General features: G+C 62.2%; 52 protein-coding genes, 2 pseudogenes and 1 riboswitch (2 of these 55 only partly in view). Of the genes and pseudogenes, 28 read left to right on the forward strand and 26 right to left on the reverse strand.

The window, feature by feature from the left end; genetic code table 11:
* Nucleotides 1–537, reverse strand: partial view of an agmatine deiminase family protein gene (locus R3F00_RS02795; protein ID WP_371280181.1) — the 5' portion only. Its footprint begins 627 nt before the window's first position; only the first 537 of its 1,164 coding nucleotides appear in the window; it begins with the start codon at nt 535–537; its stop codon lies off the left edge, out of view.
* Between the two features lie 131 nt (nt 538–668).
* Here R3F00_RS02795 and kbl point away from each other — a divergent pair, with 131 nt between their 5' ends.
* Entirely contained in the window at nt 669–1,856 is a 1,188-nt protein-coding gene (gene kbl, locus R3F00_RS02800) for a glycine C-acetyltransferase (RefSeq protein ID WP_371280182.1), read from the forward strand.
* 161 nt (nt 1,857–2,017) lie between these two features.
* Here the strand turns inward: kbl and R3F00_RS02805 are convergent, their stop codons facing one another.
* The 7 genes from R3F00_RS02805 to alkB form a co-directional block, all read right to left on the reverse strand.
* Nucleotides 2,018–2,620, reverse strand: coding sequence for a hypothetical protein (locus tag R3F00_RS02805; protein WP_371280183.1), 603 nt, complete (start codon nt 2,618–2,620; stop codon nt 2,018–2,020).
* 1,090 nt (nt 2,621–3,710) lie between these two features.
* Entirely contained in the window at nt 3,711–4,484 is a 774-nt protein-coding gene (locus tag R3F00_RS02810) for a pseudouridine synthase (protein WP_371280184.1), read from the reverse strand.
* A 66-nt stretch (nt 4,485–4,550) separates the two neighbouring features.
* Complete coding sequence (secF, locus tag R3F00_RS02815; protein WP_371280185.1) at nt 4,551–5,516, reverse strand: protein translocase subunit SecF; 966 nt, start codon at nt 5,514–5,516, stop codon at nt 4,551–4,553.
* Between the two features lie 16 nt (nt 5,517–5,532).
* Nucleotides 5,533–7,395 (reverse strand): protein translocase subunit SecD, encoded by a 1,863-nt coding sequence (gene secD, locus R3F00_RS02820; RefSeq protein ID WP_371280186.1) that lies wholly within the window; start codon nt 7,393–7,395, stop codon nt 5,533–5,535.
* Between the two features lie 156 nt (nt 7,396–7,551).
* On the reverse strand, nt 7,552–7,884 hold the full coding sequence (gene yajC, locus R3F00_RS02825; protein WP_371280187.1) for a preprotein translocase subunit YajC: 333 nt from the start codon (nt 7,882–7,884) through the stop codon (nt 7,552–7,554).
* 126 nt (nt 7,885–8,010) lie between these two features.
* Nucleotides 8,011–8,415, reverse strand: coding sequence for a DUF3224 domain-containing protein (locus R3F00_RS02830; RefSeq protein WP_371280188.1), 405 nt, complete (start codon nt 8,413–8,415; stop codon nt 8,011–8,013).
* Between the two features lie 78 nt (nt 8,416–8,493).
* Nucleotides 8,494–9,147: a DNA oxidative demethylase AlkB gene (alkB, locus tag R3F00_RS02835; RefSeq protein ID WP_371280189.1), complete on the reverse strand. Its 654-nt coding sequence runs from the start codon at nt 9,145–9,147 to the stop codon at nt 8,494–8,496.
* Nucleotides 9,148–9,280: 133 nt separating this feature from the next.
* Between alkB and R3F00_RS02840 the strand changes: the two are divergent.
* Nucleotides 9,281–9,992 (forward strand): annotated as a pseudogene (locus R3F00_RS02840) (aspartate/glutamate racemase family protein).
* A gap of 129 nt (nt 9,993–10,121) precedes the next feature.
* Here R3F00_RS02840 and R3F00_RS02845 read toward each other — a convergent pair.
* The 6 genes from R3F00_RS02845 to R3F00_RS02870 form a co-directional block, all read right to left on the reverse strand.
* Nucleotides 10,122–10,382, reverse strand: a complete 261-nt coding sequence (locus tag R3F00_RS02845) for a YbdD/YjiX family protein (RefSeq protein ID WP_371280190.1) — start codon at nt 10,380–10,382, stop codon at nt 10,122–10,124.
* Nucleotides 10,383–10,405: 23 nt separating this feature from the next.
* Entirely contained in the window at nt 10,406–12,469 is a 2,064-nt protein-coding gene (locus tag R3F00_RS02850) for a carbon starvation CstA family protein (protein ID WP_371280191.1), read from the reverse strand.
* A 180-nt stretch (nt 12,470–12,649) separates the two neighbouring features.
* Nucleotides 12,650–13,231, reverse strand: coding sequence for a hypothetical protein (locus R3F00_RS02855; protein ID WP_371280192.1), 582 nt, complete (start codon nt 13,229–13,231; stop codon nt 12,650–12,652).
* A gap of 26 nt (nt 13,232–13,257) precedes the next feature.
* Nucleotides 13,258–14,289 (reverse strand): magnesium/cobalt transporter CorA, encoded by a 1,032-nt coding sequence (gene corA / locus R3F00_RS02860; RefSeq protein WP_371280193.1) that lies wholly within the window; start codon nt 14,287–14,289, stop codon nt 13,258–13,260.
* A gap of 54 nt (nt 14,290–14,343) precedes the next feature.
* Nucleotides 14,344–15,939 (reverse strand): peptide MFS transporter, encoded by a 1,596-nt coding sequence (locus tag R3F00_RS02865; RefSeq protein WP_371280194.1) that lies wholly within the window; start codon nt 15,937–15,939, stop codon nt 14,344–14,346.
* A gap of 217 nt (nt 15,940–16,156) precedes the next feature.
* On the reverse strand, nt 16,157–17,926 hold the full coding sequence (locus tag R3F00_RS02870) for a lysophospholipid acyltransferase family protein (RefSeq protein ID WP_371280195.1): 1,770 nt from the start codon (nt 17,924–17,926) through the stop codon (nt 16,157–16,159).
* Between the two features lie 137 nt (nt 17,927–18,063).
* On the opposite strand from R3F00_RS02870, the gene R3F00_RS02875 reads away from it, so the two are divergent.
* The 3 genes from R3F00_RS02875 to R3F00_RS02885 are packed head-to-tail and all read left to right on the forward strand — an operon-like array spanning nt 18,064 to nt 20,823.
* Nucleotides 18,064–19,275 (forward strand): DUF3419 family protein, encoded by a 1,212-nt coding sequence (locus R3F00_RS02875; protein WP_371280196.1) that lies wholly within the window; start codon nt 18,064–18,066, stop codon nt 19,273–19,275.
* A complete protein-coding gene (locus tag R3F00_RS02880; protein ID WP_371280197.1) occupies nt 19,262–19,993 on the forward strand; it encodes a class I SAM-dependent methyltransferase in 732 nt (243 codons plus the stop codon). The genes R3F00_RS02875 and R3F00_RS02880 overlap by 14 nt, the downstream gene beginning before the upstream one ends.
* A complete protein-coding gene (locus R3F00_RS02885) occupies nt 19,990–20,823 on the forward strand; it encodes a UDP-2,3-diacylglucosamine diphosphatase (RefSeq protein WP_371280198.1) in 834 nt (277 codons plus the stop codon). The genes R3F00_RS02880 and R3F00_RS02885 overlap by 4 nt, the downstream gene beginning before the upstream one ends.
* A 16-nt stretch (nt 20,824–20,839) precedes the next feature.
* On the opposite strand, the gene recQ is transcribed toward R3F00_RS02885, so the two are convergent.
* Nucleotides 20,840–22,654: a DNA helicase RecQ gene (gene recQ, locus R3F00_RS02890; RefSeq protein ID WP_371280199.1), complete on the reverse strand. Its 1,815-nt coding sequence runs from the start codon at nt 22,652–22,654 to the stop codon at nt 20,840–20,842.
* A gap of 409 nt (nt 22,655–23,063) precedes the next feature.
* Between recQ and R3F00_RS02895 the strand changes: the two genes are divergently transcribed.
* The 10 genes from R3F00_RS02895 (at nt 23,064) to R3F00_RS02940 (ending at nt 31,751) form a co-directional block, all read left to right on the forward strand.
* Nucleotides 23,064–23,345: a GIY-YIG nuclease family protein gene (locus tag R3F00_RS02895; protein ID WP_371280200.1), complete on the forward strand. Its 282-nt coding sequence runs from the start codon at nt 23,064–23,066 to the stop codon at nt 23,343–23,345.
* 123 nt (nt 23,346–23,468) lie between these two features.
* The gene (locus R3F00_RS02900; RefSeq protein ID WP_371280201.1) at nt 23,469–24,515 is read left to right on the forward strand and encodes a hypothetical protein; all 1,047 of its coding nucleotides are present in this window, start codon (nt 23,469–23,471) and stop codon (nt 24,513–24,515) included.
* 88 nt (nt 24,516–24,603) lie between these two features.
* Nucleotides 24,604–25,503 (forward strand): DUF1684 domain-containing protein, encoded by a 900-nt coding sequence (locus R3F00_RS02905; protein ID WP_371280202.1) that lies wholly within the window; start codon nt 24,604–24,606, stop codon nt 25,501–25,503.
* Nucleotides 25,504–25,748: 245 nt separating this feature from the next.
* Nucleotides 25,749–26,651, forward strand: a complete 903-nt coding sequence (locus R3F00_RS02910) for an SPFH domain-containing protein (RefSeq protein ID WP_371280203.1) — start codon at nt 25,749–25,751, stop codon at nt 26,649–26,651.
* Between the two features lie 41 nt (nt 26,652–26,692).
* On the forward strand, nt 26,693–27,496 hold the full coding sequence (modA, locus tag R3F00_RS02915; RefSeq protein WP_371280204.1) for a molybdate ABC transporter substrate-binding protein: 804 nt from the start codon (nt 26,693–26,695) through the stop codon (nt 27,494–27,496).
* Nucleotides 27,493–28,185: a molybdate ABC transporter permease subunit gene (gene modB / locus R3F00_RS02920; protein ID WP_371280205.1), complete on the forward strand. Its 693-nt coding sequence runs from the start codon at nt 27,493–27,495 to the stop codon at nt 28,183–28,185. The genes modA and modB overlap by 4 nt, the downstream gene beginning before the upstream one ends.
* The gene (locus tag R3F00_RS02925; protein ID WP_371280206.1) at nt 28,178–28,852 is read left to right on the forward strand and encodes an ATP-binding cassette domain-containing protein; all 675 of its coding nucleotides are present in this window, start codon (nt 28,178–28,180) and stop codon (nt 28,850–28,852) included. Before modB ends, R3F00_RS02925 begins: the two co-directional genes overlap by 8 nt.
* A 98-nt stretch (nt 28,853–28,950) precedes the next feature.
* Nucleotides 28,951–29,394 carry a hypothetical protein gene (locus R3F00_RS02930; RefSeq protein WP_371280207.1) on the forward strand — a complete coding sequence of 148 codons (444 nt, stop codon included), beginning with the start codon at nt 28,951–28,953 and terminating at the stop codon, nt 29,392–29,394.
* Nucleotides 29,395–29,445: 51 nt separating this feature from the next.
* A complete protein-coding gene (locus tag R3F00_RS02935; RefSeq protein ID WP_371280208.1) occupies nt 29,446–31,236 on the forward strand; it encodes an acyl-CoA dehydrogenase C-terminal domain-containing protein in 1,791 nt (596 codons plus the stop codon).
* A gap of 32 nt (nt 31,237–31,268) precedes the next feature.
* Complete coding sequence (locus R3F00_RS02940; protein WP_371280209.1) at nt 31,269–31,751, forward strand: N-acetyltransferase family protein; 483 nt, start codon at nt 31,269–31,271, stop codon at nt 31,749–31,751.
* Nucleotides 31,752–31,794: 43 nt separating this feature from the next.
* Here R3F00_RS02940 and R3F00_RS02945 read toward each other — a convergent pair whose 3' ends face one another.
* Nucleotides 31,795–32,712 (reverse strand): hypothetical protein, encoded by a 918-nt coding sequence (locus R3F00_RS02945; RefSeq protein WP_371280210.1) that lies wholly within the window; start codon nt 32,710–32,712, stop codon nt 31,795–31,797.
* 158 nt (nt 32,713–32,870) lie between these two features.
* On the opposite strand from R3F00_RS02945, the gene R3F00_RS02950 reads away from it, so the two are divergent.
* The 3 genes and pseudogenes from R3F00_RS02950 to R3F00_RS02960 all read left to right on the forward strand — a co-directional run bounded on the left by R3F00_RS02950 (nt 32,871) and on the right by R3F00_RS02960 (nt 34,218).
* Nucleotides 32,871–32,972 (forward strand): GNAT family N-acetyltransferase, encoded by a 102-nt coding sequence (locus tag R3F00_RS02950; protein ID WP_371280211.1) that lies wholly within the window; start codon nt 32,871–32,873, stop codon nt 32,970–32,972.
* 12 nt (nt 32,973–32,984) lie between these two features.
* Nucleotides 32,985–33,104, forward strand: a pseudogene (locus tag R3F00_RS02955) (GNAT family N-acetyltransferase); the annotation flags it as partial.
* A gap of 520 nt (nt 33,105–33,624) precedes the next feature.
* Nucleotides 33,625–34,218, forward strand: a complete 594-nt coding sequence (locus R3F00_RS02960; protein ID WP_371280212.1) for an HNH endonuclease — start codon at nt 33,625–33,627, stop codon at nt 34,216–34,218.
* A gap of 273 nt (nt 34,219–34,491) precedes the next feature.
* Here the strand turns inward: R3F00_RS02960 and R3F00_RS02965 are convergent, their stop codons facing one another.
* Entirely contained in the window at nt 34,492–36,045 is a 1,554-nt protein-coding gene (locus R3F00_RS02965) for a GNAT family N-acetyltransferase (RefSeq protein WP_371280213.1), read from the reverse strand.
* A 285-nt stretch (nt 36,046–36,330) separates the two neighbouring features.
* Between R3F00_RS02965 and dxs the strand changes: the two genes are divergently transcribed.
* Both dxs and R3F00_RS02975 read left to right on the forward strand, forming a co-directional pair.
* A complete protein-coding gene (gene dxs / locus R3F00_RS02970; RefSeq protein ID WP_371280307.1) occupies nt 36,331–38,223 on the forward strand; it encodes a 1-deoxy-D-xylulose-5-phosphate synthase in 1,893 nt (630 codons plus the stop codon).
* Nucleotides 38,224–38,373: 150 nt separating this feature from the next.
* Nucleotides 38,374–39,351 (forward strand): hypothetical protein, encoded by a 978-nt coding sequence (locus R3F00_RS02975; RefSeq protein WP_371280214.1) that lies wholly within the window; start codon nt 38,374–38,376, stop codon nt 39,349–39,351.
* A gap of 40 nt (nt 39,352–39,391) precedes the next feature.
* Here R3F00_RS02975 and prmC read toward each other — a convergent pair whose 3' ends face one another.
* From prmC to R3F00_RS03000, 5 genes are all read right to left on the reverse strand, one after another.
* Nucleotides 39,392–40,219 carry a peptide chain release factor N(5)-glutamine methyltransferase gene (prmC, locus tag R3F00_RS02980; RefSeq protein WP_371280215.1) on the reverse strand — a complete coding sequence of 276 codons (828 nt, stop codon included), beginning with the start codon at nt 40,217–40,219 and terminating at the stop codon, nt 39,392–39,394.
* A 7-nt stretch (nt 40,220–40,226) separates the two neighbouring features.
* Entirely contained in the window at nt 40,227–44,360 is a 4,134-nt protein-coding gene (locus tag R3F00_RS02985) for a hypothetical protein (protein WP_371280216.1), read from the reverse strand.
* A 256-nt stretch (nt 44,361–44,616) separates the two neighbouring features.
* A complete protein-coding gene (locus tag R3F00_RS02990; RefSeq protein WP_371280218.1) occupies nt 44,617–45,168 on the reverse strand; it encodes a Pycsar system effector family protein in 552 nt (183 codons plus the stop codon).
* A gap of 238 nt (nt 45,169–45,406) precedes the next feature.
* Nucleotides 45,407–45,946, reverse strand: coding sequence for a carboxymuconolactone decarboxylase family protein (locus tag R3F00_RS02995; RefSeq protein WP_371280219.1), 540 nt, complete (start codon nt 45,944–45,946; stop codon nt 45,407–45,409).
* A 267-nt stretch (nt 45,947–46,213) separates the two neighbouring features.
* Entirely contained in the window at nt 46,214–46,756 is a 543-nt protein-coding gene (locus R3F00_RS03000; protein ID WP_371280220.1) for a peroxiredoxin, read from the reverse strand.
* Between the two features lie 147 nt (nt 46,757–46,903).
* On the opposite strand from R3F00_RS03000, the gene oxyR reads away from it, so the two are divergent.
* The 4 genes from oxyR to R3F00_RS03020 all read left to right on the forward strand — a co-directional run bounded on the left by oxyR (nt 46,904) and on the right by R3F00_RS03020 (nt 50,504).
* Entirely contained in the window at nt 46,904–47,842 is a 939-nt protein-coding gene (oxyR, locus tag R3F00_RS03005; RefSeq protein ID WP_371280221.1) for a DNA-binding transcriptional regulator OxyR, read from the forward strand.
* Nucleotides 47,843–48,028: 186 nt separating this feature from the next.
* The gene (locus R3F00_RS03010; protein ID WP_371280222.1) at nt 48,029–48,451 is read left to right on the forward strand and encodes a rubrerythrin family protein; all 423 of its coding nucleotides are present in this window, start codon (nt 48,029–48,031) and stop codon (nt 48,449–48,451) included.
* Nucleotides 48,452–48,573: 122 nt separating this feature from the next.
* A complete protein-coding gene (locus tag R3F00_RS03015) occupies nt 48,574–49,920 on the forward strand; it encodes a heterodisulfide reductase-related iron-sulfur binding cluster (RefSeq protein ID WP_371280223.1) in 1,347 nt (448 codons plus the stop codon).
* 2 nt (nt 49,921–49,922) lie between these two features.
* Nucleotides 49,923–50,504 (forward strand): DUF3501 family protein, encoded by a 582-nt coding sequence (locus R3F00_RS03020; protein WP_371280224.1) that lies wholly within the window; start codon nt 49,923–49,925, stop codon nt 50,502–50,504.
* A gap of 111 nt (nt 50,505–50,615) precedes the next feature.
* Here the strand turns inward: R3F00_RS03020 and metB are convergent, their stop codons facing one another.
* The 4 genes from metB to R3F00_RS03040 form a co-directional block, all read right to left on the reverse strand.
* A complete protein-coding gene (gene metB, locus R3F00_RS03025) occupies nt 50,616–51,803 on the reverse strand; it encodes a cystathionine gamma-synthase (RefSeq protein WP_371280225.1) in 1,188 nt (395 codons plus the stop codon).
* Nucleotides 51,800–52,789, reverse strand: a complete 990-nt coding sequence (locus R3F00_RS03030; RefSeq protein ID WP_371280226.1) for an alpha/beta fold hydrolase — start codon at nt 52,787–52,789, stop codon at nt 51,800–51,802. The genes metB and R3F00_RS03030 overlap by 4 nt, the downstream gene beginning before the upstream one ends.
* 54 nt (nt 52,790–52,843) lie before the next feature.
* A riboswitch (SAM riboswitch) is annotated at nt 52,844–52,947 on the reverse strand.
* Nucleotides 52,948–53,006: 59 nt separating this feature from the next.
* Nucleotides 53,007–53,525: an adenine phosphoribosyltransferase gene (locus R3F00_RS03035; protein WP_371280227.1), complete on the reverse strand. Its 519-nt coding sequence runs from the start codon at nt 53,523–53,525 to the stop codon at nt 53,007–53,009.
* A gap of 93 nt (nt 53,526–53,618) precedes the next feature.
* A complete protein-coding gene (locus tag R3F00_RS03040) occupies nt 53,619–53,891 on the reverse strand; it encodes a DUF2007 domain-containing protein (RefSeq protein ID WP_371280229.1) in 273 nt (90 codons plus the stop codon).
* Nucleotides 53,892–54,194: 303 nt separating this feature from the next.
* On the opposite strand from R3F00_RS03040, the gene R3F00_RS03045 reads away from it, so the two are divergent.
* From R3F00_RS03045 to rlmM, 4 genes are all read left to right on the forward strand, one after another.
* Complete coding sequence (locus R3F00_RS03045; protein WP_371280230.1) at nt 54,195–54,506, forward strand: DUF3253 domain-containing protein; 312 nt, start codon at nt 54,195–54,197, stop codon at nt 54,504–54,506.
* 406 nt (nt 54,507–54,912) lie between these two features.
* Nucleotides 54,913–56,640, forward strand: coding sequence for a glutamine--tRNA ligase/YqeY domain fusion protein (locus R3F00_RS03050; RefSeq protein ID WP_371280232.1), 1,728 nt, complete (start codon nt 54,913–54,915; stop codon nt 56,638–56,640).
* Nucleotides 56,637–57,200, forward strand: coding sequence for a nucleoside deaminase (locus R3F00_RS03055; RefSeq protein ID WP_371280233.1), 564 nt, complete (start codon nt 56,637–56,639; stop codon nt 57,198–57,200). The genes R3F00_RS03050 and R3F00_RS03055 overlap by 4 nt, the downstream gene beginning before the upstream one ends.
* Nucleotides 57,201–57,237: 37 nt before the next feature.
* On the forward strand, nt 57,238–57,671 hold the 5' end (the start) of the coding sequence (rlmM, locus tag R3F00_RS03060) for a 23S rRNA (cytidine(2498)-2'-O)-methyltransferase RlmM (RefSeq protein WP_371280234.1). 634 nt of this gene lie beyond the right edge of the window; the window shows 434 of its 1,068 coding nt (coding positions 1–434); it begins with the start codon at nt 57,238–57,240; the stop codon falls past the right edge of the window.

A 57,671-nucleotide genomic window follows, 5' to 3' on the forward strand; every position in this document is an offset into this window, starting at 1 on the left:
AATCGGGATCAGGTTGTCATTCGGGCGTGGCCGGTTGTAGGTGTGATCGACAATCGCGCGGCGACCGGAATCGATGATGAAGCGCGGACCGTAATCGCGCATCCAGACCGAATCGGTGGGTGCAATGACGAAACGCACATGGGCGATGTCGGCGCCGGCGCTCTGCAAGGTGCTACTCGCCGAGTTCTGCTGACTGGTGCTGCTGACCACGACATAGACCGTCGAAGGTGGCGTGGCGGTGGTCAGCGGTACCGTCATCTCCGTCAACAGCGAATTGAAAGTACCCCAGCGCACGACGATGCCTTCGTTGGCCTCGAATTCCGCCTCGGCGCGGACGGTTCCGGTGGGCGGAGCGAAGGGAAGATCGGGCACTGCCGCGGGCGGCAGATTGATCTCGCCAGGAGCGAGGCCGCGTGGCAGCGAAAACGCATAGTCATCGGTAATGCCCGCAAGGACAGCAGGATCAGCTCGCCTGGGTTCGGCGTGTAGCGTCGCTGGCAGCAACAATGCAAGCACGCCGAGTGTCAGAAACTTCATGCGCTGTATATCCCGAAGCAGACCAGATGGCGTTCAATTCTAGAGGACTTTTCGCCCGATTTCCGCCGACGGGTGTGCGCCAGGCCACGGTTTGAAGGACAATCGGGGTTTTCCGGAACAGCGAACCGACCATGGACTCCAGCACCCGCGAACGCCTCTCCAGCGAACTCGAATCGATCCGTGAACAAGGCCTGTTCAAGACCGAGCGCATCATTGCGACGCCGCAATCGGCGGCCATTCGCACGACGGACGGACGCGAAGTCCTCAATTTCTGCGCCAACAACTATCTCGGACTGGCCGACAACAGCGAAGTCATCGCAGCAGCCAAGCTCGCCCTGGATACGCATGGCTTCGGTCTGGCCAGCGTGCGCTTCATCTGCGGCACGCAGGATCTGCACAAGCAACTGGAAGCGCGCATTTCGGAATTCTTCGGTACCGAGGACACCATCCTTTACACCAGCTGTTTCGATGCCAATGGTGGCCTGTTTGAAACCATCCTGTCCGACCAGGATGCCGTGATCTCCGACGCGCTCAATCACGCTTCCATCATCGACGGCATCCGCCTGTGCAAGGCCGAGCGTCGGCGTTATGCCAACAGCGACATGGCCGAACTTGAAAAGCACCTGGCCGAGACGCAGGACAAGCGCTCGCGCCTGATCGCTACCGACGGCGTGTTCTCGATGGATGGCTACATCGCCAAGCTCGATGAGATTGTTGCACTGAAGAAGAAGTACAACGCCCTGCTCATGGTCGACGACTCGCACGCAACCGGCTTCGTCGGCCCCAACGGCCGAGGCTCGGCCGAATTGCACGGTGTCATGGATGAAGTCGACATCTACACCTCGACGCTCGGCAAGGCCCTGGGCGGGGGATCGGGCGGCTTCACCACCGGCCGCCGCGAGATCATCGACCTGCTGCGCCAGCGTTCGCGGCCCTATCTGTTTTCCAATACGCTGCCACCGCCGCTGGTTGCGGCCAGCATCAAGGTCTTCGAGATCCTCTCGCGATCGAACGATCTCCGCGACAAGGTCGAGGCCAACGCGCAACACTTCCGCAAGCGCATGAGCGAAGCCGGCTTCGACCTGCGCCCCGGCAACCATCCCATTGTCCCGGTCATGCTCTACGACGCCAAACTCGCCCAGCAGTTCGCCAGCGCCCTGCTCGAGGAAGGCATCTACGTCATCGGCTTCTTCTATCCGGTCGTTCCGCAGGGACAAGCCCGCATCCGCACGCAGATGAGCGCGGCGCATTCGATTGCGCAGATTGATCGGGCGGTGGAGGCGTTTGTGAAGGTGGGGAAGAAGTTGGGGGTCATCTAAAGCAACACCGAGTATGTCCCTGCTCATCATCGCAGCGGCCTTCAACAGCCGATTGGCTGGTCAGGCTGGGATCCAGTTCTGCCCTTGAATTGCAAAGAAAAAACGCCAGGGCTGGATGACTAGCCATTCGGCTGTTGAGAAGCGCCCAGCCTGCGCTGCAACTACGGCCTATTCAGTGATGCCCCAAGTCGCCGCCGCCCGCGAAGCGCTAACCAAGCCGTAAAAGCGAGTGCTGTGGTGAGCAGGATGAATGCGGACATTGTCAGCGCAGGCAACTCGACAGGCGCGATATCTCCGCGGCGCAAGATTACGGTTGATACGTTGTTGTCGGGGTTGATGTCATCGAAGAATTCTGCAGCGCCGAAACTGAATGGCCAGACTGGAGGCGCCTGATTTGAAAGCGCCAATGTAAAGCGACAGCTGCGGATTTCACCAACTTCCAGCGCGCCCTGATCCAGAGACGTTGGAAACCATACAAGATTGTAGTGGAATGTTTTTCCGTCCGAGATGATTGCGCCGAATCCCTGACAGTCCGCTGTTCCTGGAAAGCCAACATCGAACTGATCGTAGAAATCTGAACTGAAAAGCGAAAACTTGGACCCAGAGGTAGGCACGGCTACCGGCCCGTGATTGGTCACAGCCAGAGTGAACACGATCGGCTGACCTGGAATCAGCCCAGAGCTGGGATGGGCGGCAAGCTCAACCGAAATGTCGGTTTGCGCGTCGGCCAGTGTGCAGGCTGACAAACCTGTCACCCAGATCATTGTGATTAGGACAATTCGCGAAACGCTCATTGATGGCGCCTGATCGAGCATACGATCTGTTGTTGTATTGCCAACGTGGGCATTGAAGCAAGGTTTTCACTCACCTCCGGGCGGGCGAGTTACTTTGTCTTGCGCGCAAACTGCGCTGGTGTTGTGGCAACAACCCAAGGCTTTCACTCGCCTTCAGCGAGCGAGTTACTTTCTCTTGCGTGGCCAAGAGAAGAGTAACCAAAGAGAAGGCCACCCCACGCACGCGCCCTACGCACAGTCCCTGTGCTTCAGGTGCGCGAGCCAGCGCCGGGGTTTGCTGACAGTCCATCCATGGACTGGCAGCAAACTGGCCCACGTCCTGTGGGCCATCCTACGGACAATTCCTCCGCAGCCTCGCCACGTGCGACGGGACCCTATCAGCGCGCGTCCTGCGCGCCAGAGCAAAGGCAGAATCAAGAGCGCCCTCATCCCCCTTCGGGACCTTCTTGCGCTGTACGGGAGAAGGAAAAGCTCAAGGCGATCCGGATCCATGTGCTCGCGCGAGCCTGCTTTTGCTTCGGCTTTGCTGCGCAGGAAGCACAGTGACCGGGGCCCCTATGCAGTGGCGGAGTGGCGCAGGAAAGGCCCGCAGGGTGGCTCGCAAGGATGCGAGTCAGTTGGCTGCCAGCACATGGATGTGCTGTCAGCCAACCCCCGGAGCCACTTCGCGAAGTCGGAGGGCAGGAGCCCGGAGACCGCTGCGTCGGGGTGGCCTTTCTCTTGGTTACTTCTCTTTGGCCACGCAAAGAGAAGTGACTCGCTCGCCCGGAGGCGAGTGAAAATAGGCAGGGATGCCGCGCCGCGTAGCGGCGTAGCTTTTCGGAAGTCCTCGCGCCGCTCCTGCGGCGCAGTGGCCACGCAAAGAAAAGTGACTCGATCGCCGGAGGCGAGTGAAAGCTTTGGGCTAGTGCCTCAACGTCGACGCGACGCAATCATGTGAAAGCTTCGCTTTTGCTTCACAACGCATAGTTGGCGCAAGACCCAACCGAAAGCATCGCACCTGAAGGCGCTCCTACAGAGGGTTCCTGGACTCCGACAATATCCAGCAATCCACTGCCGTCTATAAAGTCGGCGAACCCAGAGAGCCAACCTCATCCAGACTCAACTCCCGCCACTCCCCTTTCCCCAATTCCCCCAGCGACAAGGACCCAATCGCAATCCGCACCAATCGCAATACTGAAATATCGAACGCTGCAAGAAGCCGACGAATCTGCCGGTTCCGGCCTTCATCCAGAATCACTTCGAGCCAGGCGTTCTTCTCGCCACGGCGCAACTCGACGACAGAAACTGCGGAGAGGCGCTCGCCATCTGCATCGATCCCCGATTCCAGTTTCGTCAGCAAGTCGGGATCAGGCAGACGATCGATCTGCACGTGATAGGTCTTCTCGAGATGGGCGTCGGGGGCGGTAATGCGTGCGGCCCACTCGCTGTCGTTGCTGAACAGCAGCAGTCCTTCGCTGGCCTTGTCGAGTCGCCCGACAGGCGCCAGCCAAGGTAGTTCGCGATCCTTGAACAGGCTGTACACCGTGTCGCGACCCCGTTCGTCGTCAGCGGTGGTTACCAGCCCGCGTGGCTTGTTGAGCATCAGGTATTTTCTTGATGCCGGGACGGCCAGCTCATCGTCGATGAAAATGCTGGCGTCGCTGTCCGTTCGCGCTTCGGGATCGTGGACGATGCGATCCCCGACACGGACTCGCCCCGCGCGCACCAGCACTTCGGCTTGAGATCGGGAGCAGATGCCGCGCTTGGAAATCACGCGTGCAAGACCATGCTGACCGGTCGATGCGGGCGCTTGAGGCGGGCGCTTTCGTGGTCGAAATGGTTTGACTGGCAAGTCTGCATGCTCCGCAAACGAAACGGGGCGCCGAAGCGCCCCGTGGATTCTAGTGCCAATCCAGCCTCATGGACGGCGTTCGAGCGCCGGATCGTCCTTGCTGACCGGCATCAGGTCCTGCTTGGAGACACCGAGCACGAGCAGCAACGGGTTCGAGATGAAGATCGACGACAGCGTGCCGATGAAGATACCGATCAGCATGATCAGGCCGAAGTTCTCGAGGGCCGGGCCGCCGACGAAATACAGCGTGCCGACTGCGAGTGCCGTGGTCGAACTCGTCATGATCGTGCGCGACAGGGTCGTGTTGATCGACTTGTTCAGAACCTGGGCCGGCTCACCCTTGCGCGAGGCCCGGAACATTTCACGCACACGATCGAAGACGACGATGGTGTCGTTGATCGAGTAGCCGATGACCGACAGCACCGCAGCCAGCGCAGGCAAGTCGAATTCGCCGCCGATCAAGACAAAGATCGCGACCGTGAACAGCGTGTCGTGGATTTCCGTGATGATCGCGGCGACGGCAAATCGCCACTCGAATCGAATCCACAGATAGATGGTAATGCCGATGACGACGAAGATGATGGCGACGAGGCCGCTTTCGCGCAGCTCCTCGCCGACTTGTGCACCGACGAATTCGCTGCCGCGCACACTGGCATCGGAACGCTGCGTCTGCAGTGCTGCCAGCACCTTGGCGGCGAGAAGATCATTGGCCTGTGCACTGGCTTCCTGCGTGGTCGCTTCCGCTTCCTTGTCGGCGACGATGCGGATGGCGAAATCGTTGGTGCCACCGAAGGTCTGCACCACGGCGTTTTCGAATCCACCGGCGGTCAGGGCCGAACGGACTTCGGCCACGGTTGCAGGTTTCTCGTAGCTGACTTCAATGCTTGTACCGCCCGTGAAGTCCAGCCCGTAGTCGAGACCGCGGGTGAGAATGATTGCTGCAGCAAGGATCGAAATGATGGTCGCAACGACGAGGCTGGTCTTGCCCCAGCGCATGAAGTCGATCTTGCTGTTCGGATTGAAGAGTTCCATGAATGAATCCTTGAGGTCAGATCGGCAACGACTTGAGCTTGGAGCGACCGAAAATCAGCGCAACAAGAGAATGGGTTCCGGACACCGATGTGAACATCGAGGTCAGGATGCCGATCGACAGGGTGATCGCGAAACCACGAATCGGGCCGGATCCGAAGGTCATCAGGCTGAGCGTGGCGATCAGCGTGGTGACGTTGGCATCGAGGATGGTCGACCAGGCTTTTTCATAGCCGGCTCGAATGGCCGCGAACGGTGTCATGCCGTTGCGCGCCTCCTCGCGGATACGTTCGCAGATCAGCACGTTGGCATCGACGGCCATGCCGAGGGTCAGCACGATGCCGGCAATGCCGGGCAAGGTCAGGGTGGCCTGGAAGATGCTGAGCACGGCCACGATGAGGACCAGGTTCATCAGCAGCGCAACATCGGCAATCAGCCCGAACACCTTGTAGTAGATGCCCACGAAGACGACCACGAGGAGCATGCCGAGAATGACCGCATGCATGCCCTTGCGGATATTGTCCGCACCAAGTGTGGAACCGATCACGCGCTCCTGGACGATATCCACCGGCGCGGCCAGCGAACCGGAGCGCAACAGCAGGGCCAGCTCCGAGGCTGCCTTGGCGCTTTCCAGTCCGGTGGTCTCGAATCGGCTTGAGAAGACACCGCGGATCGTCGCCAGACTGATGATGTATTCCTCGATCTTCGCGCTGCGCACTTCCTTGCCGTCGACAATACGCACTTCCGGGATACGCTCGACCAGCACGACGGCCATGCCCTTGCCGACGTTGCGGGAAGTGAAATCGAGCATGCTGCGTGCACCGGTCGAGTTCAGCACCACCGATACGGCTGGCGTGCCGGTCTGCTGATCCGTTGAACTGGAGGCGTCGACCAGTTCGTCGCCGGTGACGATGACCTTTTTCTTGAGCACGGCCGGACGGCCATCCTTGAAGTAGTAGATGCGCGAATCCGGTGGTACCGATCCGGTACGCACGGCGTCGGCCACGTTGACGCTCTCGTCGACGGCCCGATAGTCGAGGGTGGCGGTCGCGCCGAGCATCTTTTTCGCTTCGGCGGTGTCCTGCAGGCCCGGCAGCTCGACGACGATGCGGCTGTCGCCCTGCTGCACGATCATCGGCTCGGCCACGCCGAGCGAATTGATACGGTTGCGCAGGGTGCCGACGTTCTGCTTGATCGTATTGTCGGCGATTTCCTTGATGCGCTCGGGCTTGACCGTGGCCACCAGGGTCGGCGAACCACTGACAGTCTGGCCGTCGGCGACATTGAGATCGAGCAGATTGGCGCCAATGGCAGCGGCGACCGCATCGCGCTCCTCTTCATCGGCAACCTGGACGATGATGCCCTGGGCGCCGCGATCGACCTTGACGTTGCGAATTTCCTTCTCGCGCATCAGGCTGCGGATGTCGTCCACATAACGCTGTTCCTGTGCCAGGAGCACGCTTTTCTGGTCGACCTGCATGAGGAAGTGCACGCCACCCTGGAGATCCAGTCCCAGCGGCATCGAGTTGGCGCCGATCATGCGCATCCACTCGGGCACCGTGGAGGCCAGATTCAGCGCGACCGTGTAGTTGTCGCCGAGATCGGTGCGCAAGGCACTCGCGGCGGACAGCTGGGAATCGGTGTTCGGGAACAGCGCGAGCAGGCGATCGTCGTTGATGTCGACGCGCTCGAATTCGATCTTGCGTTCCTGCAGGGCCTGCAGGGCACGCTCCTTCAGGGCTTCGTCAACAACGGCATTGTTCCTGCTGGCCAGGACCTGCACGGCCGGCTGCTTCTGATACAGCGAGGGTATTGCGTACAACACACCGATAACGGCCACCAGGGCGACCAGGATGTGTTTCCAGCGTGGATAATCGTTCATTCTTGCCAATCCGGTTTTGCGCTGATGCCGAAGAGCCCAGCGTATCGTTCGTCCGTTCCGCGCTGCAGCCCGGGCTCACCGATCGCCATTGCTGCGATCGGCAGAGATCCGTCCTCTCGCCCGGCTACCAGAGCGTTGGGCTCGCCCGATGCGATCTCAAGCCTGCTTGATCGTGCCTTTTGGCAGGACTGCCGTCACTGCGTTCTTCTGCACCTTGACGCTGATGTTGTCAGCGATTTCCAGGGTGATGAAGGAATCGGCGATATCCTCGATGCGGCCCACCAGGCCACCCGTGGTCAGCACTTCGTCACCCTTGACCAGTGCGGCGACCATGGCGCGGGCTTCCTTTGCGCGCTTCATCTGCGGGCGGATCAGCATGAAGTAGAAGATGCCGAAGATGATGATCAGCGGCAGGAAAGACATCAGCGGATTCGGTGCGCCGGCAGCGGGCGCGGCCTGTGCATACGCGGAACTGATAAGGAAATCCATTGCGACTCCAAGGGTTTGCGGTTCGTCCGGCGAATACCGGGACGCGAAAAAGGTCGCGGATTATGCCATGACAGGGCCAGCGGCGCACGAGCGGGGAGACCGCCCTGCCAATGGACCCCGGCAGCGTCAGTCGTCTCCGGGCAGGACGTAGTCGAGGCCGTAATGGTGGACGCCCTCGCGTATATCGATGCTCAGCGAGCCGCTGATGCCCTCGAGTTCGCCGGTTCCCGAGTCCGGAACCACGATCACGGCCAGACTGGGCTCGCCGCGGTTCATGGTGCCCGAATGCTGCAGGACAAAGCCGCCGCTGCGGCCGTGAAGGCTCCCGGTCACCCGCTCCATCGCGACATAGCCGGCCGATCCCTTTACCGCTGTCATGGCACTGAGCATTTCGCCAATGCTGGTGGCCTCCAGGTCGCCGCGGAATTGCTTGTTGATCGAGATCCGGCCTCGGGTCTCGCCCTCTCCGACCTCATTGAGGTCCAGAGGATTGAGGGTTACTTCGAAGGTTCCGCTTGCATGACGGGTCATGGGATCGGTCTGCCGATTGAATGAGAAGGCCGACCTTGCAGCCAGACAGACCCTCGGTGCAAGGTCGGCGCATCCCTTTCAGCTGCCGGCCCTGCGCAAGGTCAGGTTGTAGCGGCACGGACCGGTCAGTGCATGGTCGCCGGGCTTGAGCGGGCGTACCCCGTGAAAGGCCAGGCGCGATGGTCCGCCCCAGACGACGACATCGCCATGTCCCAGCGGGATCGAAATCGGCTTTTCCGAGCGCGTGCGGCCGCCAAACAGGAAGGTTGCCGGCAGACCAAGCGATACGGAGACAATCGGCGCGCCCAGGTCAGGTTCGTCGCGATCCTGATGCAAAGCCATGCGCGCACCCGCCTGGTAGCGGTTGATCAGGCAGGCATCCGGCCGGAAACCGGGAAACCCGGCGAGTGTCGCCGCCTCTTCCGCAAGCGCCATGAAGATCGCCGGCATGCCCGGCCAGGGCCGCTGGCTCAGCGGATCCAGCGCTTCGTAGCGATAGCCGCGCCGGTCACTGACCCAGCCCAGGGGCCCGCAGTTGCTCATGGCCACCGACATCCTTGCGCCACCGGGAATCAGCATGTTGCGCGGCGGAGCCGCTTCGAGCACGCCGTTGATGGCATCCAGCAGCTCATGCGCGCGGCCGCGCGCCAGATTCCTCAAGACGCTGGCCCCGGCCGCAAGAGATTCCTTGCGTACCTCGCTGTTGCGCGTGTCGTCTTCAAACAGATCCATGGCGACCCAACCACGGCAAGAGTTCCCGGCATCGGACAGCACTGATGCCATGGAAAATCGTCGCGATTTGGTAGATTTCTTGCATGGAGAAAAGGATGGGGGTCATCCCGGACCTACGCAAGCAGGGGCACGAATGAAGACCATTGGCCTGATTGGTGGCATGAGCTGGGAATCCAGCCTGATCTACTATCGCCTGATCAACGAACAGGTCAAGGCCCGGCTTGGTGGCCTGCATTCCGCGCGGCTGATTTTCTTACAGCGTGGATTTCGACGAAATCGAGCAGTTGCAGCAATCCGGCGACTGGGATGCGGCCGGTCGGATCCTGGCCGACGCCGGCTGTGCACTGGAGGCCGGTGGTGCAAAGTTTCTCGTCCTCTGCACCAACACCATGCACAAGGTGTCGGCAGCGATCGAGGAGGCAACCACCATTCCGCTGCTGCACGTGACCGATGCCACCGCGCAGGCGGTGCATGCCGCCGGCCTCAGCCGCGTCGGCCTGCTCGGCACGCGATTCACCATGGAGCAGGATTTCTATCGGAATCGACTTTCGTTTCCGCACGGCATTGAAGTGCTCACGCCAGACGCCCATGGTCGGGACGCCGTCCATCGCGTCATCTACGAAGAACTCTGCCTCGGCACGATCAGCGACGCCTCACGCGAAATGTATCAACGCACCATCCAGGACCTGGTCGCCCGAGGTGCGCAGGGCATCGTGCTCGGGTGCACCGAAATCGGGCTCCTGATCCGGCAGGCCGATGTCGATGTGCCGCTCTTCGACACGACCGCCATCCACGCCAGCGCCGCTGTCGAGCAGGCCTTGAGGCAGTCGATTTTGCGAAGGTGAAGTTTCCCGGGTAACCGAACGAGACTGGATCCAGTCGGCATTCATGCTCAATTCGCAGCGCCATTTCCCCTCTCCCGCCGGGAGAAGGAAAGAGCACTCCCCGACTTCCCACTCCCTGCTCGATCAGCATCAGCAGCAGCGACCTCCGCCACCGCGGTAGCGCGCATTCTGTCGATCCTTGAAGAACGCTTCGTAGCTCATCGGAGTCCGATCGGGATGATGGCTGCGAACGTGCGCCAGGTAGGCGTCGTAATCCGGCACGCCGATGCTGCGGCGGGCCATCTGCACCGACTTGCGCCAACAAGTGAGAAAGGTTTCAGCCCAGTCAATTTCCTGCACCGAAGCCATGAACCCCAATGCAGCGCCTTTGCTCTTGTCGTTGGCTTTCATGCCGCCTCCCTTCCTGACCCCACTCACAACCGCACCGATTCCAGCGCAACGTACGGCATCTCCACCGACGTTGGCCGATCCACGCGCCGCGCCTTCAGCGAGGCCCGAAGGCCGAACACGACGACGACGACCACGATGCTCATGAACAACAACGCGAGACCCGCATTGACGGAGTCGTTGATGATGATGCGCTGCATGTCGTCCAGGGACTTCGCCGGCGCAAGTATCTGCCCCTGCGCGAGCGCATCGCCGTACTTCGCTGCATGGGAAAGGAAGCCGATGCGGATGTTGTCGTCGAAGACTTTCTGCCAGCCCGCCGTCAGCGTGCAGATCACCAGCCACACGGTCGGAACCAGAGGGACCCAGACATAGCGGTCACGCTTGCTGCGGATCAGAATCACACTGCAGACCGTCAGCGCGATGGCCGCCAGCATCTGGTTCGCAATACCGAACAAGGGCCACAAGGTATTGATGCCGCCCAGTGGATCGACCACACCCTGATAGAGGAAGTAGCCCCAGCAACTGACGCAAAGCGCCGTCGCGATCACGTTGCCTGCCCAGGATTCGGTCCTCTTCAAGGCCGGCACGACCATCCCTGCCAGCTCCTGGATCATGAAGCGGCCGACCCGTGTTCCGGCATCGACCGTGGTCAGGATGAACAGGGCTTCGAACAGGATCGCGTAGTGATACCAGAACGCCATCATGCCCTCGCCGGGAATCACCGAATGGATGATCTGGGCCATGCCGACAGCCAGTGTCGGCGCCCCGCCCGAGCGCGAGAGGATGCTGGTTTCGCCGATCTGGGTGGCGGTCTGGCTGAGGACATCCGGCGTGATCACGAAGCCGAGCTGGTTGATGGCCTGGGCGGCCGATTCGACGCTTGTCCCAAGCAAGGCGGTCGGAGCATTCATGGCGAAATAGACGCCCGGATCGAGCACGCAGGCCGCGATCAAGGCCATGATCGCGACAAAGGCCTCCATCAGCATCGAACCGTAACCGACCGCGCGTGCCTCGCTTTCATTGGCCAGCAGCTTCGGGGTGGTGCCCGAGGAAATCAGCGAATGCCAGCCCGACACGGCGCCGCAGGCGATCGTGATGAACAGGAAAGGAAACAGGCCACCGGCAAAGACCGGACCGCTGCCATCGATGAAGCGGGTCAGTGCCGGCATGCGCAAGTCCGGCGCCGCGACGAGAATGCCGAGCGCGAGCAGCACGATCGTTCCGACCTTCAGAAAGGTCGACAGATAGTCGCGCGGTGCGAGCAGGATCCAGACCGGCAGCACCGACGCAAGAAATCCATAGGCGATCAGCATCCAGGCCAGTTCGCGCCCCTCGAAATGAAAGCGCCCGGCCCAGACCGGATCCTGCGCGACCACACCGCCAAGCCAGATCGAAGCGAGCAGGAGCAGCAGGCCGATGATGGACACCTCAAGCACCCTGCCCGGCCGCAGCCAGCGCAGGTAGATGCCCATGAACACCGCGATCGGCATGGTCATGGCCACCGTGAAGGTGCCCCAGGGGCTCTCCGCAAGTGCCTTGACCACGACCAGGGCGAGCACGGCGAGAATGATGAACATGATCATCAGGATGCCGATCATGGCGACCACGCCGGCGGCTGGACCCAACTCCGCGCGCGCCATGTCGCCGAGAGACTTGCCATCCCGACGCGTGGAGAAGAACAGCACCATGAAATCCTGCACGGCGCCGGCAAAGATAACGCCGACCAGGATCCAGAGCGTGCCGGGCAAATAGCCCATCTGTGCGGCCAGCACCGGACCGACCAGCGGACCGGCACCTGCGATGGCGGCGAAGTGATGACCGAAGACGACGCTCTTGTCGGTCGGAACGTAGTCAAGCCCGTCATTGCGCAGCACGGCCGGGGTGGCCCGGGTTGCATCCACTTGCAGCACACGTTCGGCGATGAATCGCGAGTAGAAGCGGTACCCGATCATCAGGATCGACACCGCGGCCGTGACCAGCCAGATCGCGTTGATGGTCTCGCCCCGATGCAGGGCGACCGTGCCCAGACAGAATGCACCCAGCACGGCTACGCCAAACCAGCCGACCTTTCCCATGAATCCCCGCATGCAGCCTCCGCGGCAAACAGATTGCCTGCGCCAGAGCCTGTCCGTGCCGGAAGGTATGGTCAAGCTGCGACGCAAGAAGTGGCGGCAAGCGCGGCGCCTGTCTCAGGGCCGGTCGGGATGGAACCGACATTCGGCGACGCGTTGCCCTTGCCTGGCCATGCAGGCGTTCAATTCGGGAAATCAGTTCCGCGGCGAGGCCAGCGCTCTGTCGTAGTCTTGCATCAGTCCGTCGGCGATCTGCGCCAGCGCATTGAGGCGAGGAATCATCGAAAGAGCGATCTCGCGGCCATCCATGCCGTTTTCCGGCGCTATCGAACCCAGCTGATCCACCGCGAGGTTCTGTACGCGCTGGAAATTTTCCTGCAATTCGTAGACCTTGGCCATGCGCGTGATCCAGGCCAGGTCAATGGACTGACTGGCCCGCGTAGTGGCCGCAGCCTGCCAGGCGGCCGATGAAAGCAGCGCGATGTCGAGTTCGACCCTGAGCTCTTTCGGTTGCGGGGCTTCCGAGCTGACCGCTGCGCGAAGACTCTCAAGCGTGGCCCGGATATTCGGCTGCACGCCAGCCAGTTCGCTTCGGTTCTCTTGCAGCTCGACGAGGATCGCCGCACGGGCCGCATCCGCCCGCAGGGTTTGCTGCCGCTCTTCACTCCAGTTGTTGATGGCCAGTGCCAGCAGCAATGCCACGACAACGGACGCTGCTTCGATGAGGATTTCGGGGAGTCGCTCGCGCAGTCGAATCGCAAGCGATGGTCGATTCACGACGCCGGATTCGGTCTGCATCTCGTTCACAGCCACTTCGCCCTTCGCAACAACCAGAACAGGCCGCCGCATATGCCGATCGTGACGGCGATCATGACCGAATAACCCCACTTCTCGTCGACTTCGGGCATGTGATGGAAATTCATGCCATACCAGCTGGTCAGCAAGGTGGGCGCAGCGAGCAGGGCCGCCCATCCGGCCAGTCGCTTGACCACTTCGCCCTGGGCCACGGTGACCAGCGACAGGTTCACGGTCAACGCCGCGGTCAGCATTTCGCGCATCGTGTCGGTCGATTCGTTGATGCGCGCGGCATGATCGTAGACATCGCGAAAATACGGGCGCACTTCGTCGCGCAGCAGGCCGGTGTACATGCGCGTGAGCTGATTGAGTATGTCCTGCAATGGTCCGATGGCCAGTCGCAGCGTGACCAGTTCCTTTTTCAGGTTGTAGAGCCGGCGGATGGTTTCGCGCTTGAACGTGTCTTCGAAGATGTCCTCTTCAAGCTCCTGCAGGTCTTCGCGAAAGCTGCGCACGATCGGCATGAAGTTGTCGACGATGAAATCGAGCACCGCGTAGAGCGCATAACTGGGGCCATAGATGAGCATGTCGGGCGACTGCTCGCAGGTCCGCCGTGCAGGCGCATAGGAAAGAGAGGCCCCATGGCGCACGGTGACCAGATAGCGCTTGCCGACGAAGATATGCGTCTCGCCGAACTGGATCGTCGCACTCACGACCTGGGCCGTCTGCGCGACGATGAACAGCGAATCGCCATAGGCCTCGATCTTCGGGCGCTGATGGGCGTTGTGCGCATCCTCGATGGCCAGGTCGTGCAGGCCGAATTCTTCCTGCAATTTTTCCAGCAGGGCTTCGTCGGGCTCGACCAGTCCTACCCAGACAAACGTGTCGGGGCGTTCAAGCACATCGCTGATTTCGTCGAGCGTGATATCACCGATGCGCTTGCCTTCGATGTCGTAGGCCACGCAGTTGGCCACCATCGCGGCCGCCTCGACGGGCGAGGCGCAGGCGGAAGCAAGAATTGCATTGGCGGGTTTATCCATGGGCGCATCATGCTCGCCACGAATGCGTCCGGCAATCCGATGACCCGGGCAGGCTCAGCGCACGCCGTGCATGAGGCGCTTGATCAATGGCGTCAAGACAAGCACGACGATGCCACTGCCGATACCGATCTGGGCCGAAAACACGAACAGATCATCGTACTTGGCCAGCGCCTCGGCGACATCGAGCACCGTCCCTTCGGGAATCTCGATGGAGGACAGCTTGCCGAGTTCGGCGGCCAGGATTTCGGAATAGGAGGTCCCGAGGAACCAGCCACCCATCATCAGGCCGACCACGCGCGGCACCGAAAGCTGGGTAACCGCCGAGAGTCCGATCGGCGACAACAGCATTTCGCCAATCTCGAGTACGAAGTATGCCAGCACGAACCACCAGATATTGGTCAGACCGTTGGCCTCGGGATGACGCGCGCTCCAGACCAGTACAAGGAAGGCGAGCCCGGCGAATATCAGTCCGTAGGCGGACTTGGCAGGCTTGCTCGGATTGAGCCCGTGTTTCTCCAGCCGTGGCCACAGCCAGGCAAAGAATGGCGCAAGAACCAGGATGAAGAATGCGCCCAGGAAGGTCAGCTGGCTGGCCGACCACTCCAGGCCGAGCGCCTGATGGTTCATGGCGCGGTCCGAAAACAGCACCCAGGAACCGTAGGTCTGCTCGTACAGGGTAAAGAACAGCAGGCAGAAGGCGATGAAGGTGAGCACGGCAAACATCTGGTCGCGTTCGACCTTGGTGCAATGCTTGAACATGAACCAGAGGATGCCGCTGAACAGGCAGACCGAGACCAGGTGCATCGACAGTACGACCGGCGTCGGCTCGAAAAATCCCGGAACGATCGCGAGGATCAGCGAATGCGCCTGAATCAGGGCCCAGACCACGAACAGGCCGGCCAGTGCGCAGAGATAGATGACATGCTCGCGCGATAGCGGGCCGAACAAACGCTCACGAAGCTTTTCCGGATCACGCGGTTCGGCATGGCCCATCAGGTATTTCTGGCCATACAGGAAATTGGCCAGGCCGGCGATCATGCCGATGCCGGCAGCGCCGAAACCCCAGCCCCAGCCGTAGGTTTCACCGAGCCAGCCGCAGAACAGGGCTGAGACCGTCGCACCAATATTGATGCCGGCATAGAAGATGCTGAAGCCGGAATCGCGACGCGGATCGTTTTCCGGATAGAGCTTGCCGACGATGGTCGAGATGTTCGGCTTGAGGAAGCCGACACCCATGATGATCAGCGCCAGCGAGAAATAGAACACCTGCAATGCAGCGGTGTCGCGCGTGATCACGCCGTTCACCATCGTGGCCTGATCGCCTTCGATGGCCATGCCGAGGTGACCGAGGACCAGCAGGACGCCACCGAAGACAACCGCCTTGCGCATGCCGAGCCAGCGATCCGCAATCAGCCCGCCAATGACCGGCATCGCATAGACCAGGCCGCCATAGGCGCCGATCAGGTTGTAGCCGAAGTCATCGGTGAACAGGTGGTACTTGACCAGATACAGCAGCAGCAGGGCCTTCATGCCATAGAAGGAGAACCGCTCCCACATCTCGGTAAAGAAACAGATGTAGAGGCCCTTGGGATGGCCCAGGAATTCAGCGTTTCGCAAGGGCGCAGGGTCAGCAGGCAATTCGGGCGACATGCACATTTCCGGCAACGGGCAGGCACCGAGTATAGCCATGCATGCCGCAGACCGGCCCGGAACAGGACGGCCCGATCAGCTGTCCCGCTTGCTGCAGCAGCCCGGGCTTGGCCGGATGTTGTCGATAGGAATCAACACCTTGCCCTTGCCGATGGAGAGGCGAGTGGTCCGCGCCGGAATCGATCCACGCTCCGACGGCCAGCTGAAGCGGGGTGCCTCAGCAGGTGACACCCTCGCTTGCGCTCGCCTGGCTGACAGAAGGCGGCGGTGATGGTCGCGAGGTCCTCTCAAAGCGACCGAGGTAGCGATCACGCTTCTTCTGCCTGAGCCGGGCCAGGTCCACCAGGATCAGGCCATCGATCGAATCGGCAAATGCCGGATCGATGCCAAAGCCGAGAAAGCGGGTGCCACCCGGCTCGCACAGCTCGGAGTATTGCTTGTAAAGGGTCGGTATCCGCACGCCCAAGGAATCGAGTCGGTCGCGCAACAGCGGCATCGCGGATTCGGCATCGAGCACGCCGAAGTCGGGCGGCACATCGACAAAGCGAAACGGTCGCTGCGTATGCACCAGCTGCTGGTCGTGACCGAAGTAGCGCGAGTAGTAGGCCACCAGCCACTCGCGCGCCTCGCGCGGCAGGTTGGCGCTGATCGACACCGGCCCGAACAGGTAGCGAATCTCCCGGTGCTGCTGCAACCACGCGCCGATGCCGTACCAGAGATAGTCGAGACTGCGCGTGCCCCAGTACTTCGGTTGCACGAAACTGCGTCCCAGCTCCATGCCACGCTCGATCGTCGGCAGCAACCGGCCATCAAACTCGAACAGGCTCGCCGTGTAGAGGCCCTTCTGACCCTTCGTGTCGAGCACACGCGCGCACGGCACGGCGCGGTAGGCGCCGGCTACTTCGCTTGCTTCGGCATCCCAGAGCACGATGTGGTCGTACCAGCTGTCGTAGGCGTCGGTATCCATGCGCCTGCCGGTGCCCTCGCCGACGCGGCGGAATGTCAGTTCGCGCAAACGCGAAATTTCTCGCAGCAGAACCGAATCGCTGGACAATCGGCCGCCATGGATGCGCTTGCCGTCGGCGGTTTCACCGAGCAGATCCAGGCGATCCAGCTCGGCACGTATCGCGCCAACCGCGGGTCGATGGATCAACGGCGCCTGCGCGGTTGGCCACTGATCATCCCGCCGTCCGATGGCGTACACGGCACGACGTACATCGCGGCTGGCGCGCTGCCGATCGGCCGGGCCCTGCATGAATTCGCTGACTGCGCGTGGCCGGCCGACGCGGACCTCAAGACGTTTTTCCCTGGCGAACATCTCGCGCGCCAGCAGACCGGTTCCGAGCGGACGAAAGAGTGCGGATGCTGCATAGAACAGCGCCGAATTCCTGCCCTCGATGCGCAGCGGGACGACCGGAGCGCCTGCCTGGTCGGCAAAGCGCAGGAATCCATGCCGCCATGGTGCATCGCGAATACCCAGCGCGGTCATGCGTGAAACTTCACCGGCCGGAAATACGATCACGGCCTCTTCGCGCTCCAGCGCCGCCGAGATCTGTCGAACACTGTCCGGACCCGCCTTGCCGCCAAACACGCGCAGAGGAATGAGCAAGTCCGACAGGCCCTCGAAGGCAAGCAGGAAATCGTTGGCGACGATGCGAACGTCGCGGCGCACGCTGCCAACCATCGACAGCAATACCAGCGCATCAAGCGCACCCAGTGGGTGATTGGCGACGAGAACAACGCGACCGGTCTCCGGGATACGCTCGCGTTCAACCTGATCGACCAGGAAACGGCAGTTGCGCCATTCGAGAGCCGCCTCGACCAGGGCCAGTCCGCGCAAGTGGGCATTCTCGCGCAGGAATTCCTCGATGGCATCGAGGCGCGACGCGCGCGCAATGGAGCGCACCAGCGGTCGCGCGAGGTCCGCTCGCCGACCCGAAAACCAGTGCGGAAAGCGCGACTCGACCTTCGACTCGAGATTCAGCATGCAGCGGACTTCCTGGCGAATCGGAGCCTCGCATGCTGCGCACTTGAAGTTTCACCGCAATGACGACTTTCTTCACGTCACTGTCACAGTGTCAAAGCAGGATAGATGTCCGAAACCGAGCCTTCGGAATGATGCTGATGCAATCCACCATGGCAGCCACCCCGGCAAGCCTGCGCGACAGACTGGATCGACGCATCTTCAATGCGATCTGGTCGCGCAATCTAGTCTACAACACATGCTGGGAAGATCCCGCGGTCGACAACCAGGCGCTTGCACTCGGCCCGGATGACACCGTGTTGGTCATCACCAGCGCCGGCTGCAACGCGCTCGACTACGCCTTGCGCGCTCCGCGGCGCATCCACTGCGTGGATGCCAATCCGCGTCAGAACGCCCTACTCGAATTGAAGATCGCCGGCATTCGTCGCCTCGCCCACGAGGACTTCTTCGCGATCTTCGGCGAGGGTTATCACCCGCGCTTCGAATGCCTCTATCTGGAACGCCTGCGTGCGGAGCTCTCTCCATTCGCCCAGGACTACTGGGATCGCCACGCGAACTGGTTCACCAGCCGGCGCGGCAGTTTCTATTTCCACGGACTCTCCGGCATCGTCGCGCGCGTCGCCCGCGGCTGGTTTCGGGCCCGACCGAAATTGCATGCCGCGACGATCGACCTGCTCTCGGCCAGCGATCTCGAAGAGCAACGCCGCATCTACGACGAACGCGTTTCCCCGTTGCTCTGGGGCAGGGGCGTGAACTGGCTGATCTCGCGCCAGTTCGTCATGAACCTGCTCGGCGTTCCCCACCCCCAGCGTCGCCTGGTCGAAGCCCAGCACCACAACGGCGTTGCCGGCTTCATTCGCGACTCAATTCAGTACGTGTGCCGCCAGCTGCCGCTGACCAACAACTATTTCTGGCGCGTGTATCTGACCGGCCGCTATTCACCGGATTGCTGCCCGGAATACCTCAAACCGGCAAATTTCGAGCGTCTCAAGAGCGGTCTGGTCGACAGCATTCACGTGCATACCCGCACCGTCACCGAGTTCCTCAAGGACACGGATGAGCGCATCAGCCGCTTCGTCCTGCTTGATCACATGGACTGGATGAGTTCGTACTATCCGGATGCGCTGCGCGAGGAATGGGAGGCCATTCTTGATCGAGCCTCGCCCAGTGCACGCATCCTGCTTCGCAGCGCGCAAACACGGCCCGAATGGCTGGACGCGCTGGCAGTCGGTCCGGGCAATCGCAGCCTGCGCGAGACCCTGCATTTCCACAACGACCTGGCCGATGCCCTGCAGCCCGCCGATCGCGTGCACACCTACGCTGGCTTCGTGATTGCCGATGCGCCGGCTTGACGCCATCCGGGCCGACTTTCCGATCCTGCGCGCCATGCTGCGCGGTATGCCGAAGTCGGCCAACCAGGCCGACAGCCTGGCCGAATTCTATGCGCCGCAAGCCGATTCCTACGATCGCTTCCGTGAGCGTCTGCTGCACGGGCGCGAACAGCTTGTCGAGAAGATTCCCCTGTTTGCGGGCGCGCATGTGGTCGACCTCGGTGGAGGCACCGGTCGCAACATCGAGTATTTCGGCGATCGTGCTGCGCACATCGAGCGCTATGAGGTTGTCGATCTGTGTGAGCCGATGCTGGAGCGTGCCCTCAAGCGCTCGGGCAACTATCCACAGCTGCGCGCCATCCACGCAGACGCGACCCGATGGAAACCGGCGCACGACGTTGACGTCGTCATCCTTTCCTATTCCCTGACCATGATCCCGGACTGGCGCGCGGCCATCGTCAATGCCTTGTCGATGCTCAAGCCCGGCGGCGTTCTGGCGGTGGTCGATTTCTATGTCGCGGCAGAAAACCCGCTGCCAGGCTGCAGCCGACATTCCTGGCTGACACGGCGCTTCTGGCCAGCCTGGTTCAGCCACGATGGCGTACGCCTGGACAGCGCCCAGCTGCCGACCTTGTGCAGCCTGCTGCCGACCTGTGAATTGACCGAGACCTGCGCGCCGGTTCCGTATCTTCCACTGCTACGCGTGCCGTACTACTCCTTCATCGGTCGCAAGCCATGAGCACACGTGTCCGCTCTGTCTTCATCTCCGATGTGCACCTGGGCACGCGTGCCTGCCAGGCCGAGCGGCTGCTCGAATTCCTGCGCGCCTACTCGGCCGAGAACCTGTTCATGGTGGGCGACATTGTCGATTTCTGGGCCATGAAACGCGAAGTGCGCTGGACCCAGGCGCAGAACACGGTCGTGCAGAAAATCCTGCGTCGAGCGCGCCACGGCGAGCAGGTCTACTTCATTCCCGGCAACCACGACGAAGCACTGCGCGAGCACGTCGGAATCAGCTTCGGCGACATTGCCCTGGTTCAGGAGCACGTCCATGTAATGGCGGACGGCAAACGCTTTCTGGTCCTGCACGGCGACGAGTTTGACCAGGTCACCCGCTACCATCGATGGGTCGCGGTACTTGGCGATATCGCCTACAACTGGCTGGTGCGAATCAATGTCTGGCTGTCCTGGGTACGCCGGCGCCTCGATATCCCGGGTTACTGGTCGCTGGCCGGTTACGCCAAACGCAAGGTCAAGATTGCGGTCAGCTTCGTGGGCGACTTCGAAAGTTCGGTCGCCCGCGCCGTACGCGAGCGTGGCCTGGACGGCGTGATCTGCGGACACATTCATGTCGCAGCCATGCACAGGGTCGATGGCATCGACTATGTGAACTGCGGAGACTGGGTCGACAGCTGCACGGCCATCGTCGAACATCACGATGGTCGTCTCGAGCTGATCGAATGGGAGAAAACCGGCGCGGAACCGATCAGCGAAGAAATCGCGTCTGCACTGCATGACCTGGCCAGGGCGCCGGTTGCCTCGGCATCGCCGAACAGGATCGAGCAGTGAGCGGACCGTGCAAACTTCAGAATGCGGTCAGCACACCGAGAAACTCCTCGCCGTAGCTGGCCAGCTTCTTTTCACCCACGCCACTGATCGTGGCCAGCTCGCCGAGCGATTGGGGCTGCTCGCGAAGCATCTGCAGCAAGGTGGCGTCGGCGAATATCCGATAGGCCGGTATGCCCTGCTCCCTGGCCAGCCGCGCCCGCGTGTTGCGCAGTGATTCCCACAGCGCCGACTCGTGCGGCGCGATGTCGATGCTCTGACTCGAGCGCGCGCTGCGAGCCGTCTTCTGCCGGGCCTTGCGTTCGACCTTGTCCGCGACATGGCGCATGTGGACTGTGGTCTCGCCGCGCAGCACGGCACGGCTGGCATCTGCCAGACGCAACGTGCCATAGCCTTCGTCGTCCGGCACCAGCAAGCCGGCGGCGACCAGCTGCCGGAAAATCGCGCTCCACTGCCGGTCATCGAATTCGGCGCCAATCCCGAACGTGCTGAGCCTGTCGTGGTCGAACTTGCTCACCCTCTCGCCTTCCATTCCTCGCAGTACGTCGACCAGATGCCTGACCCCAAAGTGCTGGCCGGTGCGATAAACGCAGGACAGGGCTTTTTGCGCGGCCACGGTCGCGTCCCAGGTCTTCGGCGGATCCAGGCAGTTGTCGCAATTGCCGCAGCTCCCCGATGGCATCTCGCCGAAATAGCTCAGCAACTGGCGGCGTCGGCAAGTCGTGCTTTCGGCAAAACCGATCAGCGCATTGAGCTTGGCCCGCTCGACCCGCTTGCGCTCCTCGCCCGAATCCGACTTGGCGATGAACTGCGACAGGGTAACGACGTCGCCCAGGCCGTAGGTCATCCAGGCTTCCGATGCCAGGCCATCGCGACCGGCGCGCCCGGTTTCCTGGTAGTAGCCCTCAAGACTCTTGGGCAGGTCCAGATGCACGACGAAACGCACGTCGGGTTTGTCGATGCCCATGCCAAAGGCGATGGTCGCGACCATGACAACGCCGTCATCGCGCAGGAAGCGCTGCTGGTTGGCGCGGCGCGCCGCAGCGTCCATGCCGGCGTGATATGGCAGGGCGACAAACCCGTCCTCGACCAGGGCCGCGGCAATCGTCTCGACCTTGTTGCGTGACAGGCAATAGACGATGCCGGCTTCATCGCGATGGCTGGTGAGGAAATCCCTGAGCTGACGACGCGGATTGTCCTTCTCGACCACGCTGTAGCGGATGTTCGGGCGATCGAAACTGGCAACGAAGCTGCGCGCGGATTCCAGCCCGAGCCGCTCGATGATCTCGCGTCGTGTCGGCGCGTCGGCGGTGGCGGTCAGTGCGATGCGCGGCACCTCCGGAAAGCGTTCATGCAGGATGGTCAGCTGCCGGTACTCGGGGCGGAAGTCGTGCCCCCACTGCGACACGCAATGCGCCTCGTCGATGGCGAACAGACTGATCTCGGCCTGTTCGAGCAAGTCGAGAAAGCGGCCGGTCAGCAAACGTTCCGGCGCGACGTACAGCATCTTGAGATCGCCCGCCCGAAGCCGCTGCTCGACTTCGCGCTGGGCTGCGGCATCGAGACTGGAGTTGAGAAATGCCGCCTCGATGCCAAGCTGATGCAGGGCTTCGACCTGGTCCTGCATCAGTGCGATCAGGGGCGAGACGATGATGGCCGTGCCCGGTCGAAGCAGGGCAGGTATCTGGTAGCACAGAGACTTGCCGCCGCCCGTCGGCATCAACACCAGGGCATCGCCTCCCGCACTGATACGTTCGATGATGGCTTGCTGATCGCCGCGAAACGCGGCATAGCCAAATACGGAATTGAGAACTTGCAGCGGAGTTTCGGACATGGTGGCGATGCTAGCAGTTGCCCGCGCCTGACGTTGAGTGAAGTTGTTTCATTCTGCGGATGACGTGCGCTGCCAGGCTTGCCGGGACCTTGCAACGGATGGAGTGGTTTCCGAAAGATCAGTAGCTTTCGGCCAGGTGCCGCTCATCCTTCGACAGGCTCGGGACGAACGGCTGTTTGAGGAGCGGTTCATCCTTCGAACGACACGGAACCGAATGGCACTGACTTGGCGCCACCTCCTGATTTTCGTCACTCCAGCGCAGGCTGGAGTCCAGTTCCATTGCTGTCACGGCAAGAATCAAGAAAGAACTGGATCCCAGCCTGCGCTGGGATGACGAGCACCAGATTCGTGCCGTTCGCCCTGAGCCTTTCGAAGGGCGCTTTGGGAACCTCATGGAACGAGTTTCCGGGTGTACATCCTCCATTGTTCGGACAGCAGCTACTGCACAGGCCATACTGACGATCTCGAGGCGAGGCTGGACTGGCATGTCACCGGCAGGACTCAGTCTTGCTGCACCTTCAGCCGAAGACTGCTGACAGGTGTCTTCTCGCAAGAATTCCTCACGCGCGAAGACGCACTTGCCGCCGAGCGGAAGATCAAGGGCTGGAGCGGAAGCAGGAAGGAGGCCATGATTGCGGGTGACTGGCTGGAGGTTTCCAGGCTTGCCAGAGCCCGGTCCGGTGCCGAATGAAGAAAAAAGACGACTCAAGCGCAGTTCTTTCGCCCATCCCGGTGCAGACTTTCCATAATCCCGCTGTCGATTGAGCTTATGAAAGGCAGATTTCCTTTACTGATTTTCCTCACCTCCGTGTCGGTGAGTTCGGCACTGGCCGATTCACCGCCCCGCTTTCCGCCGGGCGCGGTCTGGCATCAGGATATTTCATCCGCGGCGGTGCATCCCAACTCGACATCGATGATCAGCACGCTCGGCGGCTGGGGCAATGGCAATCGGTTCCAGATCGACTTCTCGCTGCAGACCTACCCGCAGGCGGCAGCCGGCACTCCGATGCGGCCGGTCATTGCGCACGCCGGATCCGGCGAATACTACTCGCCGGACTGCGAAGCGCTGCCGACCAGCATGCCGGTCCCTGCCGATGCCGCGTTCGAAGGACAGAGCGGGCTCAGCTGCGACAACGACAGCGAAGACTGTCACCTGATTGTCCGCCAGGGCAATGTGCTCTACGAGCTGTATTCCGGCAACCTTTCCAGCGGCGTGCTCAATGCACGCTGCCTGGTCAAGTGGCAGCTCAACGCCGTGTATCCACCCGAGGGTCGCGGCGAACACTGCACGAGTTCGGATGCGGCCGGATTTCCGATCGCGCCCTTGCTGGTCAATGCCGATGAAGTGGCTGCCAACATGGGCAATGCCAATTCCGACCTCGGCCATGCCATACGCTTCATCCTGCCGAATTCGAGCATGGCCCGGGACACGTCCCTCGGCGGGGTTGGCGGACGCCTGTATGTACGCCCCGCTTCACACGCCGGCGGACCCAGTGGCGCGGTCGGATCCGTACCCTACGGCGTGCGCATGCGGCTCAAGTCGAATTTCGACATGAGCGGCTATAACGCAGCGGCACAGGTGGTTCTGCGTACCATGCAGCGCTACGGCATCGTGCTTGCCGATGGCGGCAACATCGCCCTGACCTTCGAATCCGATCGCTACACCACGGCCAAGTGGAATACCGTCGGTATCAATGCGCATACGTTCTGGAACGGTGCGAATGGCTCGACGCCGGTGCTGGTCAGTCATTTCGAAGTGATCGACACCGGCCCGCGCATTGCCGAGACCTGGAACTGCGTGCGCAGCACGGTGACCGTGCCGGACATCATATTCCAGCATGGATTCGAGCAACCGGGCTGATCCCTGCCCTGGCGAATGCCCGACCGAGAGTGTCCGTCCAGTAGCCGCCCACCTATACTGATGCCTTCGCTGTTGAAGGATCACGCCCATGCGCAATGCTGTCTTGCTGCTTCTCGCCCTGATTCTCTGGGTGCCACAGGCGTACTGTTCCGATGAATACACCCAATCGATCGAACAATGGCGCGCAAGGCGCGACGCTTCGCTGAAGAAGCCCGATGGATGGTTGAGCTACGCGGGCTCCGGCATCGTCAATCTCGGCAAGAGCACGGTCGGCAGTGCCGAAGACAACGACATCGTGCTGCCCAAGGGTCCGGCGCGTCTCGGCACGTTGACGGTGAACAAGGCGGGCACCGCGAAATTCAGCGCCGCGCGCGACAGCGGCGCGCTGATTGACGGCAAGCCGATCAAGGGCAAGGTGGTTCTGAAGGACAAGACGGCCGACGGCAAGCCCACCCGCATCATGGTCGACGATGCCTGGTTTTATCTGGTGCACATGGAGGACGTGATCGGCTGGCGTTTCCGCGATCCCGATTCGCCCGCCCTGCGCGCGTACGCAGGAATCGACTATTTCCCGATCGATGCCAGCTGGCGGATCGAAGCCGACTGGATTCCCTACGATCCCGTCCACGAGATCGAGCTGGTCACGATCATCAACACGCTGAGCAAGGCCGAGATCCCGGGCAAGGCCGTATTCGAGCGCGAGGGTGTCCGCCATGAGCTGGAGCCGGTACTCGAAGACGACGGCACGCTGTTCTTCATTTTCACCGACAAGACCAGCGGCAAGGAAACCTACGGCGCAGCCCGGTTCCTCTATTCCGAGCCACCTGCCGACGGCAAGGTCGTGATCGATTTCAACAAGGCCTACAACCCGCCGTGTGCGCTGTCCCCGCACGTTGTCTGCCCGACCGCGCCGCCGCAGAATCGCTTGCGCATGCGGGTCGATGCCGGCGAGAAACTCTACACCTCGAAGGCGAAGCAGGATGCGTGAACGCTTCGGCAGGCGTCCGGCATAATTGCGAGGAACCCGTGGATCGCCCTGGCATGACGACTGGCTCATGCCCGAACTGAAAGGAACAGCAACATGGTAGTACTCGTCGAAGTGGTGGGCGGCCTGGTCATCGTCGCCCTGATTGTCCGTGGCGCCATGGCCTTCTATCAGGATTTCACGTCGCGCAAGTAGGCGGAACCGGTGTGGGCGAACCGTCGCCCGCGCAAATCTCAGGGGAAATCAGCATGAATCGTCCTTCCGCCTTTGCCGGCAAATCGAACCGTTTCATCTCTGCCAGCGTGCTCGCTGCCGTTGTCGGCCTGCTGCTGCTCACGATCGTGTTCGGCAGCTGGTACACCGTTGACCAGGGCGAACGCGGGGTCAAGCTGCGCTATGGCGCAATCGTCGGCATCGCCGAGCCCGGCCTAAACTTCAAGGTGCCCTTCGTCGATACGGTCGAACACGTGTCGGTACAGAATCAGACCATCCTCTACGACCGTGTCGAGTCCTACAGCAAGGATCAGCAGCCGGCCACGCTGCGTGTCTCGGTGAGCTATCGCGTACCCGAGTCCAGCGTCGAGGAACTCTATTCGCAATACGGCACGATCGAAAAGATGGTCGATCGCCTGGTCAGTCGCAAGCTGCCCGACGAGGTCAAGAACGTGTTCGGTCGCTATACGGCCATTTCGGCCATCCAGGATCGCACCCGGCTCGGAATCGATATCAACGAGACCCTGAAGAAATCGGTGGTCGGTCCGGTGACCATCGACAGCGTTCAAGTCGAGGACGTCACCTTTTCGGACGCCTACGAGCAGTCCATCGAGAAACGCATGATGGCCGAGGTCGAAATCCAGACCAAGCGTCAGAATCTGGAAACCGAACGCATCAATGCGGAAATCACCGTGACCCAGGCCAAGGCCCAGGCCGACTCGGCATTGGCCAAGGCGCAAGCCGAAGCCGAGGCGATTCGCGTCCGAGGTGTCGCTGAAGGCGATGCGATCAAGGCCCGCGGCGAGGCGCTCAAGCAGAATGCCATCCTCATTTCCCTGACCCAGGCCGAGAAGTGGAACGGCGTGTTGCCCACGACGATGGTGCCGGGCAATGCGGTACCGTTTCTCAACCTGAAACCAAACTCCGGCAACGACTGACGACTCATGCGGGCATTGCGTGCCAGGGCGGGATTTGCAAGGTGATCGACAAAGAACACCTTGCGGCCCGATCACACGGCTCGACGCGTCTGGCCCGGCTTGCCGGCCTGCTTCTTGCCATGGTCTTCAGTCCTGCCCTGGCCACTGACGTGCTGGTATTTGCGGCGGCCAGTCTGAAACCCGCGCTCGATACGATTCTCGAAACGCCAGCGGCGCAGGCGCTGGGCGAGGTCTCGGTGAGTTACGCGGCTACCTCGCAGCTGGCGCGCCAGATCGAACACGCGGCGCCGGCATCGCTTTTCATTTCGGCGGATCCGGAGTGGATGGATCATGTCGAACAACGCGGCCACATCGTACCCGGCACGCGCAGCAACCTGCTCAGGAATGCACTGGTGCTGGTCGCGCCGCAATCGAGCACCCTGGAACTGCGCATCGCGCCAGGTTTCGATCTTGTCGGCGCGCTTGGAAAGGATGGCCGACTGGCGATGGGCGAACCGGACAACGTTCCAGCCGGACGCTACGCCAGGGCCGCGCTGGTGTCGCTGGGCGTCTGGGCCAGTGTCGAATCGCGCATCGTGCCTGCCCTGCACGTACGTGCCGCGCTCAACTTCGTCGCGCGCAACGAGGCGCCACTCGGCATCGTCTACCGTTCCGATGCAGTCTCCGAGCCGAGAGTGCGCGTGATCGGCACGTTTGCCGAAACGACGCATCCAGCGATCGTCTATCCGGCAGCGCTGCTTGCCGGAGCTGACAATGATGCATCGCGCCGTCTGCTCGCCCTGCTCCATTCGGCGCAGGCAGCGGCGATATTCACCCGATACGGTTTCGACGTACCAAGCTCATGACGGGCCTGTCTCCTGCCGAATGGAGTGCCCTCGGCCTGAGCCTGCGCGTGGCCCTGATCAGTGTTGCGCTCTCCCTGCCGTTCGCGCTGGGGCTTGGTTGGCTGCTGTCGCGCAAGCGCTTTCCCGGTCGCCTGCTACTCGAGGCCCTGATGTTCCTGCCGCTCACCCTGCCGCCCGTTGTCACGGGCTACGCCCTGCTGGTCCTGTTCGGTCGCCACGGCTGGATCGGCGATGCCCTGGCCGAAATCGGCATCGTGTTTGCATTTCGCTGGACCGGTGCGGTGCTGGCGGCCGCCGTGATGGGATTTCCGCTGCTGGTACTTTCAACGCGCATTGCCTTTGACCAGGTCGACCAGCGCCTCGAACGCGCCGCGGAAAGCCTGGGGGCAAGTGCATGGCGGCGCTTCGTCACGATTGTCCTGCCGCTGTCGAGCCGCGGCATCATTGCCGGCTGCGTATTGGCATTCGCGCGCGCATTCGGCGAATTCGGCGCAACCATTACCTTTGTTTCGAGCATTCCGGGCGAAACCCGAACGCTGCCGATCGCCATCTACGAGTTGATGAACCTGTCGGGCGGCGAGTCCGGCGTGCAGCGGCTGACCATGGTCGCCTTTGTCGTCGCCTTTGGCGCAACAGCCGTGGCTGCCATTCTCGGCGGCGCACTGTGGGGGCGCCGACGCCGTGATTGAAGTCTCCCTTGCGCACGAGCTGCCGGATCTTTCCATTGAGGTCGAATTTGCGTCCCGCTCTCGCTGCCTTGCCCTGTTCGGCGATTCCGGTGCCGGCAAGACCACGATACTCAATGCCATCGCCGGTCTAGTCGATGTGCAGCGCGGGCGTATCGTGCTTGGCGAGCGTGTCGTGCTGGATCGGGCGCAGGGTATCGATATCGCGCCGCGCGATCGCGAGGTCGGCTACGTGTTCCAGGATGGACGCCTGTTTCCGCACTTGAGCGTGCGCGCGAACCTGACTTATGGCGCGCGCGCGCGGCAACGCGCCGGCCAGGAGTTCGATCATGTTGTCGAATTGCTGGAACTCGGCGCGTTGCTCGGTCGCCGACCGCCGAATCTTTCGGGCGGTGAACGCCAGCGCGTCGCGATCGGCCGCGCCCTGATTGCCGAACCGCGGATCCTGCTGCTCGACGAACCGCTGACCGGACTGCACCGCGAGGCCCGGGTTCAGGTGCTCGAACACCTGCGTCGTCTCAAGCAGGAGCTGCGCGTCAGTACGGTGCTGGTTTCGCATCAGGCCGACGAAGTCCGCGCCCTGGCCGACGAGGTCGTCCTGCTTCAGGCGGGACGCATGGTCGGGCACATCGACGTCGATGCATTTGCCGGAAGCAGGCTGCCGGGCTGACAGACCGTGGTGTGGCGCGGCCCGTCCCGCTGGAGCCTTTTCTGCCTGCGCCCAACACGCTACGCTAGGGATATTCGAACGATCGTTTGAGGAATCCCATGAAACTGCATGCCCTGCTCCTTGTCGGTATCGCCTCGCTCGTCCTCGTCGCCTGCGGCAGCGGCCCGGTCAAGCGGGTCAGTCCGCCGACCGCCAGCATCCAGGAATTGACCATTCAACCGGATGGCAGCTGGAACTTGAAGATCCGGGTGCAGAATTTCAGCAACGTGCCGATGACGTTCAGCGCGATCAGCGCCGGGCTGGAAGTGAATGGCATCGCGGCTGGACGCGTGGACCGCGCGCTTGCCCTCGACGTACCGGGTGAAAGTGCCGACATTTTTTCGGCAACGCTGAGCCCCACCGCGACAGTGCGCCCCGGCGACACCGACCTCGCCTACCGGCTGCACGGAAACATCGAAAGCAGCGAGCCGGCCGGCAAGTTCAATTTCGAGCGCAAGAGCCGCCTGTCGCCGACACCGGGCCTGCCGGGCACCTGGCGCTGAATAAAGCGCACCGCCTGCTGAAAGCACCATACTCCCCATTCAGGAATTGACATGACCCAGTACACCGCACCGCTCAAGGACATCCGTTTCGCGCTCAACGAAGTCCTCGGCGCCGAAGCCCTGTTCCAGCGCCTGCCCGGCTTCGAATCCGCCACACCCGACATCGTCGACGCCGTGCTTGAGGAAGCCGCCCGCTTTGCCGAGCAGGTCCTGGCGCCGATCAATTTCAGCGCCGACCAGGAAGGCTGCACGCTGGACAAGGCCAGCGCCAGCGTGCGCACGCCGGAAGGATTCAAGAACGCCTATGCGAAGTATGTGGAGGGCGGCTGGCCGGCCCTGACCATTCCGGCCGAATTCGGCGGCCAGGAACTTCCCGAGACGATCGGCGTGATCTTCAAGGAACTCATCGATGCGGCCAACATGTCATGGAGCAATTTCCCGATGCTCTCGCATGGCGCGTGCGAGGCACTCAAGGTACATGGCGAGAAGTGGCAGCAGGACGCGTTCCTGACGCCGATCACCGAAGGCCGCTGGACCGGCACCATGTGTCTCACCGAACCCCAGTGCGGGACCGACCTGGGCCTGCTCAAGACGCGCGCCGAGCCCAATGCCGACGGCAGCTATCGCATCAGCGGCACCAAGATCTTCATCACCGCCGGCGAGCACGACCTGACCGACAACATCGTGCATCTGGTGCTGGCGAGACTGCCCGATGCGCCGCCCGGGGTGAAAGGCATCTCCCTGTTCATCGTGCCGAAGTTCAAGGTCGACAAGCAGGGCAAGGTCGGCGAACGCAACACGCTGGCGGTCGGCTCGATCGAGCACAAGATGGGCATCCACGCCTCGGTCACCTGCGTCATGAATTTCGACCAGGCCGAGGGCTGGCTGATTGGCGGGCCGAACAAGGGGCTCAACGCGATGTTCACCATGATGAACACGGCGCGCATGGCGGTCGGCGTGCAAGGTCTCGGCCTGATCGAGCGCGGTTACCAGAACTCGCTGGACTACGCGCGCAATCGCCTGCAGATGCGTTCCGCCACCGGACCGAAATTCCCCGACAAGCCGGCCGACCCCCTGATCGTGCACGCGGATGTCAGGCGCATGCTGCTGACCCAGAAATCGTTTGCCGAAGGCTGCCGCGTGCTTGCCCTGTACGCCTACATGCAGCACGACATTTCCACCCACGCGCCTACCGAAGAAGAGCGCAGGCGCGGCGAGGAACTGGTTTCGTTCCTGACCCCGATCGTCAAGGGCCTGCTGACCGAACTGGCCCAGGAATCGACCTACGACGCGGTCCAGATCTATGGCGGCCACGGCTTCATCACCGAGACCGGAGTCGAACAGTTTTCGCGCGATGCACGCATCACCACGCTCTACGAAGGAACCACCCAGATCCAGGCCAACGACCTGCTTGGCCGCAAGATCCTGCATCTGCAGGGCGCCGGCCTCAAGCACTTCCTGGGCGAGATATCCGAGTTCTGCCAGACCCACACCAGCAAGCCCGGCATGGGCGAATTCATCGCCCCGCTGGCCATCGTGACCAAGGAGTGGAGCGACCTGACCCAGGAAATCGCCAAGAACGCGCACTCGGCCCCCGACGAAGTCGGTGCGGCGGCGGTCGACTATCTTTTCTATTCGGGCTACGTCGCGCTGGCCTATTGCTGGGCGCGCAGCATTGCCGCGCTGGAGGGATCCGCCCAGACTGAAGAGTTCAAGGAAGCGAAGCGGCACACTGCGCGCTTCTACTTCACTCGCATACTGCCGCGAATCCACACCCACGGTGCCGCAATTCGCGCCGGTGCGGATACACTGATGGCCATGCCTGCCGAGCAGTTCGGCTGATCGTTCAATGACAAACCCCAGGGGATAGTTAGATGGACTCGGTTGCCAACATCCACATTCGTCTCGCCGATACCGACGACGACGAATTCATTCTCGGCCTGGTCAATCGTTTCGTCGAAGGATTCGAACTTCCCCCCTGGCGTCGGCCCGGCGAATGTGCCGAGCATATCCGCCTCGATATCGCCCGGCATCTCTACGATCAGCCACCAGGCGCGCACGTATTCGTGGCCGAGAACGACGAAGGCGAACGCGTCGGCTTCATCCACCTGCAGACGATGAAGGATTTCTTCAGCGATGCGCAGGTCTGCCACATTTCCGATATCGCCGTGGACAAGAAGCACGATGGCGAGGGCGTGGGCCGGGCCCTGCTTGAATATGCCGAGCGCTGGTCGCGCGAGCATCGCTATCGACACCTGCAATTGTCGGTGTTCGAGGGCAACAGGCGCGCTCGTGAACTCTACGAACAATGTGGCTTTGGCATCGAACTGGTGCGCATGGTCAAGCCGCTGCGTTGAGCGGGTCCCTTGAACGGAATCGCCCACACCCGCATCGCGGCGTTCAGTGCGAGGCGTGGCGTCCTTCCGGTAGCATCCAGACGACGCCCAGCCGCACACCCCAGCGCGGGATGACCGCGTCGTCGGGCGACACGGCTGTCCAGGCGACCTCGGCCGAAAAATTGAACGTCTGCTGGCCGATTTTTGTGATGCGCCCCACCTGGAAAGCCAGTGGCACCGTCGCCTCACTGCGCTTCCAGTCCCAGATGATGTTGAAGTCGCCGGCGCCGAAATACCAATCGCCACGCAGGTAGTTGATGATGGGCTGGATCTGCAACTGGGAGACGCCGGGGCGATCGCCATCTCCCGCGACAGAAACCGGATTTTGCACGACCGCCCCAATCTGCCAGTTCTTTTTCCTGTAGTAGACGACCGTAAACGCCGGACCCAACTGGTACTTCCCCGAGCCGAGCTGGTCGTCGGCCGCCGTGGGCAGAACCATCGTGAAGCCGCCGCCCCAGATGCCCCATTCCCTCGCGGACGGCACAAAAAGATCAAAGAAGCTGATGTCGCCCAGTCCGCGTGCGTGGTCGGGATGGGGCGTGGAAAGCACCGGAACCGTCAACCTGACGACCTGCTCGACCGGAATGACATCCGACTTGGGGATGGGCAGGACCGGCTGGAAATTGAGCAGGTTGTAGCTCCCTCCTGCATTGCGCACCGAGGCCGCATGGAAGTCGGTCAGCTGCAGCTGGACAAGGGGTGCCGTGGGGTCGCCCGCCTGCGCGGTCAGCGATTCGCCATGCTTGTGGACACGCGTCTGCGTGCTTCCGGATTCCGAGTCCTTTCCCTCGGGCGTTGCCTGCGCCGCCGGCTTCGGGGTATCGGCACTGGATTCCGAGCCCTGCCTCGCCATCGCCGGCCTGAGCGCGAGCGACGCGGCCAACACCAGCGCGGCCACGGCGGCAGCGACGCAGCGCATCGACCGGTCCATCGGGGAGGCTGACGCGCGCACCGCTCCCGGTCCGAAGGATGGCAGGGACATGGAACCCTTGTGTCTACCGGAATTCATAGCACGGGAAAAGCGGAGTCGCCTGACTTTCGGAACGGACGGATGAGCCGACGCAAGTATACCCTTCCGTGTGTCCCCGATTCAGCGCAGGTCTGCCACACTCCGATATCGCCGTGGACAAGAAGCACGATGGCGAGGGCGTCGGCCGGGCCCTGCTTGAATATGCCTAACGCTGGTCGCGCGAGCATCGCTATCGACACCTGCAGTTGTCGGTGTTCGAGGGCAACAGGCGCGCTCGTGAACTCTACGAACAATGTGGTTTTGGCATCGAACTGGTGCGCATGGTCAAGCCGCTGCGCTAGGGCAACGCTGAACAAGTGGCGCAACCGTCACGATGTCTGTCTGCGTGCAGATCGCGGCGCGCTGACGCAGATGGACCGGCCGTCTCGGCAACTGCTCCTGCGTTGCTCTACCTCCTGCATCCATACAGTCGCTTCAAGGCAGCGCAACAAGAAGCTGCGCACTGACAGGAGTCGCCTGACCGATTGTTTCTCCACTGAAACAGGTGGCTTTCAGCAGGCCCGCCGGCCGCACCGCGAGTCTTGCCAAGGCCACCCGCTTTCACTTCGCCTCGCAGCACGACTGGCAGACCTTCTGAATGCCATGACGATTGTGCCACTTGTTCAGCGTTGCCCTCGGCCCCAGCCTGGCCAGAGCGGGGCCGTCAAGCCGGGCAATTGCACGCCAATCGTTCCGTCCAGCAGGTGTTCTGGAGCAGGGTTGTTGCACAAATGCCATGAACTTGGTCTATGCTGCGGCTCGCGCGATGCCTGTCGCCAATCGGAGCCCGGTTGGCGGTCGTTCCCCCAAAAGGAGCCTTGAATGCTGGCCGAAGTGCGAACAATCGGAACAATCCATGGGACGCGGGTGCTGTCGCTGGACGCCAGCGGCCGGATCATGGACTGGATTTCCTGGCAGGACGCCACCTGCCTGTATGTCCGCGGCGTCGTTTCCTGGACGCTCGGCGACCCTTGCCTGACCATTCACGGTGGCACCAATCGGCATACCGGCGAGCAAAGCACGCTCGACCTGCATCCGATCGTGGCCACCACAGGCCATGCGCGACATGGCGCCATCGACCCGGCACCCGCACTGACCAATGTCGCCCTGTTCGCCCGTGACCGCATGATCTGCATGTACTGCGGCACGCACTACTCGCGCGGCGAACTGACCCGTGATCATGTCATTCCGATTTCGAAGGGTGGCCGCGACATCTGGCAAAACGTCGTCACGGCCTGCCTGCACTGCAACGTGAAAAAAGGTTCGCGCACGCCGCAACAGGCGCACATGCCCCTGCTCGCCGTACCCTACCGGCCAAGCTGGGTCGAACATCTGATCCTGTCGAACCGCAACATCCTCGCTGACCAGATGGAGTTTCTGGTCAACCACCTGCCGAAGAAGCGACGCCCGACCTGACAGGCTGTTCGCGGTTCGCGGTTCGCGGTTCGCTCCCTCTCCCCCCGGGAGAGGGCTGGGGTGAGGGTACGAAGTGCCGAGAGATCCACTCCTGGAGCCTGATCCCGGGTAACGACCATCTGCCCACGGACCAGAGTCGCTGTAGTTCGTCGGCAAGTGTCTCAGGCCCGAGAAAATCTCTCCCCACGGCGTGCAGGAAATGCGGAGATCGGCGCGCGTGCGTACCCTCACCCCAACCCTCTCCCGAGGGGAGAGGGAGAAAATCGGCAGTCTCTAGTCCTTCCTCATCCAGCGCTGCTGATACAGATCATGGCGGCGGTCCTTGAGGTTCTGCACGGTGCCGTTGTTGCGGGCACGGGCGAGATCCTCGAGGCGCAGGTCGGCCCACAGCACCATCTCGGTGTTCGGCGTCGAATCGGCGGCGATGCCGTCGCGTGCGAAAGGAAAATCGCACGGAGTGAGGATGCAGCTCTGGGCGTACTGGATATCGAAGTTGTGCACGCCGGGCAGGTTGCCGACATTGCCCGAAAGCACTACATAGCACTGGTTTTCCACCGCGCGTGCCTGGGCGCAGTAGCGCACGCGCAGATAGCTCTGGCGCTCGTCCGTGCAGAACGGCACGAACAGGATCAGTGCGCCCTGGTCGACCAGGTGGCGGGCCAGCTCGGGAAATTCCGAGTCGTAGCAGATCATCACGCCGATCGGGCCGCAGTCGGTCTGGATAGTCGAAGCCCCGTGGCCCCCCTTGATGCCCCACCAGGTACGCTCGTTGGGCGTAGGATGGATCTTCTCCTGCTCATGCACCGAGCCATCCCGCAGGCACACGTAGCAGATGTTGCGCATCGCGCCATTCGCGTTCTCGGTGGGATGCGAGCCGCCGATGATGTTGATGTTGTAGCGCACGGCCAGGCTACTGAAGAGTTCCTTCACCTGGGCGGTGTATTCGGTAAGCCGGCGCACGGCTTCTACGGACGGCAGCGGAGAATTCTCGATCGACAGCAATTGCAGGGTCATCAACTCCGGAAAGACAACGAAGTCCGATTCGTAACTGGCTGCGATGTCGACGAAATAGTCGACCTGGTGCGCAAACTCGTCGAAGCTCCGGATGCGTCGCTGCTGGTACTGCACGGTCGCGACGCGCACGCGGTCGGGCAGGCCCTTCGAATTGAACGGGGTCGGTGTCTTCGGCTGGTCATGCCGATCCGGATTGCGCCAGGCCAGATGCGCGGCATAGCCCATCGACTCGCGATCGCCAGGCACATAATGCTCGAGCACGCCGATCAGCTCGAATCCGTTACGCAGCTGGAAGCTCATGGTCGGATCCCGATGCCGTCCTTCGCGCACCGATTTCACATACGCATCCACCGAGCCGACTGCCTTGATGCGCTTTTCCAGTCCGGGCAGGCGCCCGCCAAAGACGATGCCGCGCAAACCCAGCTTCTGGCACAGCTTCTTGCGGGCGGCATACAGCCGGCGTCCGATGCGCAGGCCACGAAACTCGGGATCCACGCAGACATCCATGCCGTAGAGCCAGTCGCCCTCGGGATCGTGTCGCGATGCATAGCCGCTGCCGGTGATCTCGTTCCAGCTGTGTGCAGCCATGGCCGGCGCTTCGTCGATGCGGAAGGTTGCGCAGAAACCGACGATCCTGCCGTCGTACTCGGCGACGAACTGGCCGGCCGGGAACTGGGCCTGCTGGCCTCGCAGCATGTCCGCAGAATGGCCCCAGACCTCTCCGTAGACCTTGGCCGTGAGCTGGACCAGGGCCTCGATGTCGCCGAGTTCGGCGTTGCGCAGGACGAGCTTGGCCTTGTCTTGATTGGGCATGGGGTTGGGGTTCCTTGTCGACTTTCGATCGGCCTAGTCTGACAAGTTTTTTCGGTCTGCACCGCGCCGATGCGTTTACAGTGCGGCAAAGCGACACTCCCTGACCGGTTCTGGAACGCGCCCGTCATGGTGCCGACATGCCCTCCCAGGGGCCTTTCTGCGCAAGGATTTCCTGCCAACCATCGCTGAATGACCCGAATTCGCCCGCACGATTCCCCGAGACATTCCTTGCCCCGCCCGTTCGGGTAGCCGAAAATGGGCCTCTGTCTGATGTCCTGGCCCACGATGATCGATTCCGCCCGCTACCCGCGCCTTTCGCGCATCGACTCTCCTGCCCGATTGCGCGAGTTCCCCGAACACGAGCTGGGCGCGATTGCGCGTGAAGTGCGCGACTACCTGATCCAGTCGGTCGCCAGCTCGGGAGGGCACTTCGGTGCCGGCCTCGGTGTCGTCGAGCTGACCGTGGCCCTGCACTACCTGTACGACACGCCGACCGACCGCCTGGTCTGGGATGTCGGCCACCAGTGCTATCCGCACAAGATCCTGACTGGCCGCCGCGACCGCATCACCACGGTCAAGAAGAAGCATGGCCTGGCCCCGTTCCCCCGGCGCGAGGAAAGCGAGTACGACACCTTCGGGGTCGGCCACTCCTCGACGTCGATCAGTGCCGCGCTGGGCATGGCCATCGCGGCGCAGGGCAAGGAAGACCCGCGCAAGATCGTCGCCGTCATCGGTGACGGCGCGATGACTGCCGGCATGGCCTACGAAGCGCTCAATCATGGCGGCGACGTCAAGCCCGACATGCTCGTGATCCTCAACGACAACCAGATGTCGATCAGCGAAAACGTTGGCGCGCTGACCCAGATGCTGGCTCGACTGATGTCCAGTCGCACGCTCAATCGGATGCGTGAGGGCGGCAAGAAGATGATGAAGCGCGAGGGCTTCCTGTGGCGCTTCATGAAGCGCTGGGAAGAACACGCCAAGGGCATGTTCATGCCCAGCACCCTGTTCGAGGAACTCGGTTTCCACTACACCGGACCGATCGACGGTCATGATCTGCCGCAACTGGTGCAGGCCCTGCGCACCCTGAAGGAACTCAAGGGTCCGCAGCTGCTGCATGTGATCACGACCAAGGGCAAGGGCTACGCCCCCGCCGAGCGCCAGCAGATCGACTATCACGCGGTCGGGCCGTTCGATCCGGATAAGGGTCTTTCCAAGAAGGGCGCGGCCAGGCCGACCTATACGGAAGTCTTTGGCGACTGGCTGTGTGACCAGGCCGCCGCCGATCCGAAGCTGTACGCGATCACCCCGGCCATGCGCGAAGGTTCCGGTCTCGTGCGCTACTCGAAAGAATTCAGCGCGCGCTATTTCGATGTCGGTATTGCCGAACAGCATGCCGTCACCCTCGCCGCGGGCATGGCCTGCGAAGGCGCGAAGCCAGTCGTCGCCATCTATTCGACCTTCCTGCAACGTGCCTACGATCAATTGATCCACGATGTCGCCCTGCAGAATCTCGACGTGCTGTTCGCCATCGATCGCGGCGGCGTGGTCGGCCCGGATGGTGCCACCCATGCAGGCAGCTTCGATCTCTCCTATCTGCGTTGCATTCCGAACATGCTGGTCATGGCGCCGGCAGACGAGAACGAGTGCCGGCAGATGCTGAGCACCGGGTACCAACATGTCGGCCCGGCCGCCGTGCGCTACCCGCGTGGGAGCGGACCGGGAGCCGCCATCAGCACGGAGCTTACAAGCCTGCCGATCGGCAAGGCCGAACTGCGCAGGAATGGCCAGGGCATTGCCCTGCTCGCCTTTGGTGCGCTGGTTGCACCGGCCACCCAGGTCGCCGAAACACTCGGCCTAACCGTGGTCAACATGCGCTTCGTAAAGCCACTCGATCAAGCCATGATCCTCGAACTGGCCGGCAGCCATGCCGCCCTGGTCACGCTCGAAGACAACGCCATCGCCGGCGGAGCCGGCGCGGGCGTGGCCGAACTATTGGCAGCGAACGGCATCAACCTGCCAATCCTGCATCTTGGTCTGGCCGACAGCTACCTCGAACATGCGAGTCGCGAGGAGTTGCTCGCCGAATCCGGACTCGACGCAGCCGGCATCGAGGCATCGATTCGTGGGCGCTTCAACGAGCTGATTCCGGTAGCGGCAATCCGCAGCACAGGTTGATCAGTTGCCTACCAAGGCAGGACCGGTTCTGCGTGCTGGTTCGCGAGCACAACAGGCGCGTTGAATCTGCCGGCACTGCGGGGTTCGCGAAGTGCAAACGGATTGCGCGCGATTGCTTGATCGCTCGGCTCGTATCCGGATCCAGCGGCAGTGAACTTTCCAATTGACGCCCAGGCCATTGCCTGCGGGCCAAACTACCGCGCTGGCGCGCCATTCATGAGCCTGGCAGTGGCGATGAATCGATTCCGCACTCACCTGCCACGACACACCGCGAAGGCACTCCTGTTTGCCGCTTTATGCCCATCGCTGCCAGCAGGCCTGATGCCAAACGCCTTGGCTGTCGCAACCATGGACGCTGGTACGCAAGCGGCACCACAACCGATAGCGGGTTTGGTGACGCGATACGACGGCGGCTTCGTGATCGAACTTGCATGGGATGCCGTCGACATGCACGCCAACGGCATCGTGATCGAACGCTGTTGGCCACAGGGTGCGAAATCGGTTTGCGAATTGGCAGCAGCATTGCATCCAGATGCCGTGGCACTGGAGTACCACGCAATCCAGCCATGGCGTTTCCGTGTGGCATCATTCAATGAACACGGGGTCTCGCCATTTTCACCGCTCTCACCCGTAGTCGGCGCAGAGCATGTGATTGATGCGAGCGATCCCGCGCCACTCAGTGCTGCCGACAGTATTCTCGCCCGACGTATCGTCGACGGCGCAGGAGACCCGTGGCGTTGCACTTCACCGCAGGCACTGATCGACGAAGGCTTGGCTCTGCTCGCGGTGCGCGAAGATGTTGATCTCTATCGAGGTCCAGCGGGCGAATGCGGGACCGGTGGCTGTCCTTACTCAAGTTATACGGTCACCGCTGGCTGCTACCACGTGCACGAGGCAGACCTGGGTCTGTACAGCCAGCCCCCCTACAGCGGCCGTCGCGCGGACGCAGGCGATGGATTGCGCATGTCGAATTCCTCAGGAAGGGCCTGCGAGGGGCACATGACATTGTTTCGAAACGATGTCGAGGTGGACGCCTACGCCTGGTTCAGCTGCTACGACGAGCATCTGCCGAACCTGCGCGTGCCGTTCAATCCACTCAATTTGCAGCGGCCCGACGTTCCGCGCTGAATTGCCCACTCGTGGAAGCCCCTCTTCCGGGTAGTGACGTTCAGGACATCCCACCGCTGATGCGGTCCCTGCCCGCGAAGTCTTTCCAGGTCCGGGTTTCGGAATAGCCGTGTGATCGCAGAATCGCGCGAACGCGATCACCCTGGTCGTATCCGTGTTCGAGCAACAGCCAGGCACCCCGGTTCATGTGTCCGGTTGCTGACTCGATGATTTCGCGAATGGCATCGAGGCCATCGCTTCCCGATGCCAATGCAGAGCGTGGTTCAAAGCGGAGGTCACCCTGGCCGAGATGGTCGTCTTCGGCTTCGATGTAGGGGGGATTGGAAACGATCAGATCGAAGAACTGACCCGCTAGTGCGTCGCACCAGTTCCCGTGTGCGAATTCGACGTTGCCGAATTCGAGCCGCGTCGCGTTTTCCCGGGCAACGACGAGCGCCGCTGTGCTGGCATCGGTTGCCAACACGCTGGCAAGCGGTCGCTCACTGGCAATGGCCAGTGCGACTGCGCCGGAGCCCGTACCGAGATCGGCCACCCGGAATTCACGGTCCTCGGGAATGCGTTCCAGCGCGAGCTCGACGAGCAGCTCGGTTTCGGGACGCGGAATCAGTACCTCGGGTGTGACCAGCAGATCCAGCGTCCAGAAACCACGATGCCCGATCAGGTAGGCGACCGGTTCGCCACGCTCGCGCGCCTGCATCAGTTGCCGGAATTTCACGATGGCTTCGGCATCGGGCGCGTCCTGTGAATGCGTGAACAACCATGCGCGATCGCGACCCAACGCATGGCCGAGCAGGATCTCGGCTTCGTGGCGTGCCTCGACTTCGCCGGGCGAGCTGTACTCGCCCAGCAGTTCACGAATCGTGCTCATCGATCCATCACGCGGCCGGCGGCGGTTGCGGTGGCAGGTCGATGGCGGGTTCCGGCGCCGCGACCCGCCAAGGCCGCCAGTAGCCGTCGCGCATCCACGCGGCAAAGCCGCTGCGCAACCAGCCCACGAGGGCCCATGCCAACCACAGCGCCCAGACCAACATGACAATGTTGTAGAACCACAGTGGCAGCGAGAGGACGCTCGCAGTCGGCAATGCATCAATACTGCGGTCAGAGAACCACTGCAGCTGACTTGCATACGATCCATTGCCGCGCACAACCATGTCCGGGGAACCGAGCAGGCCATTGCGTATGCTTTCAAACAGCCAAAGCAACGCAATCAGGGTCCAGAACGCCAATCCGATCTGGACGAGGTTGAATTTCCAGTTGACCTCGGTCTGGTAGCGCTCGCGCCAGTCAAGGGCAAACAACCAGCCAACCACGATCAGCAACGCGATCCACGAGAAGGTGGAGAAACCGAGCACGAGCAGCAGCCACTGATGGATACGCAGCGGCCCCTTGCGCCAACGCGCCAACAGCAATGCCAATACGATCGCGACCAGCAACTCACCCCAGAACAGGATGGCAGGACCTGCCGGCGGACCAAACGCGGCGAGCAGCCAGCGATCTGCAGGCAGATTGATGGCCAGGTTGATGTTGGCTGCCGGCAATCCCAATGAAACCTCCGGCGTGCGTGTCCACGCACCCAGCTCGGCGTCGTCCCTGAAACGGACGCTGTAGTTCTGCGTACCCGGATTGACCGGCAAGCTCAGCTTGCCATCCAGCACTCGGGCACCGATCGTCTCACCATCTCGAGTCACGCCGAGCAGCTCGGCCGCAGAGGGCAAGCTGATCGCCTGCTCCCCACCCTGGCTGGCGCGCAGGACGAATTGCAGGGTGTGGTTGCTTGCACGTACGCCGAATTCGCTGGCCAGGTTCAGGCTGTCTATGGCGCGCGTCGCACCTTCGACCGCAACAGGCTTGCTGATCTTCAGATCCAGCGACTCGCCGGGCAGAGGATGAAATTCGAAGATGTGAAATTCGCCGGACGAATCCGTTGAAGACGCCGATTCGGGAACACCGCCCAGCTCAAGATGCCAGGTAGGTCCGGCCAGGATGCGCCAGACTTCGGCATGGCCGTCCAGGGCCGGTGCGGTCAGGCGCAGACTGTCGGACTGATCGAGCGTGCTGTTCCATCCGGTCTGGCCTTCGCTATCGGCGAGACCGATGGTCACCTCTCCATCGCGCACCTTCAGCCCGGGCGTGGACACATGCTCGCCAGCCAGGGTCGGCAGGCCGATCGTGAAGCCACCCTCGCGTGGTGCAAGCCGCTCGACCAGCGTGGCGACCGTCCACTCGAGATCGAGATTCAGGGTGCGATACACGCGCACATACGGGGGAAAACGTTGTTCTGCCGTACTCGCCCCCTGCCCGCTGTCTTCGCGTGCGCGTGCGAGGTTGAGGGTTTCGGTGAGCAGTCGGTCGTCGGCGATGCCACTGGCCAGCCAGCCTTCGGCGGTGAAGGCGATCCGCTCCGGCGCCATCGGAAATGCGAGTTCGATACGATCGCCCAGAATCGTCGAGTCAAGTTCGACACGATGGACGCCGCGATCAAGTGCGATCCATGAATGTCCGTTTCTGCTAACAACAGCATCCCTGGCAACACCATCGACGCGAATGGATCGGATCGCAATCGAACCGGCATCGTCCGGCATCGGCACTGCAACGTGATCGAGCGCATGGATCTCGAGCACGACCTGCAGGCCGTCATCGGAGGCGGCAACCTGCGCATTGGCGATGTTCGCGCACTGTGGCGCGCATTGCGGCGGCTCGACCAGGCGGGCCTTCAGTTGTTCGAGCAGTTCTTCTGGCGGGAACTCCTGGGCCTGCGCGGCCGGCACAGTCGCCAACGACAGGCAAAGGAAGATCAGGCTTGCCTGGGCGGCCTTCGACGCGACCGGATTCCAGCGCAGGCGCACATCTCGCAGCAAGCGCCACAACAGCGCGGCAAGCACCATGACCATGATTACGCGCAGCAGGCGCACCAGCCACGGCGGCGCGATCAACAGGCGCACTTCCTGGTCGGGTAATACGGGACCGCTCCAGCCAAGCTGGTAGCGGGTGCCGAGTTGCCAGCCAGGCTCACCGCCACCGGTCTGCACCACCGTCGACTGGCTGTAGCGTTTGCTGAGCTTCTGTTCCCGGTAGTGGGGTGGGACAGACGATTTTTGTACTTCCATGCGACTGCGCATGGCTCCTGCCGACTCTTCGGGCCGCGGCGGCGGTGGCGGCGCTGCGGCCGGCATCGGCGCCGGAAGCGCTTCCATTTCCTGCGCATAATCGGCAGGCGCGTCCTGCATGGGTTCATTGTTGCTTGCGTAGTCGATGCTGGAGAACCCGTCTGCCTGGCCGTATCCGGCATAAGAAGGCTCCAGCTGCGGATAAAGGGCCTGGCGCAACTGGCCCGCGGCAAATGGCAGGGCCACCAGCAGCAACAGTACGACCGCGCCTGTGCGCAATGCACCGGCCACGCTGGACAGGCGCCCCTTGGGCAACAGGCGCGCGACCAGGGCCAGCACGATGACCGCAAGCAGGGTCCACAAGGGCGAGCCGCTTTCCTGATAGCCGAGCAACAGGAACACGGTCGTCAAAGCGCCGCCGATCCAGCCGAGCAGGCGCGAGGCGACCAGTACGATGATGGCGGCAAGAAACACGTCGAGCAGTGACCAACGCGACATCCAGCTGCCGCTGGCCCGATCGCTGCCGGGCGCGGCAATCAGTCGATAGCCGTAGGGCAGATGCAGGGTCGTCGAAACCTGGTCGAATGCCTGGCTCCAGCCCGAGATCGGCATCCTGCCCTGGGTCGCATCGATGCGCACGCCGGCATTGAGATCCACGCGCGAGTTGCGCCACTCGACACCACTCATGCCGGCCTCGGCACCTCGGGTGACCAGCAGTGCGTCATCGCTGTCGCTGCCCGCCTGCGCCCGTTGCAATTCGAACGGCTCGGCGACATCGAAGCGCCATCCATTCAACATCTGTCCACTGATCCGATCCCGCGCGAACCAGCCATCGCCCGAGAAATCGAGCCAGGCTTCACGGCGAAGCTCGAGTCGATTGGCAACATCGGCATCAAGACCGCGCGAACGCTGTTCGATGGTCAGGTTTTCACCGTTGTTCAAGGCGAATGCGGGCAGGTTGCTCCATGCGCCAGGCACGTCGGCCTGACGCGGGTCGACTTGTATCGCTCCGCTGATCGAGGTAACGCGCAGCGAAGGCACCGACTCGTAACTCCAGATTTCCTGTGCAGCCCAGTTGGATTCCGGAAATCGTGCAACCAGCTTGTCGACCGGGACCGAGGCCCTGGCAGTCAGCGTGACGGTATTGCTGCCGGGCTGCACCTGGACATGCAGCGATCCCTGGTCATCCAGCCGGGCCGGCCATTGCTGACTGACCAGGGCCAGCGGCACGAAACCTTCGGGCAAGACCGGGCCAAATGATTCCTCGCGCGCCTGCCCCGAAGCGTTGATACGGATCTGGGTCGTCAGTTCGCCAGGAATCTCATCCCTGAACTTGCGGAATACGCGAAGGTCGATGCTGTCGGCTTCGATTGCCAGGGCCTTGCCGCGACCGAGTGTGAGCTGGTTTCCGGCGCGCTGCAGAGGAGCAACCGGCTTGCCATCCACAACGAGAGATACAAGCGCAATTTCTACCGGCACCTGCACGGTCTGCGGCCGCTCCGACCAGAGCAGGCGCGCCCGCAGCTGATGCCGTCCGGCCTGCATCCAGAGCATTGGCCCGTTGCGATCGACGACCGGTGATGGCTTGCCATCGACGCTAACCTGCTGCGGCCAGTGCTGATGGCTGCCGGGCAATGGCACCCATGCATCGATGTCGACCTGCCAACTCTGAGTCAGCGTGGCACCTTGCGCGTCGGCGGCAATCTCCAGCGTGCCCGGCCAGATACAGGCAAAGTCAGCGGCGGCATTCGCCTGCGTTCCGGCGATCAGCGGGCATGCGCGGAACTCCTGATCCTTGAGCACCCATTGGCGCCACGCATCGAGATTGGCTGGCGCCCCGGGCGCGGCGGCCTGTGCCGAAACTCCGACGATCAGAAACAGGCATACGATCAAGGCACGCATGAGCGACTCCCTTCAGTTCGGTCTGGATGCATTGTGCAACGTCCAGTCTGTGCAGATGGGGTTTGGGCAACGACAAACAGGTCGTCATTCCAGCGCTGGCCGAAATAAGGTTCTGCCATGACCCTTGAAAGGCAAGAACAGGAACCGGATCCGGGCCTTCGCCCAGGATGACGACAAGAGACGTGTCAAGCCTTGCCTTGACCTGGAATCTTCACAATATTGCAGGGACGCTTCTGGCCTTCCGCATCTCGCCGGCTCAATGCGTAAGAATTCGCCAACCCTGCTCGAGGCAGGCCAGGATGAATCCAGCGAGGAAGAAGATATAGCTGTAGCGCAGATAGCGGTACTTGTGATGCGAAAGATAGGTACCCAGGGAATACAGGTCGACGACCCAGGTCCTGTAGGGCGTGCCGTCGGGCATCAGCACCTTGTTCATTTCGGCCAGGTAGCGCTCGCGCGACAGCTCGGCGAAGTGGCCGAAGAAAAGCAGGTTGAAATGCGGCGGCAATTCATCACCCCTGAGGCGAATCGGTCGGTACTTTGGCAATACCGCAAGAATCGCCAGCAACAGTGCGACCAGGGTGAACCCGGCAAGGATCAGCACCGATACGCGCAGTTCGGGGTCAGTCAGCCGCCCCAGCGAAAGCGTCAGCACGATCGAGGACACCGTGATGATGATATTGGCCTTGGTATCCGCCATCGCCGACAGCTGCACATGGTGCTGCTGGGCCGTGCGCATGACATTGTCGGCCGTGTTGCGCTCGGGGATCTGCGCATAGCTCAAGGGCGGGCGCGGGGCATCGCTCATCGTGGCGTTCCAGGGTCAGGACTGCCCGCTATCTTACTGGCTATGCAGGAATGGGGAGTAGGGAGTGGAAAGTGGGGAGTCCCGCTGATCGGGACCTCCAGTTGCCAACCAGGCCACAAGGCCATCGGCAAGTCGGACATCGCTCTGCTCAGCCCGACTTGCGTCGGCCACTGCCTCGCCGGGGCCTCGCAGGTTAGTGGTGAGCAAAGCGATCCCCCGACGTTGCACCAGCCACAGCTCAAGCTGCTGCTTCAGCCTGCTCAAGCGCAACTGCCGCCGCGTGAATCACGGCAGCAATGCGAGCGGCACTCTGGATCGCAAGAGCCGGCACGTCGTGCTTGCGCAGCGTCTTTTCATGCGACTCCAGGCATGCGCCGCAGCCATTGATTGCCGACACCGCCAGCGAGGCCAGTTCGAAATCGATCTTGTCGCAGCCCGGGTTGGCCATTACGTTCATGCGCAGGCCGGCGCGCAGCTTCGAATATTCGTCGTCGCCGACCAGATGCAGGAATCGGTAGTAGATGTTGTTCATACCCATGATCGCGGCCGCTGCACGGGCGCCATTGGCCTCGGACTCGCTGAGCACATCGGCGAATCGTGCGGTGATGGCCCGGGTCAGCGGGGCGTGCCGCGAAGCGATCGCGCTGGCCATGGCGATGATCGCAATCTGCCTGTTCGCAAGTCCGGCGGCACCGGATTCACTCAGTACCGAGTCGAGGTTGAGGCGGAGGTCCTTGGCGTAATCGGGCAACTGCGCCTTGAGTTCATCGAAATTCACATGCGTCTCCTGAAAAGTCATCCACGGCCGGCAGCACCGGAAGCGTGCCGGCAGGGGATTCGCTGGGAAAAAGGTGGGCGGCGGATTCGGGGAGGGAATCCGCCACCCGGGACGACGTCGTGGGGAGGGGAGGTACGACGCCGGCCTGACAGTCGGGCAATGATTGCTTTAATGCATCACCCTGGAGAACGTCTCCCTGATCTGGGGACGGGATTCCCCAGCTCAAGGGCCGCGGCATTCCGCCGCGAGCCGTTGCTCGTGATGGGTTCAGGCGGCCTTGAGGACCTCGTCACCCTTGTTCCAGTTGCACGGGCAGAGCTCGTCGGTCTGCAGCGCGTCAAGGACACGCAGGACCTCCTGCGGATTGCGACCGACGCTGCCTGCAGTCACGTAGGCGAACTGGATAATGCCATTCGGATCAACCAGATAGGTCGCGCGCTTGGCGACGCCCTCTTCCTCGTCGAGGATACCAAGCGCCGTCGTCAGCCGCTTGGCGGTGTCGGCCAGCATCGGGAACGGCAGGTCCTTGAGATCCTTGTGATCCTTGCGCCAGGCCAGATGAACGAACTCGCTGTCCGTGCTGGCGGCGAGAACCTGAGTGTCGCGATCGGCAAACTGGCTGTTGAGATCGCCGAAGCCCTTGATTTCGGTCGGGCAAACGAAGGTGAAGTCCTTCGGATAGAAGAACAGCAGCAGCCATTTGCCGGCATAGGTGTTGTTGTCGATGGTCGTGAAGGCCTTCTCGACGCTTTCGGTCGAAACCGTCGCCTTGACGCTGAATTCGGGAAACTTGTCACCCACAGTAAGCATATGAAACTCCTTTATTTTAAACGACTTGAGAATGGAGGAGCCGGCGAGCGCCGACCCATGACGAAGCATTCTAGCGTCTCCATTTCAATCTATCCAATTGATTGATACCATTCGATCAATAGCTACAGCCAATGATCGGAGCGGCCCATGAATCTTCGCGACCTGCGCTATCTGGTGGCCCTGTCGGAGCACAAGCATTTTGGCCGCGCCGCTGAAGCGTGTTTCGTCAGTCAGCCCACGCTATCGACCCAGATCATGAAGCTTGAGGATGAACTTGGCGTGACTCTGGTCGAACGCACTCCGCGCAAGGTCCTGCTCACCGAAGTCGGCCAGGAAATCGTGCAGCGCGCACGCGATGTCCTGCACGAAGTCGATCAGATCAAGGCGATCGCGCGGCGAACCCTGGATCCGGAATCCGGAACCGTCCGACTCGGCATTTTCCCGACGCTGGGCCCTTACCTGCTTCCCCATGTCGTTCCGCCGATTCGCAAGCGATTTCCCAATCTCGAATTGCTGCTGGTGGAAGAGAAGACCGAAATCATCCTTCGACAATTGCGCGAAGGGCGACTCGATGCGGGCATCCTCGCCCTGCCTGTCCACGACAATCAGCTGCACATGGAAAAGCTGTTCGACGAGCCGTTCGTGCTTGCCGTGCCCGAGGGCAACCCACTGGCCGCACTCAGGAACATCCGGCTTGACGACCTGGCAGACCAGAACCTGCTGCTGCTGGAGGAAGGGCATTGCCTGCGCGACCAGGCACTCGAGGTCTGCCAGCTCGCGGGCACTGGAGAAAGAAGCGGATTTCGGGCAACCAGCCTGGAAACCCTTCGTCAGATGGTGGCCGCGAATGTCGGCATTACCCTGCTGCCCACGCTTGCAGTAAAACCCCCGGTGCCGCAGGTCGAGCATATGAAGTTGATCGAATTCAAATCTCGCGCGCCATCCCGTCATATCGCCATGGTCTGGCGCAAGAGTTCGGCCATGCATGGCTTCCTTTCCAGCTTTGCCGAACTGTTCCGGCAGTTGCCGGGGCATCTGCTGGATCCGGGCAAATCCACGGCCGAAAAGAAAGCGCGGATTCGATAGCCGGCGTCGATGGTCCGGATTGTTTCGATCAATTTCCACACAGACCCGGCTCGGCGTTACCCTTGAGGGGTCAGCCGCGCCCGCCCGGTCCATTCGTGAATTGCGCACACCTCTGCGCGCATGCACGAGCAGTCCGGGCCAGCGGCTTGCACATCCCCTCCAGCCAAACGCCACGAGGTAGACATCATGAGTAATCTGAAAGGCTCTCGCACCGAAGAAAACCTGAAAGCCGCATTTGCCGGCGAATCCCAGGCCAACCGCCGCTATCTCTATTTCGCGCAGAAGGCCGATGTCGAAGGCCACAACGATGTAGCCGCAGTGTTCCGTTCCACCGCCGAGGGCGAGACGGGTCATGCCCATGGCCATCTGGAATATCTTGAAAGCGTCGGTGATCCGGCAACCGGCCTGCCGTTTGGCGATACCGTGAGCAACCTGAAAACCGCGATTGCCGGCGAGACCCATGAATACACGGACATGTATCCGGGCATGGCCAAGGCCGCGCGCGAAGAGGGCTTCGAGGAAATCGCCGACTGGTTCGAGACGCTGGCCAAGGCCGAGCGTTCGCACGCGAACCGGTTCACCAAGGCGCTCGGCGAAGTCAACGCCTGATCCAGCGGTTTCATGAGCAGCCGGGTCTGCGCGTGGCGGGCCCGGAATGCGCACGATCGAAGATGCCAACCGGGCAGGACCCGGCTGGCATTCGTGCAGCGACCCACAAGGCAGGGAATCCCATGGCTGATGAATCATCCGGCCCCCGCGAAGGCAGCCTCGAGGCGCCAACGCGTCATCCGCTGGACTGGAAAAATCCCGAATTCTACGACCAGGCTGCGCTCGACAAGGAACTCGAACGCGTGTTCGACATCTGTCACGGATGCCGGCGCTGTGTCAGTCTTTGTCACGCATTCCCGACCCTGTTCGACCTGGTCGACGAGTCCTCGACCATGGAAGTGGACGGCGTGGCCAAGTCCGACTACGCCAAGGTTGTCGACCAGTGTTATCTGTGCGACCTCTGCTACCAGACCAAATGCCCGTACGTGCCGCCGCATGAATGGAACGTCGATTTCCCGCACCTGATGCTGCGCGCGAAGGCAGTCAGGTATCGAGACGGCGAGACGACGCTTGCCTCGAAGGTGCTTTCGAGCACGACAGCGGTAGGCAAGCTTGCGTCCATCCCGCTGGTCGTCAATATGGTCAACGCGGCCAACAAGGCCAGGCCCACCCGCGCCCTGCTGGAAAAGGCGCTGGGCGTCGACCGGCAGGCCCGCGTACCCGAATATCACTCCGACACGGCGCGCAAGCGCATGCGTGGTTTCGACGGCGCGGCAAGCGAGATCAGGCCGGCCGGACGCACGCGCGGAAAAGTGGCCCTGTTTGCCACCTGCTATTGCAATGTCTCCTATCCGCAAGCGGTCGAGGATCTTGCCGCCGTGCTGCGCCACAACGGGGTCGCAGTCAAGCTGGTCGAGCGCGAGGTCTGTTGCGGCATGCCGAAGCTCGAACTGGGCGATCTCGAATCGGTCGCGCGCTACAAGGAAAAGAATATTCCGGTGTTGGCCGCTGCGGTCCGCGATGGCTGGGATATCACCGCCGCGATCCCATCCTGCGTGCTGATGTTTCGCCAGGAATTGCCCCTGATGTTTCCGGATGACGAGGACGTGCAACTGGTCAAGGCGCATCTGTTCGACCCGTTCGAATACCTCTGGCAGCGCCACCAGGCCGGCATGCTCAAGCTCGAGTTCCCGAATCAGCTTGGCAAGATCGCCTACCACGCGCCCTGTCATCAGCGCGTGCAGAACATCGGGCCAAAGACGCGCGACGTGCTCAAGCTGGTTCCCGGTGCGGAGATCGAAATGATCGAGCGATGCTCGGGCCATGACGGCACCTACGGCGTCAAGAAGGCGACCTATGCCATATCACGCAAGATTGCCAAGCCCGTGGAGAACCGCGTCAGGCAGGCCGAGCCCGCGCACTTCGCGAGCGATTGCCCGATGGCTGCCTCGCACATCGCTCACGGCACGGGCGACAAGCCCGCCGCGGAAAGTCCGCTGGCGCTGCTGCGCCGGGCCTATGGAATCTGATCATGCAGAAATTGACCCGCAACGACCTGTTCAGTCTCGAGAACTACGCCGTCGAGCGCGCGGCGTTCAAGGCTCGTGTGCTTGCGCACAAACGCAACCGCAAGGTGGCCCTGGGCGCACATGTCAGCCTGCTCTTCGAAGATCGGCTCACCATCCAGTACCAGATCCAGGAAATGCTGCGCATCGAGCGCATTTTCGAGGCAGCCGGAATCCAGGAGGAGCTCGATTCCTACAACCCGCTGATTCCCGACGGCCGAAACCTCAAAGCCACCATGCTTATCGAATACGACGATGTCGAAATGCGAAAGACAGAGCTTGAAAAGCTGCTGCGCATCGAGGATCACATCACCGCCAGCGTGGACGGACACCCGACCATCAGCGCGATCGCCGACGAAGACATGGAACGCAGCAACGATACCAAGACCTCCGCGGTCCATTTCCTGCGTTTCGAATTTACCGAACCGATGATTGCCAGTGCCCGCTCGGGCGCCGCCATGAGCATTGCAAGCACACATCCGCATTGTGCGCTGTCAACGGAGATCACGGGAGATACGCGCGCTGCGCTGCTTGCCGATTTTGATTGACGAAGGCCTGATCAACTTCGCTCAATGACTTGCCAGGTTTTCACGTCGGGGCCTCCCCCCGTCTGGATCCACGAACGAACTGTCCGGGTAAATCAGATTTTCCCGTAGAGCTCAGGCGACCGACGTTGCGCGCGTCTGTCTCGCCGCCAATACGCGATCCAGTGCCTCGCTGACATCCGCCAGCAGATCGCCTTCATCTTCGATGCCCACCGAGATTCGAAGCAGACCATCGGCGATGCCGGCGCGGCGGCGTGCCTCGGGCGCCATTGCGGCATGCGTCATGCCGGCCGGATGACAGACCAGACTCTCCACGCCACCCAGGGATTCCGCCAGGGTGAAGCACTGCAGGCCTTCGACGAACAGCCGGGCTGCGGCTTCGCCTCCCTCAAGCTCGAAACTCAGCATGGCGCCAAATCCGGCTTGCTGGCGCTTCGCCAGCGCATGCCCTGGATGCGAACGCAGTCCCGGATAGTGAACCACGCGCACCGCCGGATGCTGATCAAGGAAGTCGGCCAGCGCGCCCGCATTCGCTTCATGCACGGCGAAACGCGCCTTCAGCGTCCGCAGGCCACGCAAGGTCAGGTAACTGTCGAACGGGGCGCCGGAGATACCGAGGCAATTGCACCACCAGGCCAGCCTTTCACCGACTTCCGGATCGCGCCACAACACCGCTCCACCGACGACGTCCGAATGGCCGTTGATGTATTTCGTCGTCGAATGCACGACGATGTCGGCGCCGAATGCGAAAGGCCGCTGCAGGATCGGCGACAAGAACGTGTTGTCGACTGCGGTCAGCGCACCTGCGGCGTGGGCCGCCTCGACCACGTGACGAATGTCGGTGATTCTCAGCAGCGGATTCGAGGGTGTCTCGATCCAGACCATCCGGGGCTTTTCGGCCAGGGCGGCAGCCAGTGCAAGGGGATCATGAAAGTCGACGAAGGCAACCCGATAGAGGCCCCGACTGGACTGCGCATTGAACAGACGCCAGGTTCCACCGTAGCAGTCATGCGGAGCGATCAACAGGTCACCCGGTTCAAGCTGGGCTGCCACGAGGGTCACCGCAGCCATGCCGGTCGCCGTGATGACGCCTCCGATTCCGCCTTCCAGGTCGGCCAGGGCCGTCGCCAGGGTGTCACGGGTCGGATTGCCGGAGCGCGAATAGTCGTACTGCCGCTTCTCGCCGAACCTGGCGAAACTGAAATTGCTCGACAGCACCAGTGGTGGCATGACCGCACCATGTGCAGGATCACGATCGACGCCGGCGCGAACCGCCTTGGTGGCCAGGTTTGAAGGTCTCATGTCTGCAACTCCGAAGTGAGGCCTGTCCTGATGACATCGGCAATCGCGCCTTCTTCCTTGATGAACGCGTCATGGCCATAGGGCGAGGAGAGGGGCACCAGTGTTGCAGGGCCGCCGATGCGACGAACAAAGTCCCTCGCCAGGGAAACGGGAACCAGCAGGTCCTCGAAAATCGCGACCACGGTCGTGGTCGCGTGTATCGTTTCGGGCTCGCACTGGTGGTGATCCAGTGAGCGCGACAGGCACAGGAAACTGGCCGGGCTGAAGCGATGCACGAAGCGCTCGCCGTGCGCCGCGAGCCAACCCAGTATCCCGCTGGACGGATCGGTTTCGCCGAACCGGCTTTCCAGTTCCGCAGGTGTCCGATACCCGAGTACCGCCAGTTGGCGCGCGCGGGCCAGCGCACCTCGACGATCCTCGGCGGTGCGAGCAGACTCGATGCCCGCGCGCTGCAGGGTACGCAGGGCCAGGGCCCACGGGCTGGCACGATGGGCGGCACCGATCACGACCAGGCGGGCCAGTCGCCGGCCCAGCAGACTGGCCAGGTGTTGGCCGACGCAGCCACCGTACGAGGAGCCGATGACCGCGTCGACCTGGGCCAGGCCGAGATGGTTGAGAAGCAGCAGGATTGCGTTGGCCTGGTCGAGGCTGTCCACCGGCACGAAATCTTCCTCGTTGTGCGGGCCGGACGACGCATCCGAGCCGCCGATCCAGTCAACCGAAACGAGGCGCAGGTAGCGCGGATCCAGCGCCTGCCCCGGCCCGCACTGTGCAGCCCACCAGTCGCTCACATCGCGGCCCGCGGATATGCCACCGAGGACGATCACGGCGGGAGCGTCTTGTGGCCCCCAGGACTGCCAGGCGAGAACCCCACCCTCCAGCCTGAGTCCGCAGGACAGTTTGAAACCGTGCAGGCGCAAGATGCCACGCCGGGGCAAGGGACAATCGCCCTCGCGATGCAGTTCGCTGATCTGGATTGCCGCCATGACACCCTCTGCCGTTGCGTACAGGGAGCGGCAACGCTCCGCAGTACGGAACGCAGCTCATCTCCCGGGAAGTTCCCGCTGGAGTTGGCACCGTCAGCGCTGTCGCTGTGGTTGCCTCGGCATCAAAGGGCCAGTCCCTCCGCCGATCTCGATGAACGACGGGAACTGTATCGATGAACTGATAAGGCGTCAAGACGTTTAGACGTCTATATGAAAATCAATCATATGCAATGACGGAATGAAGCGGCAGTTGGCTGTCCCAGCGACGGCGACCTGCAAGGGCCAGCAACTCGACCACTACGGCGGCACCGATCACGCTGGCCTGTGCCTGCTTGAGCAGCTCTGCTGCTGCCGCAAGCGTTCCGCCGGTTGCGAGCACGTCATCCACGAGAAGCACGCGCTTGCCTGCTTCGATGGCGTCCGCATGCATTTCCAGACGATCGCTGCCGTACTCGAGCGCGTAGTCGATACCGATTTTTTCTGCCGGCAACTTGCCTGGCTTGCGCAGCGGAACAAATCCGCAGCCGAGCGCGGCAGCGGCGGCCGCACCGAAAATGAAGCCACGCGCCTCGATGCCGCAGACCAGGGCGATGCGCTCGTTGCGGAAGGGCCGCACCAGTTCGTCGATGGAGGCGGCAAACGCGCGGGCATTGGCAAGCAGCGGAGTCAGGTCCTTGAACCCGATGCCGGGTTTCGGAAAATCATCGACTTCGCGAACGAATCGACCCAACTTCATCGACATCCTCCATCCGGGGCGCCGGCAGCCGATGCCGCGACTCGGCAGGCAGGCCGGGCGACACACTGCCCGCTCGGGCGACGCGGATCCCGATCAGGCGGTAAAGGCGGAAGGCACTCCGAAGAATCCTTCATCTGCGGGATCCACCTCGGCTTTCAGTGCCGCATCGATTTCCTGAACGATCGGCAATGCACGCTCGATATCGACATTGGCGACCATGACGTTGACCAGGCCTGAAACGGGCAGCTCGCCCATCCCCCCGGTGAGATACTCGCCGCTGACAAAGGCCATGATGCCGATACTGTCCAGCGCGGACTTGACCAGATTCGCGTCGATGATGCTGGCGGCTCGATAGATGATCTGCATGCCGGGTATCCGTCCTGTTGCGCTCATCTTAACCATTGAACGGCAACCGTGACGACATGCCGCCGGGCTGTTCGCTTCCAGGCCCCCGGCCGTCTGCTCGCAGAACGGTTAAAAAGTGACAAAAACGGTGTCGGATTGAACACAAGCCCCAATCTGGGGTTATGATCCGTGCTGGCCTGTCCGCAACACATCCGTGTGCAAGCGGAGCAGCTCAGGGGGCTAACCAACCGGCGCAGACAGGGAAGGTCTGCGAATAAGTGCCGATGGACGTGTCCTTTTGATGCTGCGTGGGGCTTTCCGAATTTGATCAGCAAGACCTTTTCCGAAGACGCCTTCGCCGAGCGCATTCGCGAGTGCATGCTCGAGCTGCTGATCGAACGCGGCCCGGGACGCACGATTTGTGTCAGCGAAGCCGCACAGACTCTTGCGGTCCGGATCGGCTTTCACTGGCACGACCTGATGCGTCCGGTCCGCACGATTGCCGCGGCCCTGACCGATGCGGGCGTCATAGAGGCCATCCAGCACGAGGAAGTCGTCGATATCAGGGCGGCACGCGGTCCGGTCAGGCTCCGCCTGCGTGCGATGCCGGGTCAGCGCAGCGCCCAGCAAGGCTAGGAAACCCGGCCTCACCATCCACCCAGGCTTGCGATTCGCCCGTAAGCACGGTTCAGGGCTTCGCCAACCGGTTAAGGCAACGCTGATCAAGTGGCACAATCGTCACGACACCTGTCTGCGTGCAGTTCGCGGCGCGCTGACGCAGATAGACTGGACGTCCTTCAAGTCAGCGCAACAAGGAGCTGCGCGCAGACAGGTGTCGCCCAACTGGTTGGTTTTCAATGGAAAGGGTGGTGTGCAGAAGGTCCGCCAGTCGCACCGCGCGGCTCGTCAAGGCCACCAGCCTTCACTTCGCCACGCAGCACGACTGGCGAACCTTCTGCACACCATGAAGGTTGTGCCACTCGATCAGCGTTGCCTTAAACTTGCGGATTGACCATTGACCGCCAAGGGCGGCTGCATCCGCATGACTGAATCCACAGCACCGACCAACTTCATCCGCCAGATCGTGCTTGCCGACCGCAATGCCGAAAAGCATGGCGGCAAGGTGCATACCCGGTTTCCGCCCGAGCCGAACGGCTACCTGCACCTCGGCCACGCCAAGAGCATCTGCCTGAATTTCGGCATCGCCCGCGATTTCGATGGCGTCTGCAACCTGCGATTTGATGACACGAATCCGTCGCGCGAGGACGTCGAATTTGTCGAAGCGATTCGGCAGGACGTCCAGTGGCTGGGCTTCGAATGGGCCGAGCAGCGCCACGCTTCGGACTACTTCGAGGTCTTCTACCGCTGCGCCTTGAAGCTGATCGAGGATGGCAAGGCCTACGTCTGCGACCTCAATGCCGATGAAGTGCGCGCCTATCGCGGCACCCTGACCGAGCCCGGCCGCAATTCGCCGTATCGGGATCGGAGCACGGCCGAGAATCTGGATCTGTTCCAGCGCATGCGTGCGGGCGAATTCGCCGATGGAGCGAGAACCCTGCGCGCGAAGATCGACATGGCGTCGGGCAACATCAACATGCGCGACCCGGCGATCTATCGCATCCGCAAGGCCACGCACCAGAACACCGGGGACGTCTGGCCGATCTATCCGATGTACGACTATGCGCACTGTCTGTCTGATGCGATCGAGGGCATCACCCACTCGCTGTGCACGCTGGAGTTCGAGGATCACCGGCCGCTGTACGACTGGTGCCTGGACCAGATCGACCTGCCCTCGCATCCGCAGCTCGCGGAATCGGTCGTCGCGGCCGGATTGAACTACGCGCCAAGCCGACCCCAACAGATCGAGTTCGCCCGCGGTAATCTCGACTTCACGGTCATGAGCAAGCGCAAGCTGCTGGCCCTGGTCCAGGACGGTCTCGTCGATGGCTGGGACGATCCGCGCATGCCGACCCTGACCGGAGCGCGTCGCCGCGGTTTTCCGGCCTCCGCAATCCGCATGTTCTGGGACCGCGCCGGCATCAGCAAGCAGAACTCGACCATCGAATACGGCGTGCTCGAAGGCTGCGTTCGCGAAGTGCTCGATGGCACCGCCGCGCGGCGCATGGGCGTGGTCAATCCGCTCAGACTGACCCTGACCAATCTCGCCGCAGACCACACCGAGACACTGGACTTCCCGAATCATCCGAAGAACGAAGACTTCGGTCGGCGCAGCGTGCAGTTTTCTCCCGAATTGTGGATCGAGCGCGACGATTTCCTCGAGGAACCGGTCAAGGGCTTCCATCGCCTGGTTCCGGGTGGCGAGGTACGCCTGCGCGGGGCCGGCATCATCCGCTGCGATGAAGTCATCAAGGATGGCGCCGGCGAGGTGATCGAGCTGCGTTGCTCACTCGATCCGGATACGCGCCCGGGCTGCAACGGTGCGGATCGCAAGGTGAAGGGCACGATCCACTGGGTGGATGCACGCACGGCCGTCGCTGCCGAAGTGCGCCTGTACGATCGCCTGTTCGATGTCGCCGACCCCGACGATGACACCGATGGCAAGACCTACCGCGACCACCTCAATCCGGAATCGCGCCGCGTCATCCGCGCCTGGCTTGAACATTCCCTGTCCAATGTGGCCCCGGAGTCGGTATTCCAGCTCGAGCGCCTCGGCTATTTCGTTGCCGACCGCCGCGACCACGCCAGCAGTCGCCCGGTCTTCAATCGCGTCGTGACCTTGCGCGACACCTGGGCCAAGGCATCCCGGTGAGCAATCACAATCGCCTCGAACTGGTCCTGCCCGACTGGATCGACGATGAGATCGACTTTTCCCGCCGCTACATCGATGACGCGTCGCGAATGGGGCTGGCGATTGGCCTGGCCAGACGCAACGTCGAGCTCGATAGCGGCGGTCCGTTCGGTGCGGCGATATTCGGCGCGGATGGCGATCTGATTGCCGTCGGGGTCAATCGCGTGGTGCCGCAGAACTGTTCGGTGGCCCATGCGGAGATGATGGCGTTCATGAGCGCTCAAGCGCGCCTGGGCCGCTATCGGCTGAATGAGGATGGCAGCCGCTACCTTCTTGCAACCAGCGCCCAGCCCTGCTCGATGTGTTACGGGGCCAGTTTCTGGGCCGGCATCGACGCGCTCGTGATCGGAGCGCGCGCCGAGGATGTGATGGAGCTCAGCGACTTCGACGAAGGTCCCCTGCCCGCCGACTGGGAGGGCGAGCTCGGCAAGCGCGGCATCGAGGTTCGACGCGATGTGCTTCGCGACCAGGCCCGGGAGGTTTTCGAGCTGTATCGGAACAGGGCCGGCGCAAGCTATTGAAGACGCCGGTCAAAGCAACTTTCGGAGCATCGAAGGCATGACACAGCCAGCCCACGGCATGCTCGCCTACTGTCGCCCGGGATTTGAAGGCGAATGCGCGCAGGAACTGGCAAGCCACGATGCCAGGCTCGCGACCGGGGGATTCGTGCGCAGCCAGCGCGACAGTGGCTTCGTCGAATTCGTGCTGCCGGACGCATCCGCGGCAAACCGGTTCGCCGATTCGGTCCGATGGCAGGACCTGACCTTTGCGCGCCAGTTGCTGCGAGTCCGCGCAAGAGTCGCAGAATTGCCGAGAGAAGATCGCCTCGGCGTGCTGATGCCGGCGATCCGGACCATGGGCCATGGCTACCTCGACGCATGGATCGAGTCACCCGACAGCGATGCCGCGCGCGAGCTGGCCGGTCTCTGCCGATCGCTCGGCAACGCACTGGTTGCGGCGATGAAGCGCGAATCCCTGATCGATCCGAAGTC

The organism is Dokdonella sp. (assembly GCF_041395345.1).
Taxonomy (GTDB): domain Bacteria; phylum Pseudomonadota; class Gammaproteobacteria; order Xanthomonadales; family Rhodanobacteraceae; genus Dokdonella.

Coding starts and splice junctions, on each gene's coding strand:
- metB (WP_371280225.1), bottom strand. CDS start 51,803: ATGAGACCTTCAAACCTGGCCACCAAGGCGGTTCGCGCCGGCGTCGAT.
- modB (WP_371280205.1), top strand. CDS start 27,493: ATGACGGGCCTGTCTCCTGCCGAATGGAGTGCCCTCGGCCTGAGCCTG.
- R3F00_RS02985 (WP_371280216.1), bottom strand. CDS start 44,360: ATGCGTGCCTTGATCGTATGCCTGTTTCTGATCGTCGGAGTTTCGGCA.
- R3F00_RS02875 (WP_371280196.1), top strand. CDS start 18,064: ATGCAATCCACCATGGCAGCCACCCCGGCAAGCCTGCGCGACAGACTG.
- oxyR (WP_371280221.1), top strand. CDS start 46,904: ATGAATCTTCGCGACCTGCGCTATCTGGTGGCCCTGTCGGAGCACAAG.
- secF (WP_371280185.1), bottom strand. CDS start 5,516: ATGGAACTCTTCAATCCGAACAGCAAGATCGACTTCATGCGCTGGGGC.
- corA (WP_371280193.1), bottom strand. CDS start 14,289: ATGGATAAACCCGCCAATGCAATTCTTGCTTCCGCCTGCGCCTCGCCC.
- R3F00_RS03040 (WP_371280229.1), bottom strand. CDS start 53,891: ATGCAGATCATCTATCGAGCCGCCAGCATCATCGACGCGAATCTGGTC.
- R3F00_RS02805 (WP_371280183.1), bottom strand. CDS start 2,620: ATGATCTGGGTGACAGGTTTGTCAGCCTGCACACTGGCCGACGCGCAA.
- R3F00_RS02990 (WP_371280218.1), bottom strand. CDS start 45,168: ATGAGCGATGCCCCGCGCCCGCCCTTGAGCTATGCGCAGATCCCCGAG.
- R3F00_RS02945 (WP_371280210.1), bottom strand. CDS start 32,712: ATGCGCTGCGTCGCTGCCGCCGTGGCCGCGCTGGTGTTGGCCGCGTCG.
- R3F00_RS02935 (WP_371280208.1), top strand. CDS start 29,446: ATGACCCAGTACACCGCACCGCTCAAGGACATCCGTTTCGCGCTCAAC.
- R3F00_RS03015 (WP_371280223.1), top strand. CDS start 48,574: ATGGCTGATGAATCATCCGGCCCCCGCGAAGGCAGCCTCGAGGCGCCA.
- R3F00_RS02850 (WP_371280191.1), bottom strand. CDS start 12,469: ATGCGGGGATTCATGGGAAAGGTCGGCTGGTTTGGCGTAGCCGTGCTG.
- R3F00_RS02910 (WP_371280203.1), top strand. CDS start 25,749: ATGAATCGTCCTTCCGCCTTTGCCGGCAAATCGAACCGTTTCATCTCT.
- R3F00_RS02960 (WP_371280212.1), top strand. CDS start 33,625: ATGCTGGCCGAAGTGCGAACAATCGGAACAATCCATGGGACGCGGGTG.
- R3F00_RS03000 (WP_371280220.1), bottom strand. CDS start 46,756: ATGCTTACTGTGGGTGACAAGTTTCCCGAATTCAGCGTCAAGGCGACG.
- secD (WP_371280186.1), bottom strand. CDS start 7,395: ATGAACGATTATCCACGCTGGAAACACATCCTGGTCGCCCTGGTGGCC.
- R3F00_RS02965 (WP_371280213.1), bottom strand. CDS start 36,045: ATGCCCAATCAAGACAAGGCCAAGCTCGTCCTGCGCAACGCCGAACTC.
- R3F00_RS02830 (WP_371280188.1), bottom strand. CDS start 8,415: ATGACCCGTCATGCAAGCGGAACCTTCGAAGTAACCCTCAATCCTCTG.
- dxs (WP_371280307.1), top strand. CDS start 36,331: ATGATCGATTCCGCCCGCTACCCGCGCCTTTCGCGCATCGACTCTCCT.
- recQ (WP_371280199.1), bottom strand. CDS start 22,654: ATGTCCGAAACTCCGCTGCAAGTTCTCAATTCCGTATTTGGCTATGCC.
- R3F00_RS02940 (WP_371280209.1), top strand. CDS start 31,269: ATGGACTCGGTTGCCAACATCCACATTCGTCTCGCCGATACCGACGAC.
- R3F00_RS02930 (WP_371280207.1), top strand. CDS start 28,951: ATGAAACTGCATGCCCTGCTCCTTGTCGGTATCGCCTCGCTCGTCCTC.
- R3F00_RS03050 (WP_371280232.1), top strand. CDS start 54,913: ATGACTGAATCCACAGCACCGACCAACTTCATCCGCCAGATCGTGCTT.
- R3F00_RS03030 (WP_371280226.1), bottom strand. CDS start 52,789: ATGGCGGCAATCCAGATCAGCGAACTGCATCGCGAGGGCGATTGTCCC.
- R3F00_RS02885 (WP_371280198.1), top strand. CDS start 19,990: ATGAGCACACGTGTCCGCTCTGTCTTCATCTCCGATGTGCACCTGGGC.
- prmC (WP_371280215.1), bottom strand. CDS start 40,219: ATGAGCACGATTCGTGAACTGCTGGGCGAGTACAGCTCGCCCGGCGAA.
- yajC (WP_371280187.1), bottom strand. CDS start 7,884: ATGGATTTCCTTATCAGTTCCGCGTATGCACAGGCCGCGCCCGCTGCC.
- R3F00_RS02845 (WP_371280190.1), bottom strand. CDS start 10,382: ATGAAAGCCAACGACAAGAGCAAAGGCGCTGCATTGGGGTTCATGGCT.
- R3F00_RS03010 (WP_371280222.1), top strand. CDS start 48,029: ATGAGTAATCTGAAAGGCTCTCGCACCGAAGAAAACCTGAAAGCCGCA.
- R3F00_RS02865 (WP_371280194.1), bottom strand. CDS start 15,939: ATGTCGCCCGAATTGCCTGCTGACCCTGCGCCCTTGCGAAACGCTGAA.
- R3F00_RS02870 (WP_371280195.1), bottom strand. CDS start 17,926: ATGCTGAATCTCGAGTCGAAGGTCGAGTCGCGCTTTCCGCACTGGTTT.
- R3F00_RS02905 (WP_371280202.1), top strand. CDS start 24,604: ATGCGCAATGCTGTCTTGCTGCTTCTCGCCCTGATTCTCTGGGTGCCA.
- R3F00_RS02880 (WP_371280197.1), top strand. CDS start 19,262: ATGCGCCGGCTTGACGCCATCCGGGCCGACTTTCCGATCCTGCGCGCC.
- alkB (WP_371280189.1), bottom strand. CDS start 9,147: ATGGATCTGTTTGAAGACGACACGCGCAACAGCGAGGTACGCAAGGAA.
- R3F00_RS03035 (WP_371280227.1), bottom strand. CDS start 53,525: ATGAAGTTGGGTCGATTCGTTCGCGAAGTCGATGATTTTCCGAAACCC.
- kbl (WP_371280182.1), top strand. CDS start 669: ATGGACTCCAGCACCCGCGAACGCCTCTCCAGCGAACTCGAATCGATC.
- R3F00_RS03020 (WP_371280224.1), top strand. CDS start 49,923: ATGCAGAAATTGACCCGCAACGACCTGTTCAGTCTCGAGAACTACGCC.